Here is a 57,671-nt window from a genome sequence, read left to right as displayed (position 1 = left end):
TGGCCTTCAGAAATCAGGGTTTCGGCATTGGCTAGATCCTGTTGCTCTTGTTCTAGTTGTTGTAGTTCGTGCTCCTCAAGCCCTAATTGTTCCAGTTCTTCAACCTGGTAGCGCAGTAGCTCTAAACGAGCTTGCTGTTCGCTGTCCTCGGTTTTGAGTTTTTCCAGCTGTTTTCGTACCTGCTGCCATGATTTAAAGAGCTGGCGCTGCTGTTTTATATCCGTAGATAAGTGGCCAAATTCATCAAGTAGAACCAAGTGGGTCTCTTTTCTTAAAAGAGACTGGTGCTCGTGCTGGCCGTGAATATCAATCAGATAACCGCCCAACTGCTTTAACAGCTGTGCTGAGCAGGGCTGGCCGTTGATCCAAGCTTTAGAGCGACCATTGGCGTGAATAACGCGGCGCAGGACGCATTCGCAGGCGTGTTCTTCATCCGTTAGCTCTTGATCTTCAAGCCAAGAGAGGGCTTGAGGTAGTGCGGTAATATCAAAATGAGCATGAATTTCTGCTTTGCTGGCGGTATGACGCACGCTATCTGCATCAGCTCTATCCCCTAAGGCTAAGCCGAGAGCATCTAATAAGATGGATTTTCCCGCACCGGTTTCGCCGGTGATGACGGTCATGCCTTCAGGTAAATCCAGTTCTAGGTGTTCCACAATGGCTAAATTATTTATGGCCAAATACGTCAGCATCTATGCATCCTCGCGCCGGTCAGCACCATTGAAATATCGGGTGAAAATCAAACATGGCTATTTATACAGTATTGTTATGGGTTGCCGCAAACGATGTTGATCTTGTCGTCGCACAATAGAGGTTGTTATCGATAGATCTGGGTATTTCACAATAATTTTAATCATTCAGGGCGATAAAGTTGAATAAAGCAGCCAATAGGGTTGAAAAAAATAGGGCTAACCCAATATAACTTTGCAATTGGTGATAACAGATCTGAAGCGAGAGATACAGACGCAATGACAACTGAAGAGCAGAAAAAGACCGCACAGGAAGAGCTGGATCAAGCTCAGCAGACCGCTGAAGGCGATACGATTGACGGTAACGTAGTTGACGATATGACGACCGCTGATGATACCGCGACCGTTGATGCCAGCAATGAAATAGCCGCTCTTGAAGAGCAGCTTGCGCAGACGAAAGAACAAGTGTTGCGTGCCCATGCTGATGCTCAAAATGCTCGCCGTCGCGCAGAGCAAGATGTTGAAAAAGCTCATAAATTTGCACTGGAAAAGTTCACGAAAGAACTGCTTCCGGTGATCGATAGCCTAGAACGCGCGTTAGACGCTTTTGATCAGCATGATGTTGATACTGCGGTTAAAGAAGGTGTTGAAATGACATTGAGCATGTTTGTCGGCACCTTAGAAAAATTCAAGGTTGAGGCGATTAACCCACAGGGTAAACCGTTTGATCCTCAGTACCATGAAGCCATGTCGATGGTGCCAAACCCTGACGTTGAGCCAAACTCCGTTATTGCGGTGATGCAGAAAGGCTATCTGTTGAATGGTCGCCTTGTGCGCCCTGCCATGGTGATGGTTTCTAAAGCACCTTAAATAGGGTTTAGAAATCGAAAAAAATTAAAATGCAGGCCTTGAAAGAAAACGTAAAGGCCGCATATAGCAGTTAAATGCAAAGAAAAGCGGCGAAAAGCAAAGCTTATGCCGCAAACTCTACAGAATTAGATTGAAAGACCGGAGAATATTATGGGCCGCATTATCGGTATCGACTTAGGTACAACCAACTCTTGTGTTGCTGTAATGGATGGCGAAAAAGCACGGGTAATTGAAAACGCTGAAGGCGATCGTACCACCCCGTCAATTGTCGCATTTACTGATGACAATGAGATTTTGGTAGGCCAATCTGCTAAGCGCCAATCTGTGACCAACCCGAACAACACATTGTTTGCGGTTAAGCGTCTGATTGGTCGTCGTTTTGAAGATGACGTTGTACAGAAAGACATTAAAATGGTGCCTTACTCCATTGTTAAAGCCGATAACGGTGACGCATGGGTTGAAGTAAAAGGCGACAAAAAAGCACCACCACAGATCTCTGCAGAGATTCTGAAAAAGATGAAGAAAACTGCAGAAGACTATCTGGGTGAAGAAGTAACAGAAGCGGTTATTACTGTTCCTGCTTACTTTAACGATTCCCAGCGTCAAGCAACTAAAGATGCAGGTAAAATCGCAGGTCTAGATGTTAAGCGTATCATTAACGAGCCAACGGCTGCTGCTCTAGCTTATGGTATGGATAAAGCCCGTGGCGATCGTACTGTAGCGGTATATGACTTGGGTGGTGGTACCTTTGATATCTCTATCATCGAAATCGCAGAAGTTGATGGCGAGCACCAGTTTGAAGTGCTGGCGACTAACGGTGATACTTTCCTGGGTGGTGAAGATTTTGACTTGGCCGTTATTAACTATCTAGCGGATGAGTTTAAGAAAGACTCTGGTATTGACCTGCATAACGACCCTCTAGCGCTTCAGCGTTTGAAGGAAGCGGGTGAGAAAGCGAAGATCGAACTCTCTACCAGTCAGCAAAGTGATGTGAATCTACCGTATATTACGGCTGATGCGTCAGGTCCTAAGCACTTAAACGTTAAGCTGACCCGTGCGAAACTGGAGTCCCTTGTTGGTGACTTAGTTCAGCGTTCTCTAGCGCCTTGTGAAATCGCGCTGAAAGATGCAGGCCTGTCTATCTCTGAAATTGATGATGTGATTTTGGTTGGTGGTCAAACTCGTATGCCACAGGTTCAGGCGAAAGTTGCTGAATTCTTTGGTAAAGAGCCGCGTAAAGATGTTAACCCAGATGAAGCTGTTGCTATTGGTGCTTCCATTCAAGGTGGTGTACTGTCCGGTGAAGTTAAAGACGTACTGCTGCTAGATGTAACACCTCTAACGCTGGGTATCGAAACCATGGGTGGCGTTGCTACTCCTGTTATCGATAAGAACACCACGATTCCTACTAAGAAATCTCAAGTGTTCTCAACCGCAGATGACAACCAGACGGCTGTAACCATCCACGTAGTACAGGGTGAGCGTAAGCAAGCAACACAGAATAAATCGCTGGGTCGTTTCGATCTGGCTGATATTCCACCTGCGCCACGTGGTGTACCGCAGGTTGAAGTAACGTTTGATATTGATGCGAATGGTATTCTGAACGTATCAGCGAAAGACAAGGCGACAGGTAAAGAACAGTCTATCGTGATTAAAGCCTCTTCTGGCTTGTCCGATGATGAAGTTGATCAAATGGTACGTGACGCAGAAGCTAACGCTGAAGCTGATAAGAAGTTTGAAGAACTGGTTCAAACCCGTAACCAAGGCGACGCTATGTTGCACGCAACTAAGAAAACCTTAGAAGAAGCGGGTGATAAAGCAACGGCAGAAGAGAAAGAGAAGATTGAAGCAGCGATTAAAGATCTGGACGAAGCCCTAAAAGGCGACGATGCAGATGATATCAAAGCTAAGACCAACACTCTGACTGAAGCCTCTGGCGAACTAGCGCAGAAACTATACGCTGAGCAAGCGGCTGAAGCGCAACAAGGTCAAGACGGCGAGCAAGCCGCAGACCAAGGTTCTGCTAAATCAGATGATGTCGTTGATGCTGAATTTGAAGAAGTTAAAGACGACAAGAAATAAGTCGTTTTAGGCCAAGGATGACAGAACGCGGGAGACTCTCCCGCGTTCTTGTATCCGCCACTTTTTCAGATTATTTCTCTTTCTCAACCTATGGTTAGTGAACAATGTCTAAGCGTGATTATTATGACGTTCTGGGGGTCTCCAAGAGCGATGATGAAAAAGCCATTAAAAAGGCTTACCGTCGCTTAGCGATGAAATACCATCCCGACCGTAACCCGGATGACGAAGAAGCCGCGGAAAAATTCCGTGAAGCGACAGAAGCTTATGATGTTCTGACGACAGCTGAAAAACGTGCGGCTTACGACCAGTACGGTCATGCTGGCGTTGATGGTCAAGCTGGAGGCGGCTATGGCGGAGGTGGCGCTGGAGCCGGTGGCTTTGGCGACGCGTTTGGTGATATTTTTGGTGATATCTTCGGCGGAGGCGGTGGTGGTCGCCACGATCCTAACGCCCCTCAGCGTGGATCTGATCTGCGTTACCGTCTTGATCTGAATCTTGAGGAAGCTGTACACGGAACAACCGTTAGCATCAAAGTACCAACACTTATTGAATGCGACAGTTGTGATGGTACGGGATCTGCCGATAACGCTCCACCAATGACATGTACAACCTGTGGCGGTCATGGCCAGGTGCGTATGCAGCAGGGCTTTTTCTCTGTGCAGCAGACCTGCCCAAGCTGTCATGGTCGCGGTACCTTGATTAAAAATCCATGCCGTAAGTGTCGTGGCGAAGGTCGCGTTCAAGATCAGAAAACACTGTCTGTTAAGATTCCACCGGGCGTTGATACAGGTGATCGCATTCGCTTGAGTGGCGAAGGTGAAGCTGGTGTTAATGGTGGCCCAACGGGTGATCTGTATGTGCAGGTTAGTGTCCGCCAGCATGAGATTTTCGAGCGTGATGGCCGTGATCTTTACTGTGAAGTGCCGGTCTCTTTTGTTGATGCGGCTTTAGGTGGTGAGCTTGAGGTACCAACTCTTGATGGCCGTGTGAAGCTGAAAATCCCCGCAGAAGCGCAAACAGGTAAGATGTTCCGCTTGCGCGGCAAGGGTGTGAAGCCGGTACGTGGCGGTGTTCAGGGTGATTTGATGTGTAAGATTTTGGTGGAGACGCCGGTTAATCTTACTGAACGTCAAAAAGAACTGCTACGAGAGTTCAAGGATAGTATGGAAGATACTCAGGGTCGTCACTCACCAAAAACCAATAGTTGGTTTGATTCGGTGAAAAAGTTCTTTGAAGAGTTTAAGAGCTAAGCATTAGAATAAACATCCAGCAGGAAGCAGTGTTTGGTCATTCATGGCATTCTGTCATTAATGGTTTAGGCGGCTTCCTGTTTTTGTTTCTGCCGATGTCATTTTCCCGTACAGCGGGATGTTAAAAAAGGGGCGAGCGATGGCACCTATTCAAGTGGACTCACAGGCTTTGTGGCGTGAGATACAGGACGAAGCTCGCCTAGAAGCGGAGCGTGAGCCTTTTCTCGCCAGTTATTTTCATAGCACGATTATTGGTCACAGTGACTTTTCTGGCGCGTTATCTTACTTGCTGGCAATAAAGCTGGCGGATGATGTGATGCCGGCTGTCAGTTTAAGAGAGCTGATTGAGGGCTCTTTCTCCAGTAGCTGCCAAATTATGACCGCGACGTGTCAGGATATTGTAGCTGTTCGAGATCGAGATCCTGCGATTACGCAGTTGTCTACGGTGCTGCTGTACCTGAAGGGTTTTCAGGCGCTGCAGGCCTATCGAGTGGCCCATTGCATGTGGTGCCATGGTCGTCGTTCTATGGCGCTCTATCTGCAAAGTCGTATTAGCCAAGTGTTTCAGGTGGATATCCATCCTGCGGCCAAGATTGGTCGCGGTGTGATGTTTGATCATGCGACGGGTATTGTGATTGGTGAAACCTGCGTGATCGAAGATGATGTTTCGATTATGCAGAACGTTACCCTCGGCGGCACAGGTAAAGAGTGCGGTGATCGCCATCCCAAAATTCGGGAAGGTGTTTTGATTGCCGCGGGTGCTAAGATTTTCGGTAACATTGAAATCGGTGTTGGCGCTAAAGTAGGGGGTGGCTCTGTGGTGCTGGATAATGTTCCGCCTCATACCACCGTTGTTGGTGTGCCAGCTAAAATTGTCGGTAGTTCGGGCTGCGCCAAGCCTGCTCTGGATATGAATCAGCAAATCTCCAGCTCTGAAATTCCCAACTCTAAATAACCGAGTAAGCTGCTTTATTAAGCGTTTATCAAGAAAAGCATAAAAGGATATCAAGATGATCAAAGTAGCCGTAATCGGTGCCGCAGGTCGTATGGGTAAAACCAATATTGAAGCGATCACACAGGCTGAAGGCGTTACGCTAGGCGCTGCTATTGTTGAGCCAGATAGCAGTCTGATTGGTGTTGATGCCGGTGAAATGGCAGGCGTTGGTAAGCTGGGTGTTTGTGTTGTGGGTTCGTTGGATGCGGCTAAAGATGATTTTGATGTACTGATCGACTTTACTGCACCCCAAGTCACGCTGGTCAACCTGGCTTTTTGTGCTGAGCATGGCAAGAAAATCGTTATTGGCACGACAGGCCTTAATGACGAAGAGAAAGCGGCGCTGGAATCTTTTGCAGACCGAGTGGCTATTATGTTTGCGCCCAATATGAGTGTTGGTGTAAATGTCACTTTGAAACTGCTGGAAATGGCCGCCAGTGTGTTGGGCGATGACTACGATGTGGAAATTATCGAGGCCCATCATCGCTATAAGGTTGACTCACCTTCCGGTACAGCATTGCGTATGGGTGAAGCGGTTGCCGGTGCCCTAGGGCGAGACCTGAAAGAGTGTGCCGTTTACGGACGAGAAGGCCAGATCGGCCCGCGCACTCAAAAAGAGATCGGTTTCGAGACGATTCGTGCCGGTGATGTGGTGGGTGACCATACGGTTTTATTCGCCACTGAAGGTGAACGCGTGGAAATTACGCATAAAGCATCCAGCCGAATGACGTTTGCCAAAGGTGCTGTACGGGCTTGCCATTGGTTGGCCGATAAAGATGTTGGCTTGTTTGATATGCAAGATGTATTAAACCTAAAGTAATGTTTGGCTTGGTGTGTTGTTAACTCGCTGAAACCGCGATGTATCCAGCCTTTGCCTGAAAATAGACAAAGGAAGTCATGGACGTGGCAGGCTAAATTGCCTAAAATATGGCGGATTATTGGCCGGACGAAGGGTCAAATCACACCAGATAATAAAAAAGCGGGATGGAACTTTGTTTCATCTCGCTTTTTTGCAGCTGTAGGCCGGGGTTTTGCTGTAATAACCCTTACAGTGCAACAGTGCAGAGCTTATTCAGATCAGAATCGCGTGACGGGAGGAGGTTGACTTGAACAGACCAGCCATATTGGCCCTTGAAGACGGAAGTGTGTTTCAAGGTGTGGCCATTGGTAATGACGGCATCACCAGTGGAGAGGTGGTATTTAACACCTCAATGACCGGATATCAGGAAATCCTGACAGATCCATCGTATACCAAACAGATTGTTACCCTCACTTATCCCCATATCGGCAACACCGGAACCAACAGTGAAGACGTGGAATCAGATAGCGTTTGCGCTTCTGGGCTTATCATTCGTGATCTTCCTCTTCTTGCTAGCAACTTCCGTAACCAGAAATCACTGGATGATTATCTGAAAGAAAATGGCATTGTTGCGATTGCTGATATTGATACGCGTCGTTTAACCCGTATTCTGCGTGAGAAAGGCTCTCTGCGCGGCGCGATTGTCGCCGGTAGTGATATTTCTGAAGAACAGGCATTGAAAGCGGCTCAAGCCTTTCCAGGCTTGAAAGGCATGGATCTGGCCAAAGAAGTGACTACCCGTCAGTCATACCGCTGGAACCAATCGAGCTGGGAGCTGGGTAAAGGCTACATTCACCGTGATGACAGTGAGCTGCCTTACCATGTCGTGGCTTACGACTACGGTGTGAAATACAACATTCTGCGTATGCTGGTTGAGCGTGGTTGTCAGCTGACGGTTGTTCCGGCGCAAACGTCAGCGAGCGACGTTCTAGCTTTGAATCCAGACGGCATCTTCCTGTCAAACGGCCCTGGTGATCCAGAGCCATGTGATTACGCGATCACTGCCATTAAAGAGATTCTGGAAACGGATATTCCTGTATTTGGCATCTGCCTAGGCCATCAGTTATTGGCTTTGGCTAGCGGTGCGAAAACAGAGAAAATGAAGTTTGGTCACCACGGTGCAAACCACCCTGTTCAGAGCTTGGACGATCAAACGGTTATGATCACCAGTCAGAACCACGGTTTTGCGGTTGACGAAAGCAGCTTGCCAAGCAACCTACGTACGACGCACAAATCGTTATTTGACGGTTCTTTGCAGGGTATTGAGCGCACTGACAAGAAAGCTTTTAGCTTTCAGGGTCACCCAGAAGCAAGCCCTGGCCCACGGGATGTTGCACCGTTGTTCGATCGTTTTATCGACAATGTTAAGGCCCATGTGGAAAAGCGCGGTTAACAGTATCTGACCCTAGCTTGGCTTCAGCCAAGCTTTTGATGCTGAACTGATACCAACCCGATTTTTAGTGTGTGAGTGACCATGCCAAAACGTACCGATATAGAAAGTATTCTGATTCTGGGCGCAGGCCCTATCATCATTGGTCAGGCCTGTGAGTTTGACTATTCTGGCGCGCAAGCTTGTAAGGCTCTGCGCGAAGAGGGTTACCGAGTTATTTTGGTGAACTCAAACCCTGCAACCATCATGACTGATCCTACGATGGCTGATGCGACCTACATCGAGCCTATCACTTGGCAAACGGTTGCTAAGATCATTGAAAAAGAACGTCCCGATGCCGTGCTGCCAACAATGGGTGGCCAGACCGCACTGAACTGTGCGCTGGATCTGGAAAAGCATGGTGTGTTGGAAGCGTTTGGCGTTGAGATGATCGGCGCAAATGCTGATACCATCGATAAAGCGGAAAACCGTGAGCGCTTTGATAAAGCGATGAAAAATATCGGTTTGGAATGCCCACGCGCTGAAATCGCCCACAACATGGATGAAGCTTGGGATATACAGACTCGTTTAGGCTTTCCATGCATCATTCGTCCGTCGTTTACCATGGGCGGAACCGGTGGTGGTATCGCATATAATAAAGAAGAGTTTGAAGAGATCTGTACTCGTGGCCTTGATCTGTCACCAACCAGCGAGCTGCTGATTGATGAATCCCTGATCGGCTGGAAAGAGTACGAGATGGAAGTTGTACGTGATAAAAACGACAACTGCATCATCGTGTGTGCTATCGAAAACTTCGATGCTATGGGCGTGCATACCGGTGATTCCATCACGGTTGCTCCGGCTCAGACATTGACCGATAAAGAATATCAGATCATGCGTGATGCCTCTTTGGCCGTATTGCGTGAGATTGGCGTAGAGACCGGCGGTTCTAACGTACAGTTTGGTGTTGATCCTGATACTGGACGTATGGTTGTTATCGAGATGAACCCGCGTGTTTCACGTTCTTCGGCATTGGCCTCTAAGGCAACGGGTTTCCCGATTGCTAAAATCGCCGCTAAGCTGGCCGTGGGTTACACCCTTGATGAACTGCAGAATGATATTACGGGTGGTCGTACACCTGCCTCATTCGAGCCGTCTATTGATTACGTTGTGACTAAGATACCTCGTTTCACCTTCGAGAAATTCCCACAGGCTAATGACCGTCTGACCACTCAGATGAAATCTGTTGGCGAAGTAATGGCTATTGGCCGTACCCTGCAAGAATCTCTGCAAAAAGCTTTGCGCGGACTTGAAGTGGGCGTGTGTGGCTTTGATCCTATTCTGGATACGACTGAAGAAGGTCATCTAGAAAAACTGAAGGGTGAACTGCAAAATCCAGGTGCCGACCGTATTTGGTATATCGGTGATGCGTTCCGTTTAGGCATGACCGTTGATGAGCTATACGCTGTTACCGGTGTTGATCCTTGGTTCCTGGTTCAGATTGAAGACATTATCAAAGATGAGCAGCGTGTATCCAAAATGGGTATGTCTGAGCTGACAAAAGATGTGATCTTCCGCCTGAAGCGCAAAGGCTTCTCTGATGAGCGCTTGGCAACCTTGCTGGATGTGTCTGAAAAAGAATTCCGCAAGCTGCGTCAGAAGCTAGGTGTTCGCCCCGTTTATAAGCGTGTTGATACCTGTGCGGCAGAGTTTGCCTCTGACACGGCCTATATGTACTCCACCTATGAAGAAGAGTGCGAAGCTGACCCCTCTGACCGTGAAAAAATCATGGTTATCGGCGGCGGCCCTAACCGTATCGGTCAAGGTATTGAGTTTGACTATTGCTGCGTACATGCCGCTCTAGCTGCCCGTGAAGATGGTTACGAAACCATCATGGTGAACTGTAACCCTGAAACCGTTTCTACCGATTACGATACGTCTGATCGCCTGTTCTTTGAACCGATCACCTTAGAAGATGTGTTGGAAATTGTTGATAAAGAGCAGCCAAAAGGTGTGATCGTGCAGTTTGGTGGGCAAACGCCGCTGAAACTGGCCCGTGAACTTGAAGCCGCTGGTGTACCTATCATTGGTACAACACCTGATGCCATTGACCGTGCAGAAGACCGTGAACGCTTCCAGAAAATGATTGAGCGTCTTGATCTTCTTCAGCCACCTAATGCGACAGCCCGTAGCCAAGAAGAAGCGGTTCTTCTGGCTCAGAAAATTGGTTATCCGTTAGTGGTTCGTCCATCTTATGTTCTAGGTGGTCGCGCGATGGAAATCGTATACAGCGATGAAGAGCTAAACCGCTATATGACCACGGCGGTTAAAGTATCTAACGACAGCCCTGTTCTGCTAGATCATTTCCTGAATGCTGCTATTGAAATTGATATCGATGCGGTTTCTGACGGTAAGCACGTTGTTATCGGTAGTGTGATGCAGCATATCGAACAGGCCGGTGTTCACTCCGGTGACTCCGCTTGTTCATTGCCACCATACAGCTTGCCATCTGATGTTCAGGACAAAATGCGTGATATGGTGAAGCGCATGGCATTGGAGCTTGGCGTTGTTGGTCTAATGAACGTACAGCTGGCTTGGCAAGATGGCGAAGTTTATGTGATCGAGGTTAACCCTCGTGCATCACGTACTGTGCCGTTCGTCTCCAAGTGTATTGGTGTGTCTTTAGCTAAAGTCGCTGCGCGCTGCATGACAGGTATCTCTCTGGAAGAGCAAGGCTTTACCAAAGAGATCGTACCAACGCTATACAGTGTGAAAGAAGCGGTATTCCCATTCAACAAATTCCAAGCTGTTGATCCGATTCTAGGCCCAGAAATGAAGTCTACCGGTGAAGTGATGGGTGTGGGCGATACCTTTGCTGAAGCGTTCTTAAAAGCTCAGCAGGGTGCGGGTGAAATCTTGCCGCAGAATGCAGGTCGTGCAATTTTGAGTGTACGTGAAGCCGATAAAGGCGCTGTTGTTGATGTGGCTAAATCACTACGTAAACTAGGCTTTGAACTGTTAGCAACTCGTGGCACGGCCAAGGTGCTTGAAGAAGCAAATATCCCAGTTGAAGTTGTTAATAAAGTTAATGAAGGTCGGCCACACCTTGTCGATATGCTAAAAAATGATGAAGTGGCATACATTGTAAACACCACGGAAGGCCGTAAAGCCATTGCGGATTCCTCAACTATTCGACGTACGGCGTTGCAGCACAAAGTGCCATACTCCACAACGATTGCCGCCGCGAAGGCTGTTTGTTTGGCCCTAGAGTACGGTGATGAGATTAATGTACGTCGCTTGCAGGATATCCATTCAGGAGTAAGTGCATGAAACGATACCCGATGACGGTCGAAGGCGAAAAACGCCTTCGTACGGAGCTGGAAGATCTTAAAACGGTTCAACGTCCGCGTGTTATTGCCTCTATTGCAGAAGCACGGGAACACGGTGACTTGAAAGAGAACGCTGAATACCATGCAGCCCGTGAGCAGCAAGGGTTTATTGAAGGGCGTATTCAAGAGCTGGAAGGTAAATTATCTACCGCCCAAGTGATTGATATCTCTTTGATCCCTAAAAGTGGGAAAGTGATCTTTGGTAGCACCGCCGAACTCTATAATCTTGATACCGAAGAAGAAGTGCGTTATCAAGTAGTGGGCGATGATGAGGCGGATATCAAAGCCGGTAAAATCTCGGTGAACTCACCGATTGCCCGTGCCTTAATTGGCAAAGAAGAGGGTGATGTCGTGGTGGTGTTAACACCGGGCGGTGAGGTTGAGTACGAAATATCAAAAGTGCATTACATCTAAAAAATAAGGGGGCTGATGCCCCCTTATCTCTTTTTTACCGTATAAGCTTGCCGTTAAATATATCGGCGTGTTACTTGCGGTTTAGATAGTGCGCGTAACGAACCAAGTTAGATAGCTTGGCATTCTGCTCTTTAGATTTGCGGTATAGAACAGCCATTTTACCAATGGTTTGTACTAGCTCAGAACCAGTTTTCTGTCTGATTTCTTCAATCAGAAGTACTTTGCTTTCACGGTCAGAAACGCTGATGCGTACTTTGATTAGCTCATGGTCGACCAGTGCACGGTCTACTTCGCCAAGAAGCCCGTCGCTCAGACCATTTTCGGAAACGATAACCACAGGATCTAAGTGGTGGGCGATAGAGCGGTACTGTTTTTTAACTGCAGATGTCAGGGACATAAAACTTCCAGAGGTGCTTGCCTTGAATTTGGCTTGGGTAAAACCCACATTGTAGCTAAGTGCAGGGCGGATGATAATCTCTGACCGACTTTGTTTACAGGAAATTTGTGTGGCTAGATCAAAAACCAGTGCGAGCTGGCTAAAAGAACACTTTGATGACCGTTATGTACAGAAATCCCGTGATGATGGTTATCGTTCCAGGGCCAGTTATAAATTGTTGGAGCTGAATGAGAAAGACAAACTGTTTCGTTCCGGTATGACGGTGGTTGATCTGGGTGCAGCGCCTGGAGGCTGGTCGCAGGTTGCGATTGAGAAAGTCGGTGAGAACGGTGTTGTTATTGCCTCAGATATTCTCGAAATGGAGCCGATTGCTGATGTTACCTTTATTCAAGGTGACTTCACTGAAGAGACCGTTTATGACGAGATTATGGCTTCTATTGGTGATCGCCCTGTTGATATGGTGATTTCTGATATGGCGCCTAATTTGAGCGGTATGTCAGCGATGGATCAACCACGAGGAATGTATCTGGTTGAGCTGGCCTTAGATCTTGCCTCTCGAACATTAAAGAAAGATGGCGTGTTTTTAGCCAAAGTGTTTCAGGGCGAAGGCTTTGATGCTTACTTGAAACAGCTTAAAGAGCAGTTTAAAACGGTGATTACACGGAAGCCGGATGCCTCACGGGCAAGATCCCGAGAAGTTTACCTTCTTGCTAAGGGTTTTAAAGGCTAGACCCTGATCGGATGGTTGAACCGATTGGAGTATAGTATTGTCTATGAAGTATCCTGAAATGCAGGCAATCAAAGCGATCAAACAGAGGGTGAGCCCTTGAACGATATGGCAAAAAATTTAATCTTGTGGCTAATTATTGCTGCAGTGTTATTAACAGTATTTAATAATTTTAGTGCTGATTCATCACCACTACGTATGAATTACACCGACTTCATTGAAGAAGTACAGAGTGATCGAGTACGTAAAGTAGTGGTTGATGGTTATGTGATCAGTGGCGAAAGAACAGATGGCAGTCGTTTTGAGACGATTCGGCCAGCGGTTCAAGACCCTAAATTGATGGATGACTTGATTCGACATCAAGTGACGGTAGAAGGCCGGCAGCCTGAACAGCAAAGTGTTTGGTCTCGTCTACTGGTCGCTAGCTTTCCGATCCTTATTATATTGGCGATCTTTTTCTTCTTCATGCGCCAGATGCAAGGTGGTGGCGGTGGTGGTAAGGGCCCGATGAGTTTTGGTAAGTCCAAAGCGCGACTTTTATCTCAAGATCAGATTAAAACAACCTTCGCAGATGTAGCGGGTGTTGATGAAGCGAAAGAAGAAGTCAAAGAGCTGGTCGACTTTCTGAAAGATCCAGGCAAGTTCCAGCGCCTTGGTGGCAAAATTCCTCGCGGTGTATTGATGGTGGGGCAGCCTGGTACAGGTAAAACGATGCTGGCAAAAGCGATTGCCGGTGAAGCCAAGGTACCTTTCTTTACTATTTCTGGTTCTGACTTTGTTGAAATGTTTGTGGGTGTGGGCGCATCCCGTGTTCGCGACATGTTCGAGCAAGCTAAGAAGCAAGCGCCTTGCATTATCTTTATTGATGAGATTGATGCGGTAGGTCGTCAGCGTGGTTCTGGTATGGGCGGCGGTCATGATGAGCGTGAGCAAACCTTGAACCAACTATTGGTTGAGATGGATGGCTTTGAGGGCAACGAAGGCGTTATCGTCATTGCTGCGACTAACCGTCCTGACGTTCTTGATGCGGCCTTACTGCGTCCAGGTCGTTTTGACCGACAAGTAACCGTTGGCCTGCCTGATATTCGTGGTCGTGAGCAGATTCTAAAAGTACATATGCGTAAAGTGCCGATCGCTGATGATGTTGATCCGGCTATTATTGCCCGTGGTACACCGGGATTTTCAGGTGCGGATCTTGCGAATCTTGTTAACGAAGCCGCTCTGTTTGCTGCCCGTAGCGATAGCCGTTTGGTTAGTATGAGTGAATTTGATCTTGCGAAAGACAAAATCATCATGGGTACTGAGCGTAAGACAATGGTGATGTCGGATAAAGAGAAGCTGAATACCGCTTATCATGAAGCCGGTCACGCTATTGTGGGGCGTGTGGTACCTGAGCATGATCCTGTCTACAAGGTAAGTATTATTCCCCGTGGTCGCGCTTTGGGTGTCACCATGTTCTTGCCTGAAGAAGATCGCTACAGCCAAAGTCGTAATGGTCTCTTAAGTCAGATCTGTAGCTTGTATGGCGGACGTATCGCCGAAGAGATGACCCTAGGCTTTGACGGTGTTACAACCGGAGCGGCTAACGACATTAAGCGTGCTACCGAGATTGCTCACAGCATGGTGACCAAGTGGGGTTTATCCCGAGAACTTGGCCCATTGATGTATAACGAAGATGATTCTCACCAGTTCTTGGGTGGGGCATCAAGTGGCGGTCCAGGTAAGTTCTCTTCCGCTGAGATTGCTAGCAAGTTAGATAAAGAGATTCGACAGGTCATTGATGAGTGCTACACCCGTGCTCAAGATATCTTGATGGAGAATCGCGACAAGCTCGATATGATGGCTCAAGCCTTGATGAAGTACGAAACCATCGATGCGAAACAGATCGACTCCATTATGGAAGGTCGTGAGCCTGATGCACCTGAAGGCTGGGTAGAAAAAGGCCATGCTGCTGCTGAAGCAACCACTGAAGCAAAAGCGAATGAGACGGTCTTTGATACCAACAAGGTAACCCCTATTAAGCCAAAAGGAAGTGTTGAGGCCGATCAGAATGCTGATGATAAGCCGAAAGATCAGGATTGATTTGCAGCTATTTGAATAGCTTGCCTAAATCCTTGCCTTAACTTAAGGGCGTGATTTAAAGTGTTTGATTTTTAAGCGAGAAAGCTTGATGTCGAACCTTGAATCACGCCCTTTTTCTTTTGGCCGTCATTGGCTAGATCTAAACCGTATTCAGGTGATGGGGATTCTTAATGTTACTCCGGACTCTTTCTCTGATGGCGGTCGACATAACAGTCTTGATCAGGCACTAAAACATGCGGAAGCGATGTTGGCCGCAGGTGCCACTTTAATTGATGTCGGTGGCGAATCTACACGCCCAGGTGCGGCGGTTGTTGCCGAGCAGGAAGAGCTGGATCGTGTCATTCCAGTCGTTGAAGCTCTTGTGCGAGAATTTGATGCCCTTGTCTCCGTTGATACCAGTACCTCTGCGGTAATACGTGAAAGTGCCAAGGCTGGTGCAAGTCTGATTAATGATGTACGGGCTTTAGAAAAAGAAGGTGCTGTAGAGGCGGCGGCGGCAACAAGTTTGCCTGTTTGTCTTATGCACATGCAAGGGCAGCCAAAGGATATGCAGGACAACCCTGTTTATGGCGACCTTTTATCAGAGATTGAGCGGTATTTTAATCAGCGTATTGCCGCCTGTGAGAGTGCTGGTATTTCACCGGATCGAATCATCCTTGACCCGGGTTATGGCTTTGGTAAGACCTTGGCGCATAATTGTAGTTTGATCAAACACTTAGCCGATATTAAAGCCTTGGGCTATCCCTTGCTGACCGGCACATCGCGGAAAAGTATGCTAGGGGCTATTACCGGCAAGAACGTACCTGCAGAACGTGTTATCGCCAGTGTTGCTAGTGCATTATTATGCGCGCAGCAGGGAGCTTGGATTGTTCGGGTACATGATGTAGACGCAACTATTGATGCGCTGAACGTCCTTCGGGCAGTGCAAGGAGCAGAATAATAATGAGTCGCAAATACTTTGGTACAGATGGTATCCGTGGACGGGTAGGAGAGTTTCCTGTAACCGCAGAATTTATGTTGAAGCTCGGATGGGCTGCAGGCAGGGTTTTTAATCAGCAGGGGCATAATAAAATCCTGATTGGTAAAGACACGCGTATTTCTGGCTATATGTTTGAATCAGCTTTAGAGGCAGGCTTATCTGCCGCCGGCGTCGATGTTTATTTGCTTGGTCCTATGCCAACCCCTGGCATCGCTTACCTCACCCGTACTTTTCATGCCCAGGCGGGAATTGTCATTAGCGCCTCTCATAATTCATTTGAAGATAATGGCATCAAGTTTTTCTCTGCTCAGGCGACCAAACTGCCTGATGAGATCGAAGCGGCGATTGAAGCCCAGCTTGAACTACCTATGGAAACCGTTAGCCCTGATAAGCTAGGTAAGGCTAAGCGTGTTGATGATGCCGCAGGCCGTTATATTGAGTTTTGCAAAAGTACTTTCCCGAACGAATACGACCTTAAGGGCCTTAAAATAGTGTTGGATTGCGCCCACGGTGCTACTTATCATATTGCACCTTCTGTCTTTAAGGAGCTTGGTGCTGATGTTGTCACCATAGGTACTTCGCCAGACGGTTTAAACATCAATAAAGAGGTCGGTTCCACATCGCCTCAAGCCTTACAAGCGGCGGTGTTGGAGCATCAAGCGGACTTGGGTATCGCCTTTGACGGTGATGGTGACCGTGTTGCGATGGTCGACCAGCAAGGCAAGCTACTTGACGGTGATGATTTACTTTATATTATTGCCTGCGATATGCAGCGTGAAGGTACGCTTTGCGGTGGTGTTGTTGGTACATTGATGAGTAACTACGGCCTTGAAAAGGCGTTTGCCTCCTTAGGCATCCCTTTTAATCGAGCGAAAGTAGGCGATCGTTATGTTATGGCTGAGCTTAAAGCGAAAGATTGGCGAGTAGGCGGCGAGAATTCTGGGCATATTGTTTGTCAGCATGTACAAACAACCGGTGACGGTATTGTCTCAGCGTTACAGGTTATGGCTGCCGTTGCCCGAAGCGGACGTACATTGGCGCAGTTGCTTGAGCCTTTAAATAAGCTTCCGCAGATACTGATTAATGTGCGACTTGGTGCTGCTACAGCAGAGCAAGTACAGTCTTCGCCTAAGGTTGTTGCTAAAATAGCCGAAGTTGAGCAGGCTTTAGATGGGCGTGGACGGTTATTATTGCGTCCGTCTGGTACTGAACCTCTGATCCGTGTTATGACCGAAGGTGAGGATGAAACTGAGGTTCGGGCGCTAGCGGAAGGTTTGGCGGTAGTAATTCAGCAAGAAGTCGCCGGATAATACGGGTTCGCCTTGTCAGTAGGGTTGGCATGAAGTAATATTTTGCGCCCTGAAATACAGGAAATGATATGCGTAAACAAATTGTCGCCGGTAACTGGAAAATGAATGGTTCAAATGAGCTGTTAAATTCCTTCGTACCTGCTCTGGCTGAAGAAGCCAAACAGTCACAAGCGGAAATTTTGGTTTGTCCGCCAGCACTTTTTTTAGGTGATATGCGTCGACTCGCCGGTGAATATCTGCTTGTGGGTGCGCAAAACTGCCATGAAGCGGTTTCTGGAGCATTTACAGGCGAGATTTCTGCGGATATGTTGGCTGATATGCAGTTAAGTCACGTTTTAGTCGGGCATTCAGAGCGGCGCGCTATTTACGGTGAAACTGACGCTTTAATCGCGGCTAAAACAAAGGCTGCCTTAAACGCGGGACTAACCGCCGTGCTTTGTGTCGGAGAAACCCTTGAAGAGCGCGAAGCAGGCCGTACATTAGATGTGGTTTTGGGGCAAGTTAGCGCGGTGGTTGAGCAGTTAACCTTAGCTGATTGGGCTAATCTTGTTGTTGCATACGAACCTGTATGGGCTATCGGTACGGGTAAAACCGCCAGTAGTGAGCAGGCTCAAGATGTGCATCAAGCGATTCGTGCGGCCTTGGCAGAGTACAGCCCAGAGCATGCGGATGCCATGCGCATTCTATATGGCGGTAGTGTAAAGGCTGATAATGCGGCCGAGCTTTTTGCCTGCCCTGATATTGATGGCGGCTTAGTGGGCGGTGCATCGCTCAATTCAGACGAATTTATTTCAATTTGCCGTTCGGCAAATTAAGCATAGGTTGAGATTAATGGATACCGTAATTCTAGCAGTACATGTGGTTCTGGCGATCGCTTTAGTGGGTCTGGTGATGATTCAGCAAGGCAAGGGCGCTGAGGCCGGAGCTTCATTCGGTGGTGGTGCTTCACAAACCGTTTTTGGTAGTACGGGAAGTGCTAGCTTTTTAGGTCGCCTTACCGGTATAATTGCGACCCTGTTTTTCGTGACAAGTTTGGCCTTGGCATTTTATGCCAGTCAAAATGCGAAGACCGCTAACCAAGCGGCAACAACCGGTATTGTGACAGAGCAAGCGATTGAAGAAGCAACAGGTGGTCTTCCTGTGTTGGAAACGATCGCACCAGCAGATGGTGATGTGCCAGCAGAGCGTTAAGATCTCATTGACTAGCCTTCTTGAGATAATGGTTTGCTAGTAAGTTTGAGTTGTTGGTTGCTAGTTAGAGAGTTGGTTAGAGTTGGATCGTTAGACAAGTTTTATGCCGAAGTGGTGGAATTGGTAGACACGCCATCTTGAGGGGGTGGTGGCCTTATGGTCGTGCGGGTTCAAGTCCCGCTTTCGGCACCAAATTAGCACAGACAGTCAGCTCTGACTGTTAATATGATTTATTACCAAATAGTCTATTGACTAAATGGGAATCAGGTCGTATAATGTGCTCCTTCATTGATGCGGGGTGGAGCAGCCTGGTAGCTCGTCGGGCTCATAACCCGAAGGTCGTCGGTTCAAATCCGGCCCCCGCTACCAATTTTCTATAACAAAAAGCCCCTTTTATAGGGGCTTTTTGTTAGCTGCAGAAAAGTTCAGTTCAGCTTTCTTATATTTCAGGGTGATTAGATGGCAAAGAAAGAGACTTTGCTGATCGATCTGGCCAAGCCAGTTGTCGAAGCACTGGGGCTTGAGTTCTGGGGGCTAGAATATAAGCCTCAGGGCAATCATTCTATGTTACGTATTTTTATCGACGGCCCTGATGGTGTTTCTGTCGATAATTGTGCGGATGTTAGTCGCCAAGTTAGCGGCTTATTAGACGTAGAAGACCCGATCAGCAGCGAATATACGCTGGAAGTATCTTCCCCAGGTATGGATCGTCCTTTATTTACCCTTGATCAGTTTGCCCGTTATAAAGGCCATAAAGTCGCCTTAAAACTGAATCTTGCATATGAAGGCCGACGTAAGTTTTCAGGTATTCTAAACGGCATCGAAGAAGATGAAGTGCTGGTTGTCGTAGATCAGGAAGAATACTTTTTCCCAATTGAGAATATTGAGCAGGCTCGAATAGTGCCGCAGTTTGATAACTAAGGACTTTTTGTTGAGGCAATGGCATGAGTAAAGAGATTCTTCTGGTAGTAGATGCCGTTTCAAACGAGAAAGGCGTTTCCAAAGAAGTGATTTTTGAGGCGATCGAATTAGCTCTAGCTAGTGCCTCAAAGAAACGTTTCGAAGGCGAAGAAGCGGACATCCGCGTAAGCATTGATCGTAGAACCGGTGAATACGATACTTTCCGTCGCTGGACAATAGTTGAAGATATCGAGCTGGATGATGTGGATTATGAAATTTCCCTCACCAATGCTCAAAAAAGAGATCCGGCTTTAGGCCTAGGCGACGTCATTGAAGACCAGATTGAGTCGATAGTTTTTGGTCGTATTGCTGCGCAAACCGCTAAACAAGTGATTGTGCAAAAAGTGCGTGAAGCTGAGCGTGCGGAGATTGTTCGTCAATACTCTGAGCGTCAAGGTGAGATTGTTAACGGTACGGTCAAGAAAACGACTCGTGATGGCGTTATTGTTGATTTAGGCAATAATGCGGAAGGTTATTTGCCACGAGATGAAATGATCGTTGGTGAAAAGTACCGTATGAACGATCGTGTTCGTGCACTTTTGGCGGAAGTTCGTCCAGAAGCTCGTGCAGGGCAGTTGCTATTAAGCCGTGCTCGTTCGCAGTTCCTGATAGAATTGTTCCGTATTGAAGTGCCTGAGATTGCCGAACAGCTGATCGAAATTCGTGGTGCTGCTCGTGATCCAGGTCTACGGGCCAAAATTGCCGTTAAAACTAACGACAAACGTATTGATCCGGTAGGTGCTTGTGTTGGTATGCGCGGTTCGCGCGTACAGGCAGTATCTTCCGAGCTGGGTAATGAACGTGTTGATATCGTGTTGTGGGATGATAATCCTGCGCAGTTAGTTATCAATGCCATGGCCCCAGCAGATGTAGCCTCTATCATTGTTGATGAAGATAAACATGAGATGGATGTTGCTGTTGACGCTGAAAATCTAGCGCAAGCTATTGGCCGTAATGGTCAAAACGTGCGCTTAGCCAGTGAGTTAACTGGTTGGAAAATCAACGTCATGACCGAAGAAGACGCGGAAGCCAAACAAGGTGAAGAATTTGATAGTGTTATTCAAATCTTCATTACTCATCTCGATGCAGATGACGAATTGGCCCGTATACTGGTTGAAGAAGGTTTCACCAGTTTAGAAGAAGTAGCCTATGTGCCAATTGAAGAAATGTTGGCCATTGAAGGCTTTGATGAAGATTTAGTTACAGAACTGCGCAGCCGTGCAAAAGATGAGCTACTGAATCTAGCGATTGCTACTGAAGAGCAGCTTGAAGATTCTGAACCAGCTGATGATCTGTTGAGCATGGAAGGCATGGACAAACACCTTGCATATGTATTGGCAAGCAAAGGTATCTGCACCATGGAAGACCTTGCTGAACAGTCCATTGACGACTTGCTTGATATAGATGGTATGTCTGAGGAAAAAGCCGGGAAGTTAATTATGACTGCCCGTGCCCCTTGGTTTGAAGGCGGCGAGTAGCGCAGCGAAGTCACAGGAGAAGAATGAATGGCAGAAACAACCGTAAAAGAGTTTGCTGAGAGTGTTGGCCGACCTGTGGAACGTTTGCTGGAGCAGATGAGCGAAGCAGGCCTGACACAGAAGAAAGCGGATCAGCCGGTTTCCGAGCAAGACAAGCAGACCCTATTAAACCACCTGAAAGAAAGTCATGGTGGAAAAGCAAGTGAGCCTAACAAGATCACTCTGAAGCGTCGCACTACTACTAAGCTAAAAGCTGGTACAGGCAAAAAGACTGTTAACATCGAAGTGCGCAAAAAGCGTACTTACGAGAAAGCTCCTGAAGTTGATCCAGCTGCAGAAGAAGCTAAAAAGAAAGCAGAAGAAAATGCTAAGCGCAAAGCTTCAGATGAAGCAAAACGCAAAGCAGATGCTAAACGTAGAGCTGAACAACCGAAACAAGCTAGGCCTGCTGCCCCAGCTCCTGCGGCTAAGCCTGCAGCGGCTGCTACGCCTGCACCAGGAGCAACACCAGCTCCTGCTGCCAAGCCTGCTGAAGCTCCCGCGAAGAAATTCCGCGATGAGAATGCTGGTGGCGCGAATAAGCCTGCTGGTAAAGGTAAAAAATCTTCTGCTAAGCCTGAATATGGCGAGCGTAAGAAAGAGAAAGAAAATGCACCACGCCGCGGTAAGAAAGAAGTTCGTAGCGCTAAGAAAAATGCCCGTCGTGGCGGTGGAAACCGTGACAATGGACCTAAGCGCGATCATGCTTTCGAAAAACCGGCAGCACCTATCGTACGTGAAGTAGCGATCCCTGAAGCGATTACCGTTGCAGAATTGGCTGATAAAATGGCCGTTAAAGCAGCAGAAGTGATTAAGGTCATGTTCAAGATGGGTGCCATGGTAACCATCAACCAAGTGATCGATCAGGAAACGGCACAGATTGTTGTTGAAGAGATGGGCCACAAGTTCAAGCTTCTGAAAGACAATGCTCTTGAAGATGCTGTACTGGACGCGATCAGCTATGAAGGCAACGAAGTAAACCGTGCACCGGTTGTTACTGTTATGGGTCACGTTGACCACGGTAAAACCTCGCTGCTGGATTACATTCGTCGTTCTAAAGTAGCCTCTGGTGAGTCGGGTGGTATTACCCAGCACATCGGTGCTTACCATGTAGAGACTGGCCACGGCATGATCACCTTCCTGGATACTCCAGGACACGCGGCCTTTACGGCAATGCGTGCACGTGGTGCTAAAGCAACAGACGTTGTTATCCTAGTGGTTGCAGCGGATGATGGTGTAATGCCTCAGACTGAAGAGGCGATCGCTCACGCGAAAGCGGCAGGCGTACCTATTGTTGTTGCTGTAAACAAAATGGATAAAGAAGGCGCAGATCCAGATCGTGTTAAAAACGAGCTGGCCGCTAAAGACGTTATCCCAGAAGAATGGGGCGGTGATGTTCCATTTATGCATGTTTCCGCAAAATCTGGTGATGGTGTTGATGCACTGCTAGACGCCGTACTGCTGCAATCTGAGCTGTTAGAATTAACAGCGGTATCAGAAGCGCCAGGTAAGGGTGTTGTGGTTGAAGCACGCTTGGACAAGGGCCGTGGCCCTGTTTCTACTGTGTTGATTCAGAACGGTACTCTGCGTAAAGGCGATATGGTTCTAGCGGGTCTGAACTATGGCCGTGTTCGTGCATTGATTGACGAAAATGGTAAGCAGATTGATGAAGCGGGTCCTTCTATTCCGGTTGAGATTCTAGGTCTTGACGGTACACCTGATGCTGGTGATGAATTCACTGTTGTACAGGATGAGCGTAAAGCCCGTGAAGTTGCCTTGTTCCGTCAAGGTAAATTCCGCGACGTGAAACTGGCACGCCAGCATGCGGCGAAGCTTGAGAACATATTCGAGAATATGGGCAAAGGCGAAGTTGCTAACTTGAACATCGTACTGAAAACAGATGTACGGGGTTCTTTAGAAGCTATTACAGCTGCGCTGCTTGATCTATCTACCGATGAAGTTAAGGTGAATATCATCTCTTCTGGTGTGGGTGGTATTGCTGAAACTGACGCTAACTTAGCGCTGGCTTCTAGTGCGATTCTCGTTGGCTTCAACGTCCGTGCTGATGCGATGTCTCGCGCGATTATCGAGCGTGAAGAAGTTGACCTACGCTACTACAGCGTGATCTATGAACTAATTGATCACGTTAAGCTAGCCATGACCGGTATGCTAGCGCCTGAGTATAAAGAAGAGATTGTGGGTATCGCTGAAGTACGCGATGTCTTCCGCTCTCCTAAGCTGGGTGCAATTGCAGGTTGTATGGTGGTTGAAGGTACGGTATTCCGTAATAAGAAGATCCGTGTGCTACGTGATAACGTTGTTATTTATGAAGGTGAGCTTGAGTCACTACGTCGCTTTAAAGATGACGTAAACGAAGTTCGTAACGGCGTAGAATGTGGTATCGGCGTGAAGAACTACAATGATGTTAAAGCAGACGATAAAATCGAAGTCTTTGACAAAGTTAAAGTTGAGCGCACGCTGTAATTACCCTGTGTAATATACGTGCGCCGAGGATCAGACCTGAATGTCCCGTGAGTTCAAACGAACGGACCGAATTTCCGAACAGCTCCAGAAGGAGCTGGCTCGGATAATTCAGTTTGAGATTAAAGACCCGCGCCTCGGAATGGTGACGGTAAACGATGTAAAGATCAGTCGTGATCTAAGCTTCGCTAACGTCTATATTACGGTGCTGGGCAAAGATAGTGCTGAAGAAGCCAAAGAAGATCTTGGTGTGTTGAACCGCGCAGCGGGCTTTTTACGTCGTGAGATCGGGAAATCGATCAAGTTACGTATCGTGCCTCAGATAAAGTTTGACTACGATCCTAGCTTGGTACGTGGACGCATGTTGTCCAGCCTGATTGAAGAAGCGGTCGCCGCTGATAAATCACGTACTGACTCGATTGATTCAAGCAGCTCTACTGACACAACCGATACATCGGAGGAATAGTCTCCGGTGGCTCGTCGAGGTAAAGGCCGGAATATTTCCGGCGTCCTTCTGCTAAATAAACCCAAAGGCATCTCAAGCAACCGCGCTTTGCAGCGTGTGCGTGCTATGTTTAATGCCAGTAAAGCCGGTCATACGGGCAATCTTGATCCGATGGCAACCGGTCTTTTACCTTTGTGTTTTGGTGAAGCGACTAAATTTTCCAGTTACTTGCTTGATGCTGACAAAGCCTATGTGGCCCGTGCCCGATTGGGACAGGTTTCAGATACCGGTGATGCTGAAGGCACTATTATTCAAGAGCGGCCCGTGCCTGAGTTGAGCGATGCTCAAATTAAAGAGGCGATGGCAGCATTTTTGGGTGATATTGAGCAAGTACCTCCTATGTATTCTGCCCTCAAGCAAAATGGCCAGCCGCTGTACAAGTTGGCGCGAGAAGGTAAAACGGTTGAACGCAAAGCGCGATCAGTGACTATCTTTGAGCTTGAATTTCTTGAGTGGACGTCTCCCGAACTAACGTTCTCCGTTCGCTGCTCTAAAGGCACCTATGTGCGTACTTTGGCAGAGGATATTGGTGAACGGCTTGGTTGTGGTGCACATTTGGTTATGTTACATCGAACTCACACCGGCGGCTTTGATGCTTCCGAGATGTTAGAGTTTGATCAACTGCAGCAAGAGCGTGACTTAGAGCAGTCTTTAGATGGTTATTTGCTCGCGACGGATATTTTAGTCGAGCATTTTCCAAAGAAAGATTTGTCTGCTGAGGACACAGCGCGTATCCTGCACGGCCAAGATATTGCCTGCGACCAGGTATATCTGGATAAAGTTCGTCTGTACGATGATCAAAGTCGCTTTATCGGGCTGGCTGAGACAACGGAAGCTGGACGGTTAAAACCACGCCGTTTAGTGGTGTTTGAAGATCAGTGATCCTGCCTTTGAAACAGCAGGCGAACGATTCCTCTATTTATTTGTATAGGATCTTTCTACCAGAGAGATCGTTAGGATAACTGTAAATGTGCACGGTTACCCTGAATTCTATTATTTGCATATTTTACTAGGAGAAGCATCATGGCTTTATCTGCAGAAAAGAAAGCAGAAATCGTTAAAGATTACGCACGTGGCGAAGGCGACACAGGTTCCCCTGAGGTTCAAGTTGCATTGCTAACGTTCAACATCAACGGTCTGCAAGAACACTTTAAAGCGAACAAACAAGATCACCATTCACGTCGTGGTCTGATTCGCATGGTTAACCAGCGTCGTAAGCTGCTGGATTACCTGAAGAAAAAAGATCTAGGTCGTTACAGTGATCTGATCAAGAGCCTAGGTCTACGTCGCTAATCGCTGACGTTGTCCAAAGGACTCTGGCTCTATATAAGCATACAGCGTTTGTGTGCGGATAATTGATTGCCCTTTGAAGCCCGCTATCACTTTGATAGCGGGCTTCTTTGTGTGAAAATAGCACACACATGAAAGCAATAGATATTGGAAGGAAATCACCGTGAATCCGGTTACTAAGACATTTACTTACGGCAATCAGACCGTAACGATCGAAACAGGTCGTATCGCACGTCAAGCCACCTCAGCTGTATTGGTGACTATGGGTAGCACTTCTGTGCTTTGTTCTGTTGTAGCTAAAAAAGATGCAGCACCGGACGCCGGATTTTTTCCATTGTCTGTTCACTATCAGGAAAAAACCTACGCAGTGGGTAAAATCCCTGGTGGCTACTTCAAGCGTGAAGGCCGTCCTACAGAAACGGAAACACTGACGTCACGTTTGATCGATCGCCCGATCCGTCCGTTGTTCCCGAATGGCTTCATGAACGAAGTTCAAGTTGTTTGTACTGTGATGTCTGCAGATAAGGATAACAATCCTGATATCGCGGCTCTAATTGGTACTTCAGCGGCTCTAGCAACGTCCGGCCTGCCTTTTGGTGGCCCTGTGGGTGCTGCGCGTGTTGGCTTCGTTGACGAAGAAGGCTACGTATTAAACCCAACGAATGAAAAACTAGAAGAATCTCTTCTAGATATGGTTGTTGCCGGTACTGAAAACGCAGTATTGATGGTTGAGTCTGAAGCAGAAGAGCTGACTGAAGACGAAATGCTAGGTGCTGTACTGTTTGCCCATAAAGAGATGCAAGCGGTTATTGAAGCGATTAAAGCGTTTGCCGCTGAAGTTGCAACACCTTCTTGGAATTGGGAAGCACCGGCTGAAGACACGGATACCAAACAACTGGTTTCTCTGGCTTACGCTGACAAGATTAAAGACGCTTACAAAATTATCGTTAAGCAAGATCGTTACGCACAATTGAGCGCTCTGAAAGCTGAAGCGGTAGAAAAACTGTCTAATGCTGAAAATGGCCCAACAGCTGATGCCGTTAAATCTGCATTTGCTCGCCTTGAGAAGCAAATTGTACGTCAGTCTGTTGTTAACGGTGAGCCTCGTATTGATGGCCGTGAACAAGATACTGTTCGTGATATTCGCGTTGAAGTTGGTTTGCTACAGAAGACCCACGGTTCAGCATTGTTCACCCGTGGTGAAACTCAAGCGATCGTAACGGCTACCTTGGGTACGGCTCGTGATGCACAAATTAGCGAGTCTCTAGCTGGTGAAATCCGTGACCCCTTCATGCTGCACTACAACTTCCCTCCTTACTCCGTAGGTGAAGCTGGCTTTATGGGCGGCCCTAAACGTCGTGAGATTGGCCATGGCCGTCTTGCTCGTCGTGGTGTTCAGGCTGTATTGCCAACGGAAGAAGAATTCCCGTACTCCATCCGTGTGGTTTCAGAAATCACTGAATCTAACGGTTCAAGTTCTATGGCTTCCGTTTGTGGTGCTTCTCTAGCATTGATGGATGCAGGCGTACCGATTAAAGCTCCTGTAGCCGGTATCGCTATGGGTCTGGTTAAAGAAGGCGAAGGCTTTGCAGTTCTAACGGACATTCTAGGTGACGAAGATCACTTAGGTGACATGGACTTTAAAGTGGCGGGTACTGCGGAAGGTATCACTGCTCTGCAGATGGATATCAAGATCGAAGGTATCAACGAAGAGATCATGGAAGTTGCTCTGCAACGCGCTAATAAAGCACGTCTGCATATCCTAGGTGAAATGAATAAAGTGATCAGTGAAGGTCGTCAGGATCTTTCTGAGAACGCACCTGCGATGACAACTATCAAGATTGATCCTGAGAAAATCCGTGATGTTATCGGTAAAGGTGGCGCAACCATCCGTTCACTATGTGAGCGTACCGGTGCTTCTATTGATATCGATGATAGCGGTCTGGTTAAGATCTACGCAGAAAACAAAGCTCAAGCACAGATGGCGATCGACGAAGTAGCAGGTATTACTGCTGAAGCTGAAATTGGTGCTATCTACAAAGGTAAAGTTGTTCGCCTTGCAGACTTTGGTGCGTTTGTTAACTTCCTGCCAGGTCAAGATGGCCTCGTTCACATCTCTCAGATTGCTCAAGAGCGTGTGAATAGCGTCAGTGATTACCTGAAAGAAGGTGATGTGATTGCGGTTAAAGTACTCGACGTAGACAACCGTGGTCGCGTTAAATTGAGTGTTAAAGAAGTGACTGAAGAAGAGAAAGCGGCAACGTTAGCTGCTGAGTAATCTTCTTAGGTTGCTGTATTAACCTTGTATTTCAGAGGTTGTACGGCAATAAGAATAAAAAGCCTCGCCGGTACACCGGCGAGGCTTTTTTGTGCCCGTTTGCTTAATAACGGCTATTTTTAGCCCTTAAGTCTAGCGCTCAATCGCTAGAGCAACACCTTGGCCACCACCAATACATAGTGTCGCCAAACCTTTCTTCGCATCACGCTTGATCATCTCATGGACAAGAGAAACCAAGATACGACAGCCGGAAGCACCAATTGGGTGACCTAGTGCAATGGCACCGCCATTCACGTTCACTTTAGCGGTATCCCAGCCTAGCTCTTTGTTGACACTCAAGGCTTGAGCGGCAAAAGCTTCATTCGCTTCAACCAGATCCAGATCATTAATATCCCAGCCTGCTTTTTCTAAGCACAGTTTTGTCGCTGGAACAGGACCAATACCCATGATTTTAGGATCAACACCGGCATTAGAATAGGCCGTAATTTTGGCCAGTACAGTTAAACCAAGTTCTTCCGCTTTTTTAGCACTACACAGCATAACCGCTGCGGCACCATCGTTAAGCGTTGAGGCATTACCTGCTGTAACGGTGCCATCTTTTTTGAACGCAGGACGCATGCCAGCCAGTTTTTCAGCCGTTGTACCAAAGCGTGCATTCTCATCCGTATCAAAAATAACCGGATCACCTTTACGCTGTTTAATCGATACTGGGATGATCTCGTCAGAGAAGCGCCCACTTGTGATGGCTGTTTCAGCTTTTTGCTGGGATTGAGCTGCAAAAGCATCTTGCTCTTCACGGGTAAGGGCGTATTTCTCTGCTAAGTTTTCTGCGGTGATACCCATGTGGATATCGTTAAACGCATCCCACAGGCCGTCAGAAATCATGGTGTCTTGTAATGCCCAGTTACCCATGCGCTGACCGTTGCGTGAGTTTGGCAAGATGTGAGCTGACAGAGACATACTCTCTTGGCCGCCAGCAATGATCAAATCAGCATCACCACAGCGAATGGCTTGTGTCGCAAGGTGTAGCGCTTTAAGACCAGAGCCACACACTTTATTGATTGTCATCGCAGGGGTCGAATCTAATAAACCACCATTAATCGCGGCTTGGCGAGCAGGGTTTTGACCACAGCCTGCAGTCAGTACCTGACCCAGAAGAACTTCATCAACTTGCTTAGGATCAACACCTGTTTTCTCTAACAGATCTTTAATCACAATAGCACCAAGATCGCTGGCAGAAACAGAGCTTAGACCACCGTTAAAGCTACCAATAGCTGTACGACCGGCTGCGACGATAACAACGTCTTGCATAGGTATTTCCTTTTTATCAGATAACAAACTTTTGTTGTGCTTTGCAGCATATCATTTTTTTTGCACTTCCAAAGACAGCATACGCCTAAAAGATGACAAAAAAAAAGCTGACCAAAGGCCAGCTTGATAAAAAATTAGATTAATGGATCGTTTTAAGCCACCTGAACGGGGATTGCATTACTGGTGTGGCTTACTTCGTTACCTTCTTTCATGTAAACCATAGAAGGCTTAAAGGTTGCTAGCTCAGCTTCAGAGAAATTTGCGTACGCACAGATAATAACGCGATCGCCAACCTTTGCCTGATGAGCCGCTGCACCATTAACAGAGATGATGCCAGAACCTTCTTCACCGCGAATCGCATACGTGGTGAAACGCTGACCGCCTTCAATGTTATAAATCTGGATCTGCTCATATTCACGGATGCCGGCCATATCCAGCAAGTTGCCGTCAATAGCGCAAGAACCTTCATACTCCAGTACCGCGTGAGTAACACGAGCCTGATGCAGTTTTGCTTTCAGCATGATGGATTGCATGATGATTAACCTTTAATTCTCTAAATACGTGTTAAAAGCACACTTAAAGTGCCCGTAAAAAGCATACACGTTTGCTGCAATTTGCAGCTAATCCGTGCAGTTTGCCCCAGTGTTATTTCTGATCCAACGCAAATGCGATGTTATCAATCAGTCGTGCTTTACCAAGATGCGCGGCTGCTAGGATCACCAGCGTGCTATCTTCCGCCTCAGCTGGTTTTAAATCAGATTGGCGGCGAACACTAAGGTAGTCTGGTGTAAAGCCATACTCTGCTAGCTGTGCTTTTGCTTGTTGGCAGAGTTTATCAAAATCTGACTCACCGCTTTCAATCGATTGACGAATTTCGACTAATGTCTGATAGAGCCTTGGCGCTTTAGCCCGCTCTTCATCTGTTAGGTAACCATTACGGGAGCTAAGCGCTAACCCTGAATCGCCACGCACGGTGGGTACGCCTTTAATCTCAATCGGCAGACAAAGATCCTGTGTCATTTGACGGATGATGGCGAGTTGCTGAAAGTCTTTTTGGCCAAACAAGGCAACATCGGGTTGGACAATGTTAAACAGTTTGCTCACTACGGTGGTGACACCGGTGAAATGCCCTGGGCGTGCCGCCCCGCAAAGTTCTTCCCCCAGCTCTGGAACACATACTTGAGTGTGGTTATCGGAACCCTGTGGATAGATTTCATTCGCACTGGGTGCAAATAGAATATGACAGCCCGCTTCAGCCAGTTTTTCACCATCAAGCTGAAGCGTACGTGGGTAAGATTCTAAATCTTCATTTGGCCCAAACTGCATCGGATTGACAAAGATACTGGCGACAACGATGTTGCCTGCTTTATGAGCTTCGTGAATAAGATGAATATGACCAGAGTGCAGGTTACCCATGGTTGGAACAAAGGCAACCTTGCCACCCTCAGACAGACGTCGCTGTGCGATTGTTGCACGCAGTTCAGTAATAGAGTGGCATAGAATCATGAGAAGCAGTGCTCCTGTGAAGGAAAAGTGCTTGCTTTCACCTCTTGGTGATAGTTAGTCAGAGCTTCCTGAATCGTTGAGGCATCTTCCATAAAGTTTTTCACAAACTTGGCCGTATGGCCCATGGTGATGCCGAGCATATCTTGTAGAACAAGAATTTGGCCGTCGGTGTGAGGCCCTGCACCAATGCCGATAACAGGAACCGTAACTGCTTCTGTGACGAGGCGACCCACTTCAGAGGGTACACATTCAAGCAGAATGATACTGGCTCCAGCATCGACCAGTTTTTGGCTGGCTGAAATAATTGCTTGAGCGGCTGCCTCAGTTTTACCCTGGACTTTGTAACCCCCAAACTGATTGACCATTTGAGGGGTTAAGCCAAGGTGAGCACAAACGGGAACACCACGACGGGTCAGTTCGGTGATGCCTTCTGCTAGCCAAGCTTCACCTTCGATCTTAACCATGTGAGCGCCGGCTTGCATTAGCTTGCCGGCATTGACCAACATTTGCTCGGTGGTTGCGTTACTCATAAATGGCATATCAGCCATGATAAGCGCCCCTTGATTACCACGGGCAACGCATTGGGTATGATAAACGATATCGTCCACGGTCACGGGCAAGGTGCTGCTGTGCCCCTGCAAAACCATGCCTAAGGAGTCTCCTACCAAGAGCACTTCAATGCCTGCTTGACTGGTTTGTCCTGAGAAAGTTGCATCATACGCAGTCAGGCAGCTGAATTTATCACCGGCCTGTTTTAGCTTATTCAGTGTACTGATTGTCACTGTCTTCATTATTATCTTCCGCCATTACAATAACGCCCACGGCTTGAGGCGGCGGGCGTTTCGGAATGTGTTACTTTGACGTTACCTGCATCTAAAGGTAACAAGCTGCGGTAACTTTACTCTGACTTTGTCAGTATCTGCAAGTCATCTGTCGCGATATTAGACAGAATGTCTGAAATAGAGCCTTTATTAGGGATCGATAAATGAGCATCAATTTCAGCTAAAGGTAACAGTACAAAGCCTCGAGTGTGCATAAAGGCATGGGGGATGATCAGGCGAGGTTGTTCGATGATTTGCTCATCATAGAGCAAGATGTCCAGATCAAGAGTTCTTGGCCCCCAGTGGCGCTCACGAACACGCCTATGGGACTGTTCCAACGCCTGCAAGGCATCAAGTAACTCAATTGGAGTCAGCTCAGTTGATAGGCAGGCAACAGCATTAACAAAATCCGGTTGATCCTGGGGACCAACCGGTTTGCTGCTGTATAGCGATGATGCTCTTATTCGTTTGGTTCTCGGCAGCTGATCCAGTTCGTTTAATGCGGTTTTGAGCTGCTGAACGGGATCTTCTAAATTGCTGCCTAAGCCGATATAGACTGTATGATTGAGGCTAGCCGTATGACTGGCACTGGCTGTACGGTCGATCGTGCTGTTCTGGCTCATTCCTTGGCCTTTCGAGAACTATTGTAATTACGCCGCCGACGTTTGCGAGGAACCGGTGTTTCATGTTGCTCGCTGTTCATCACAAGATTTCGACGGGAGTGATTGTCACTCTCTTGGAAGTTTGTCCACCATTGAGCCAATTCCCCTACGTTTTCACCGGTTTCACTACGTAATACTAAGAAATCATAGGCGGCACGGAATCGAGGATGTTCGGCGGTTAGATACGCACGTTTACCTTGTCGGCGTTCTAAGCGTAGCTGAAATTCCCAAATCTCACGCATGGGTTGGCTGAATCGTTTTGGAATCGAGGTAAAGTCAACTTGAGCGGCGGTGGCTTGTTGCCCTGCTTGCTGCATTGCTGGAACCGGAGGAATACCAGAGCGAATGAGTTCAGCAAAGGCTTTCTGTACGACGGGCCAGAGTAAGGCGGCGAACAAAAATGCGGGCGTAACAGGTTTGTTTTCCGCGATACGTTTATCCGTATTGTAAAGCGCTTGAAGAATAAAGGCTTCACGCTCCGGTGATTCCCGTAACGCATCTTCGCTGTAAGGGAACAGTTGGCCAAATAAATGGTATTCCCGCAGCAAATTGAACGTTTCTTCACCTTGACCGGATAAGAAGAGTTTTAACACTTCTTCAAATAGGCGTGCCGCAGGAATTTGGCGTAATAGATTCGCGGAAGCACGAATAGGTGCCTCCGTTGCGGACTCAATATCAAAATCAAGTTTAGCCGCAAAACGAATAGCCCGAAGCATGCGTACAGGATCTTCTCTGTAGCGTGTTTCAGGGTCACCGATCATGCGAATAAGCCTATGATCCATATCATCGATGCCGCCAGCGTAGTCGTAGATCGAGAAGTCTCGGATATTGTAATAGAGAGCATTAATCGTGAAATCACGACGTATGGCATCCTCTTCAATCGTTCCGTAGACATTATCGCGCACTAACAGCCCTTGATCGGTCTGAGAGGCATGAGACTTTGCTGTGTTGTTTGCAGGTGGGGCACGGAATGTCGTGACCTCGATAGTTTCACGGCCATAACGCACATGCACAATACGAAAACGACGACCAATAATGCGCGCGTTATGAAACAGGCTATTAACCTGTTCAGGCGTGGCATTGGTGGCAACGTCAAAGTCTTTTGGGTGCAGGTCTAAAAGCGCATCACGGACACAGCCACCCACAAGAAAAGCATCGTAATTTGCTTTCTTCAGGCGATAAAGCACTTTCAACGCGCTTTCTGAAATGCCGGTGCGGCTCATGGGATGTTCGTCACGGGAAACGATGTGCAATTCCGGTTTAATGGATTGCTGTGGGCGCTCTGATTTTAGCAGCTGCCGAATTGAATCTCCGGGACGCTTTAGAAACGAGGGAATTCCTTTTAGCATCTCTGGGTCTTGAATCTCTTAATAGGAGAGGGGAGTGTACCCTAAAAATAAAAGCGGAGCCAAGTTGGCTCCGCCGGAACGGTCCGCTTCCTTGCGAACGGTATGTCAGATGTTGGTAAATCGCTCTGAATACGTAATGACAGTCTATCGGTGACAAACCTTGGTGACTGATGCCTTATTATTTTTGTTTTCCAATTCGAAGTATCACTACTTCTAGTTTGGACCGCCTCGTATTCAAAACAATTAATCCAAGTATTTTTTCGCGGCTCGAGTGTTATTTTTATTATTCAAGCCGGTATCTTAAAACGCCGCTTTGTTATTGTTGTTGCGGGTCTGAGATACATGAGTGCGCTGTGGTTAACTTCTTTACCTAGCTTATTATTGTTGTTCTAGGTTTGACTCGTTCCGGATGTTTGTTGTTATTGTTTCCGGTTGTGCCAGGATTCCACCGCTCAGATTTCTGTTTTTATTATTTGAGCGCTGCAAAAAGTGCCGATTATTATTTTTGTTGTATTGGCTATAAGTTAACCGTCGTTCTTGTTGTTCTTACTCGTATAGATTGCACTTGGTGTGCCATGTTTTATTAAATCCTTTAAAAACAGTTGGTTACATATATCGAAGTAAAGTTTGTCTCTGACCGAACCTAAGATTGTTACCGATGAAACCATCTTTTGAATGCTTGCTTGTGTGTTACGGTAACACTTCATAGGGAGACCGTTGGGCATTGGTATTTTGGTTATTTGAGCAATATCAAAAAAGAAGGTCAAAAAAAGAGCAGGATATTACCCGCTCTTCTTACTAGAGGCTTTTCGGCGTGGAATGCCAAGGCGTTGTCGGCGCTCCCAAAGGCATTTTCGGCTGATCCCTAGTCTCTGAGCTAACTCGGTTTCGCTCATCTGCTCTTGGTGTTCTAGTACAAAGTGCTGGAAATAATCTTCTAATGAAAGGTCATCAGGAGCTTTGGTGCCATCATTACGTGCAGGGGACCTCTGAGACGAGGAAGGCATGCTCATGCTGACAGATGGTAAGGCGGACTGTACTGAGGGCCGTGTGGACTGTGATTGGGTTGATTGCATCGGGCGATGACCTGCGGAACGTTCAACGACAAGCCCCATGTCATCAGTATGTATCAGGTTGCCTTCCGCAAGAATAACGCCGCGTTCTATTGCATTTTCAAGCTCTCGCACGTTACCGGGCCAGTCGTGTTGAGTGATAGCATCGGTGGCATGTTTGCTTAGACGAAGATTCGGGCGGCCCATGCGTTCACAGGCGAGGCTTAGTAGGTAATCAGCAATTTCTAAAATATCATCCCCGCGTTCTCTTAATGCTGGTAGTGCTATCTCCATGACATTAAGGCGGTAGTAAAGATCGAGACGGAATTCGCCTTCGCTAGATAGTTTCTTCAAATTACGGTGGGTCGCCGCAACAAGCCGAACATCGACCTTTTTCGACTGTACCGAGCCGATTCGGCGAATTTCACCTTCCTGCAACACTCGCAGTAAGCGCGCTTGAGCCTCTAAAGGTAGTTCACCGATTTCGTCCAGAAATAAAGTACCGCCGTCAGCGGCTTCGACTAAACCGCTGCGATTGGTGTTTGCACCGGTAAATGCGCCTTTTTCATAGCCAAATAGTTCAGATTCAATCAGTGTTTCAGGAATTGCAGCGCAGTTTACTGAGATCATGGGTGCGGCTTTACGACGACTGTAATTATGAATCGCCCGAGCGATCAGTTCTTTACCGGTACCTGATTCGCCTTGTATTAAAACGGTGGCGTGGGTGGGGGCTACTTTACGAATGCGCTGATAAACCATCTGCATGGGGGCGCAATGACCAATCATACCCATGGTGCCCGCTTCGCTTAAGTCATCTTCTACCGGCGGAATTTCACTGAGAGGTTGCTGTGCTTGTTGTTTAGCCAAGATGCGATTGACGGTTTCCAGCATCTCCTCATGATCAAACGGTTTAGCGATATAATCCACTGCGCCAAGCTTCATGGCATCAACAGCGGAGCGCAAGCTGGCGTAGCTGGTCATAATCAGTACCGGCGTACCTTTTGTTTTCTCGATAAGGTCTGTGCCCGGTGCCTTAGGGAGGCGCAGGTCAGAGATAACCAAATCAAAGCGCGTGTTTTTTAGATGGCTTAACGCTTCATCCACAGATGCAGCTTCGCTCACTTCAAAACGGTGTCGCTCTAGCAGCCTTTTAAGGGCGGAGCGGATGATGTCTTCGTCTTCAACTACTAGAATCTTACTCATTATTACTTCCACGCGGATTCGCTTTTGGCTTCAGCATGGTGAAGAGGCAAGGTGATTTTTACCTGAGTCCCTCTACCTTGCGTCCGATCTGCTGGGCTAATGAACTGAATATGGCCATAGTGTTCTTCGATAATGCTATAAACCAGAGCCAAGCCAAGACCGGTCCCTTCTCCCGGATCTTTTGTGGTGAAGAAGGGCTCAAAAATATGCTCTAACTGTTCTTCAGGAATACCGCAGCCGTTATCGGTAACGGTTACCTGGGCTGCATTGTCCTGAATGGTAGCAGTTATAGTAACACTATCACCTGCATCTGAGGCATCTCTTGCGTTACCCAATAGGTTAACGAAGACCTGAATGAGCTTTTGTATATCACCGGTAACTTTTAGGTCTTTTGGGCAATTGTTGATGAATTCGATATCTTTTCCCTTTGAACTCAAAGAGATAAGGCTGGCAGCTTCATCTACCGCATGGGTGATAAGCAGAGGTTCTTGGGCGGCTTGACTAGAATGTCGGCCCGCATGGGAGAAGCTGACTAAAGAGTGCACAATACGTGTTACCCGTTTGGTCAGCTGAAGAATCTGGTCAGCTGTTTCTGTAATCACTTCTGGATTGTCTGTTTCATATTTAAGGTTCTGCACCAGCGATGAGATACCGGTTATCGGGTTGCCTATCTCGTGAGCTACTCCCGCCGCCAAGCGGCCTACGCTGGCTAAGCGTTCGCTGTGTACTAGCTCTTCTTCCAGCTGTTGGGTCTCGGTGTGGTCTTCTAGCAGAATGACGGAGCCTCCCATATGGGATAGGGGCTCTTCAATATGGGCCTTATGGAGCGAAAACCAGCGTGCTTGCCCGTGACCTTGTCCTACTTTTTGAAACAGATGGGGAGCTTGGCTCTGGGCGAACTCTCCCAATAAGCTTTGCCAAGGCGCTGGCAAGCTGTCAAACCGAGAACCAACAACTTGATCCATAGGAATCCCTGTTAATTCTGCCATGGCATTGTTCCACATTAGAATTTCAAAGTCGGCGCCTAAGGAACAGACACCAATAGGTAGATATTGTAGGGTTTGACGATGGTAGCGGCGCAGGCTGTCTAGTTCCTTTGCAAGACCTGTGAGTTGGTAGCGATAGTTTTCTAAACGGGTTTCAACAAAATGAATATCTTCTGAGCTATGGCTATTGGCGTTAGCTTGATAAGGAAGGTATTGATCTACTATCTCCTGAGCGATCGCAGGCCCCATTAGGCCTGATAGATTAGCTTGAATCCGATCTCTTAATCGTCTTAATGCGTAGGGGCGGCCATCGTCGGGGCTTAATTGGAGATCACGTAGAGCAGTATTGACCTCTCTGGCAGCGGTTATTTTTCCCAAAGGAACAGCCAAGAAGCCGATAAAATCCTGACAGGTACGGGCATTAAGCTGTAAACGCTGGGGGCGTGACAAGGCGTCGACAGAGCATGCATTGGCACCGGCTTTCTCTTCCTCGCTGGGCTGCAAAAACAGAGAGGTAAAAATAAATACCACAATATTCAAGGTAATAGAGGCAAGAGCAACTTCATACCAACCATCATGGCCGGAATGAAAGACCAGGTTGGTCGCAGGAAGTGTGACTTGCTCAAGATTATAAATAAGGGGCACTACTTGCCCAAAAATCCAGATGCCGATACCAGAGCACAAACCGGCAACTAAGCCGATCCGATTGGCGGTAGGCCAATAGAGCACCGCAAGAATCCCCGGTAAGAACTGCAAAATACCCACAAAGGAAGTGAGCCCGAGACTGGCCAAGTCATGCTTGACCCCAAGTATTCGGTAAAACAGGTAGGCCGATAAAATAATTGTGCCGATGAGCAGACGGCGAAACCATAACAACCAATTGTAGATATCAAACTTAGCGCCGGGTTGATAAACCGGCAACACTAAATGATTTAGGGTCATAGCCGCTAAGGCCAGTGTTACTAAAATAATCGTGCCACTGGCCGCAGAAAGGCCGGCAATAAAGGCCAAGATACCGAGCCAGCCATTGGTCGCATCAATACCGATGCCAAGCACCATGTATTCTGGCTTTAAGGGATTGCCCTCGGCCATACCGGCCCAAAGGATAAGTGGCACAGGCAAGCTGAGTAGTAATAGATAAAGAGGAACCGCCCAGCTGGCGCGGAACAGCACATCGGTGGATTGGTTCTCGGTGAAAATAATATGAAACATATGAGGCATGGCAATAGCCGCGGCAAAAAACAGCAGTAACATCGTGCGCCACTGGCCTGCTTCTAACGGTTGCTGCAAGGCTTGCAACTGATCCGAATGAGCCGTTAGCCAAATATCCAAGCCTTGAAAGCCACCAAATACTTCAAATAAAGCATAACCGCCAATTACCAGCATAATGACTAGTTTGATAATCGATTCAAAGGCGATAGCAACCACAAGGCTTTCATGTTTTTCTCGAAGCGAGGTGTGGCGCGCCCCAAAGAGAATGGCAAACATCGTCATCACCATACAAAATGCTAGGGCTAAAGTATGGGGCGAGGCTTCATTGGTTAGAATATAAATAGAGTCCGCTACGGCTTGGATCTGTAGGGCTAATAAGGGCATTGCCCCCATTAACATAAAGATAGTGACTAGACTACCAATCCAGCGGCTTCGGAAGCGGAAAGCAAGTAGATCCGCCAATGATGATAATTGATAAGTACGAGTAATACGCAGAATAGGCACTAAAAGCACTGGGGATAAAACAAAGGCTCCCGCGATGCCTAAATAATAGGAAAGAAAACCGTAGCCGTATTGATTCGCTAAGCCTACCGAGCCATAAACCGCCCAAGCACTGGCATACACTCCGATGGATAATACATAGACGAGGGGGTGACGTGTAAGCTTGCGCGGTAACCAGCGCCGCTCTGTTGCGTAAGCCGCAGTAAACAGAAGCAGCAAATAGCCTACGCCAATGGCAAAAATATGTCCCAGACTAAAACTAAAGTTCATCGAGTTTTCTCTTCTGTTCTAACCAGATTGAAATCCCAATCAGAGCGGCCCAAATTAAGAATGGGCGATACCAGCTGCCGTTGCTGTCCCCCCACCAATCCATCAAAACAGGAGAAAACAGGTAACCGGCAAACACTAAGAACAATATCAGTCGGTACATATACATGGCGTAATGCTCTTTTACATAAGGATTAAATGGACGGTACGACAATATCAGCTTCTGGTATCTGCTGCTTGTTCGACAAAGGGTCTGGAGACCAGTGAGCGATCGCCCAGCGCAGAATATCAGAGTAACCACTGGCCTGTACCGAGTGATCGGGAAACAGCTGCAAAGCGGCTAAAGCTTTTATCAAGTAAGACTGCTTTTGATGGCTGTTAATAGCCGGTGCTAAATTCTGTTTGCTGAGCTTTTGTCCATTAGCTTGCACGATAACGGGAATATGGGCATAGGTTGGGGGTGTTAATCCAAGGTGCTGCATTAATTGTAGCTGGCGCGGAGTGCTCTCTAATATATCGTATCCTCGCACGACCTGATTGATGCCTTGTTGATTATCGTCCAGTACCACGGCTAACTGATAGGCAAAGAGCTTATCCCGGCGCTGAATAATAAAATCTCCCACTTGATCCATCGGCCATTGGCAAAGCCCTTGGATTCGATCTTTAATAACAAATGTGCCTTCGGTTTTTAAGCGTATTGAGCATTCTGCCCCTAGTGCTGGCAGGTTTTTACGGCAACTGTTTGGATATACAGTGTGGCCTTTAAGCTGTTTCCGGCTGCACTGGCAGGGATAGGCAAGACCCTCTTTGAGTAGATGATCCACGCAGGCTTGGTAACGTTCCTCTTGCTGGCTTTGATACATCACTGTGCCATCCCAAAATAACTCGAACGCCTCAAGAACCTGTAGAATAGCCTGTGTTGCGCCGGCTTGTTCTCTAGGAGGGTCGATATCTTCAATACGCATTAACCATTGGCCTTGGTGAGACTTCGCATCAAGATAGCTGGCAAGTGCGGCCACTAAAGAACCAAAGTGCAATGGGCCTGAAGGGGTTGGCGCAAAGCGGCCAACGTACGGTATTAGAGACATCCTATTTAGGCTCCCGTCAAATTAGGCTTCCGTCAAACGGTGGCTGGTGATCGCGATAGAAGAGACATAAAAAAACCAGCCGAAGCTGGTTCTTTGCATAGCAGTATTAAGGATTAGCCGCCAATTTGGCGTTCTTTGATTTCTGCTAAGGTTTTGCAATCGACACATAAGGTTGCTGTAGGACGAGCTTCCAAACGGCGGATGCCGATTTCGATACCGCAAGATTCACAGTAACCGTAATCACCTTCATCAATATCGTTCAAGGCTTCATTGATCTTTTTGATCAGCTTGCGCTCGCGATCACGAGTACGCAGCTCTAGGCTGAATTCTTCTTCCTGAGTGGCACGGTCAGCAGGGTCAGCAAAGTTGTTCGCGTCTTCTTGAAGATGTTGAACGGTACGGTCAACCTCTTCCATCAACTCTTGTTTCCACTTCAGGAGAATCTGGCGGAAATGCTCAAGCTGATCACCACTCATATAATCCTCACCATCTTTTGTTTGGTAAGGAGTAAATGGTTTCAGCTCTTCGTTGTTATTTGCATTGTCTGGCATACGACTGCCCCATATTGTGTTATTGGTGGCCTGGGGGATACCCGCCGATAAATAGTCCATCATTGGCACCCTCAGCAACGGACATAATCTGTCTCGTTTTTGAAAGCATTGCTTATTTAGCGGAAAAGCCGACAAAAAGCAAATTTACATGGCTTTTTTATTGTTTCTTTAAGTGAATGGAGGCATCGATTAAGGTGTTTAGAGCTGCATAATGAGCGGCTTTTCTCTATGATATTAGGCTGTTGTTACGGTGTAACAGTCATTTTCTATCTTTGGTCAGCTTTTTCATCTTAAGTCAGCTTTCTCATCTTAAATCAGGAGTAGCGTATGTCGCTGTCGAATTTTCAATGGGCGAACCGCGTCGCGGATATTGCACCTTTTCATGTGATGGATTTACTGGCAAGAGCGCGACAGTTGCAGTCCGAAGGGCGAGATATTATTCATATGGAAATTGGCGAGCCGGACTTTGCGTCACCACCGCAGGTGATTGAAGCGGGTCGACAGGCGCTACAGGATGGTCACACGGGCTATACGCCCGCAGCAGGTATACCAGCGTTGAGAGAGGCTATCGCTAAGCACTACCAGCGAGCTTACGGTGTTGATGTTGATCCGGCCCGAATCCTTGTGACGCCTGGCGCATCTGGTGCCTTGCTGCTGTTGGCTGCGCTGCTGGTGAATCCTGGGGATCAAGTAATGATGGCTGATCCAACTTATCCTTGTAATCGCAACTTTATGCGACTGTTTGAAGGCCAGTCACAGCTAATGCCGGTCGGGGCAGAAAGTCACTTCCAGCTGAATGCAGAGCATATTCGACAACACTGGGGAGATAAAACCCGTGCGGCTATGTTAGCGACGCCTTCTAATCCGACCGGCACTTTGGTTAACCTAGAACAGCTTGCGGAGATTAGTCAGGCTATTCGTGAGAAAAATGGTGCCTTTATTTGCGATGAGATTTATCAAGGTCTCACCTATGGCGTGGAAGCGCAAACGGCTCTGTCGGTGAATGATGATGCTTTTGTAATTAACAGCTTCTCTAAATATTTTGGTATGACGGGTTGGCGTTTGGGCTGGTTAGTTGCCCCTGAATGTGCCATGGGAGAGCTGGAAAAGCTGGCGCAGAATGTATTTCTGTCCGCTACAACTCCTTCCCAGTATGCGGCTTTAGCGGCGTTTCAACCGGATACCTTGGCGTTGCTGGAAGAGCGTCGTAGTGAGTTTGCCCGTCGCCGGGATTATCTATTACCGGCCTTGCGGGCCTTGGGTATGTCGATTCCTGTTACCCCAGAAGGTGCTTTTTATATCTATGCCGGTATTGATCATTTGACCGATGATAGCTTTCAGTGGTGTCAGGATCTGCTAGAAGAGGAAGGCGTAGCGGCAACACCGGGACTGGATTTTGGCATAGCAGGTTCTCGTACCACGGTACGTTTTGCCTATGCTGCCAGTATTGAACAGCTGGAAGAAGCGGTGACCCGTATCGCTCGCTTTATTCAAAAACAGGCTTAATCCAAAAACACGTTAAAGGAAAGGTTTGTTATGCGCTGGTCATCACCGTTACAGTCCGCCCTGTTGATTAAACGCTATAAGCGCTTTATGGCTGATGTTATTCCTGAGGACGCCGCTGGTGTTATTTTGGATAGTGTGGCACCTCAGATTGGTGATGAACTCAGTCCAGAAGCCCAGATCACCCTGCATTGTCCGAATACAGGTTCAATGAAGAACTGTATGGGAGAGGGTTGGCGGGTATGGTTTTCAGATTCTGGTAATCCCAAGCGAAAATACCCCTGTACATGGGAACTGTCAGAAACGCCAGAGGGAGATCTGATCTGTGTTAATACGGCTCAGGCAAACCGCGTTGTTGCAGAGGCCTTACACGCCAAGGTGATTCGTGAGCTGACGTCATACGCGACGATTAAGGCGGAAGTAAAATATGGGGCAGAGAATAGCCGCGTTGATTTTTTACTGACAGAAAAGGGATTGCCTGATTGTTATGTGGAAGTAAAAAGTGCCACCTTGCTTGATCCGTCTTTTGGTGAAGGGTGCGGTTTTTTCCCTGATGCGGTAACGGAGCGTGGCCGTAAGCATCTTCGTGAGTTACAACAGATGGTCGCTGAAGGGCATCGGGCAGTGCTGCTATTTTGCGTTAACCACACCGGCATTCATCAACTTTCGGTGGCGGATCATATTGATCCTGCCTACGGAAAAGCGTTCCGGGAAGCCCTTGATGCAGGGGTTGAGGTTTTAGCGTATCAAACGAAAATCAGCGAGGAAGAGATCATACTCACACAGGCTATTCCTGTGCTGACACCTGTTGTTTAGGTTATATAGCCCCTAGATTTAGAATACTGCTAACGGCTTGAGACTCTAAGGATTATTTCATCGTTCTCGTTGATTTCAAAAGGAACCGCTCGTAATTTCTGGCCGCTGCAGGGGCCGTGGATGCACTGGCCTGAATCGATTAAAAACTGAGCACCATGTACCGCACATTGAATCAATTGTTTGCTGCTGTCGAGAAACTGGTCTGGCTGCCATTCCAAGCCAACACCCATGTGAGGGCATTCGTTGGCATAAAGATAGATTTTGCCTTTCTTCTTTACCGCGAAAAGAGAGCCTATCGGCGTTTGAAAACCTTTGCTCGTTTTGTTTTTGATTTCATCTAAAGCACAGAGTACGTACATCTTATTTCTCTCGAATGACTTGCTGAGCAATAAGCCGAGTGCAGAATTAAAAAAGCCGCTTGCAATGCAAACGGCTAAAAAGTGGTTGGTTGCCTAACCTCGAACACTAATAACCCCTGTTCGGACAACGCCATTTTAGTGTCAAGGAATGACAGTAAGATGACAGTCAAAGCTGATCAGGGGCGGCATTGGTTTTAGCGACCTGTTTTAGCGCCGATCATAACGAATACGTGTGCCGTGATTAAGAGACATAACCAGTTCATCAGCGGAGACCTCTTTAGGGAATAGACACCCAGAGATGTTTGCCTGTGCGATGGAAGCCCCTTCCAGTCGAGTGTGACTGAAATCGATGCCTCGCAGATCAGCGCTGCGAAAATACGCATTGCTGAGATCTAAACCGTGGGCATCCATGTTTCTTAGGTCTAACCCGCGAAAATCGCCACTGCGTAGGTCTGAATGTTCACCGCCAGCGCGAGCACGGTTAAAGCCATCAATATCCTCATCTCGCAAGCAACGATAGAGGAGGTTATCCAATACATGTGGTGCTTGACTCATAACCGACTCCTTAGGGCTGGCGTAAACTAGAAATCAAATGAACCCGTGTTACTAACCCAATAAATTAGGGTTGCAAACCAAATTGACGACGAATACTTGCCAGTAGTGTTTGGCTGGCATTATCTTCATCGGTATCAATGGTTACAGTGTAGTCCGCTTCATCTTCAGCGATAGGGTCTTGCTCTGTATCTTCAGCGATAGGGTCTTGCTCTGTTAGCTGTTTATGCAGTACAGCAAGATCTGCTTCAGAGGCATCGTTACCCGTTGTCAGGCGCTTTTTAATACGACGCTCTAGCGTTTCTTTGCTCGCGGTGAACGATAGCGTCAAGGCAGGAACCCCCAGCTGCTCGGCTTTATCACGTAAGGCATCACGCTGCCAACGTTTTAAGTTGGTGGCATCAATAATCACAGGTGTTGCGGAGTGAATAACGCAATCAGCCAGCTGAGCGAGTGTGATATAGGTTTGCTGAGTGGCTTCTGGCGTATAAATACCTTCATTCAGCTCTGAATGACTGCTTTGATCGCCGGTTAGGCCAAATAGGCGTTTGCGCTCAACATCAGAACGAATACGGATAACCCCTAATTCCTGTATCACCGCACGACTGATTGAGCTTTTGCCTGAACCTGAAACACCGTGGGTGATCAGCATAAAGGGCTGCTCAAAAACAGTATAGGATTCAGCAAGGTCGATATAGCGTTGGTAGTCGGCTTCAAAAGCCGTACGTGTGGCATCATCAATCGACGGGTCCGCCAGCATAAAGCGGGTTACTTTAGCTCGAACCAAGGCTCGATAAGCTTTATAAAACGGAAGTAGCTGAATGCCTTGATAATCCCCCGTTAGTTCCAGATATTGATTGATAAAGTGGCGAGCCAGCTTATCTTCACCGCGAGCTTCTAGATCCATGACCAAGAAACCTGCGTCTGAAATAACATCAATCCAGCGGAATTCGTCGTTAAACTCGATGCAGTCGAACAGGGTGACGTTATCACCATCGGCGCTTTCAATCAGAGCGACATTACCAAGATGAATATCACCGTGGCATTCTCGGATCATGCCAGTTTCTTTGCGCTTGGCGAATAATGGTTCGAGTCGGGCGAAGGTGTCTTGCATCCATCCTTCTAGCTGACTCAGTTGATTGAGAGCCGCTTTATCGGTCAGCATCTCACGGATCTGATCAAAATTCTGCTGAGCTGGTGCAAGCACTTCTGCAGGATCACCAAGGGTCATGCTTTCATCGGCTTGGCGAATCTGGCTATGAAAATCAGCAGTCTGCTGTGCTAGAGACTCAATGTGAGTACTGGTTACTGCACCTTCAGCCTGTAGGTTGCTGAGCAGGCGATCCCCATCAAATTGCTTCATGCGGATGGCGTATTCAAAAGGTGCGGAATCATCACCTAGGCGCGGAGCATCTTCGCTACCAGAGATCGGGACGACATCTAAGTAAAGCTCCGGTGCTAGGCGTTTGTTCAGTACCACTTCTTGCTGACAGAAGAACTTACGCTTTTCTAAGGTAGAGAAATTCAAGAAGCCAAAATCCATCGGCTTTTTAATTTTGTAGGCGTAATCGCCAGTAAGCAGCACCCAAGATATATGGGTTTGATACAGTTTAAACTCCCCAGTGCCGTGGTCGTACAGGTCTGGGTTCTGAAGCGCCTCAATTAGCTGTTGGCTCATGGGCGATCTCCTTATAATTTGATTTTCAGGGCTAGCGTCCCTTGGTTCTAAATCAGGTTTTAGTGCGTTAAGGGACGTTAGCTTACTCAATAGCCTATTTTGCTACTTGTTACTTACGACTTTACGACTTACTTAGTGCCGCAAAGGCTTTGCGTGCGGCAGCTAGGGTTTTCTCGATATCGTCATCGCTGTGGGCTGACGATACAAAACCTGCTTCATAGGACGCTGGAGCCAAGTAAACACCTTCTTTTAGCATAATGTGGAAGAAAGTATTGAAGTGGTTGTTATTACATTCCATAACATCAGCGAAGCCGGTTGCTGCGGGTTTGTCGGTAAAGAAGACACCAAACATGCCGCCAGCTTTCTGAGTGATAAAAGGTACACCGGCTTCTTTAGCGGCAGCTTCTAGGCCTGCGCATAGCTTGTCTGCTTTGGCAAAGAGAGCATCGTGAAAACCTGGCTCGCTGATAATATCTAGTAGTGCGATACCTGCGGCCATCGCCAGAGGATTGCCAGATAAGGTGCCCGCTTGATAGACTGGCCCCAGTGGAGAAATATGAGACATAATCTCTTTTTTGCCACCAAAAGCACCAACAGGCATACCACCACCGATGATTTTACCCAGGGTTGTCAGATCCGGCTTGATGTTAAAACGCTCTTGAGCACCACCTAGAGCGACACGGAAGCCGGTCATAACTTCATCAAAGATCAAAACGGTGCCGTTCTCATCGCAGACCTCACGTAGACATTCAAGAAAGCCCGGTTGAGGAGGGATACAGTTCATGTTACCTGCTACAGGTTCTACGATAATACAGGCGATCTGATCACCAATCTGTTTGAAGCACTCACGTACGTTGTCGATATCATTGTAGGTTAGCGTAATGGTGTGTTCGGCCAGTGACGCAGGAACCCCCGGTGAGTTCGGTTCGCCAAAGGTTAGAGCACCTGAACCTGCTTTAACTAACAGGGAGTCGGAATGACCGTGATAGCAACCTTCAAACTTAACAATCTTGTCACGACCGGTATAGCCGCGGGCTAGGCGGATAGCGCTCATTGTGGCTTCGGTGCCAGAGTTGACCATGCGCACCATCTCAATATTCGGCATGATCTTACAGATACGCTGTGCCATGGTGGTTTCGATTTCTGTTGGAGCACCAAAGCTCATGCCATCATCAAGACGGTCGCGCACTGCTTTTAATACGGTTTCGTTGGCGTGGCCTGCAATCATTGGCCCCCAAGAACCCACGTAATCGATGTACTGATTGCCGTCTTCGTCAAACAGATAGGCACCCTTTGCACGCTTGATAAAAACAGGCGTGCCGCCGACGCCTTTGAACGCACGTACTGGAGAGTTTACGCCACCGGGAATAACGGTTTGGGCATTGGCAAATAACTGTTCTGACGTAGACATAGGATTCCCTATAACGGTTGTTGCTAAAATAATGACGGAATATCAACACTATAATAAGCGATGTTCAAAACGCGAATAAGTGATGTTCAAAACACGGTGTTTAATATCAGGGAGCTTAACCCTGAATTTAATGGGACTTATCATACCTATGCTGGGCAATGGGATACAGCGCCACAGCGTCTTATTAAAGATTGAATACGATTAAACAATGCCTCTGATACACAAGCTTCTATGAAAGACAAAAAAATAATATCTATTGATTTTGATCGGTCATCAGCTGGCTAATGGCTTGCTCAGTGTCGTCATGGCGAAAAATACTGTCCACTACAGCAATCATATCGGCACCTTGCTCCAGTACCTGAGGCACATTGCTTTGATTGATACCGCCAATAACAACAATGGGACGTCTTAATTGGGCTTTTGCCTGCTGAATGAGCGCCAGTGGCGCTGGCGCTGCATCAGGCTTGGTTGAGGACGTAAAGAAACGACCAAAAGCGAGATAATCTGCGCCTGCATTCTGTGCTTGTTGCGCTAATTCCAGTGATGCATGACAGGTGGCTCCAAGTATCTTACCCACACCTAGTTGACGACGAGCCTCGGCCAATGATCCATCGCTTTGTCCAAGATGAACACCGTCAGCATCAATGGCTAAGGCAAGCTCAAGGTCATCATTAATAATCAGCGGAGTATGGTACTGGCGACAAAGTTGTAGTAAGCGCTCAGCATTGGCTTTTTTGTCGGCGGGGTGTGCGGTCTTTTCGCGATACTGCAGGCAGCCGATACCCGCTTTAAGTGCTTGCTCCGCTTTGCTAAAAAGTTGTTCACCTGGCATCAGTTTACTGTCGGTAATGGCATAAATTATCGAGTGTTTTAATGCCTGTAGAAAACGTGCCTGAGAGGGGCTGGCCATAGAAATACCCTGTTGTTATTACAATAAACGTATTCGCTCCCGAGCCTAAGCTGGGTCACTCCAGAAGAAACGATTAGGTAGATATTGGCCTTCGCTTAATTTATGGGCGCTTTCAAGGCTCTTCCAGGTGAAACTTTGAGCCATTTCAACCGCGTTACAAATATCGGCCCCTTGGGAGATTAGTGCGGCGCAGGCTGAGGCAAAAGTACAGCCACTGCCGTGATAATCACCGGCGAGTCTGGGCCAGCTTTTGTGTTGCATCTCTCCATGACTGCCGTAAAGCTTATTGATTACCGTTGGAGTATCCGCATGGGTTCCCGTCAAAGCAATATGTTGGCAGCCTAAGTTGATTAAGTGTTGAGCTTGGGCCGCAACAGAATCCGCATTAGGGCTAAGCTGTTTAAGCTCTTGGGTATTGGGTGTTAGTAGAGTGGTATAAGGTAGTAGTAGGTCTGATATAGCGGCGATCATCTCTTGGGATGACAGCTTTTTGCCGCCACCGGCCTGTAAAATAGGATCAAAAATAACGGGTAAATCTGGATGGTCTCTCAGGAGTGTATGAATTGCTTCAATGTTTTCGATATTACCTAGCAAGCCGATTTTTATCGCGGAGATAGGAAGGTCATCCAGAATCATACGAGCTTGAGCGATTAAGTCGTTGGCATTAACAGGGTGAATACCTTGCACATTATGGCTGTTTTGAGTGGTTGTCGCGGTAATCACCGTGGCTGGGTAACCGCCAAGTGCGCGAATACTCTCGATATCAGCCTGAATGCCCGCGCCGCCTGAAGGATCGTGTCCGGCTAGGACGAGAGTAACCGCTGGAGCAGGATGTGAGTGCATTATAAAACTCCCAGAAAATAAGGTCGGTTAGCCGTAGCGCAAGGCATTAAGCCTGATAGAAAAGGGCTTAACCTGAAAAGGGTTTAACAACGACAAGAATGATAATGCCAATTAGGGCAAAAACCGGCAACTCATTAAAAACACGGTAAAATTTATGACTGTGGGTATTCCTGTCTTCTGCGAATAATTTCCGGTAATGACCACAGGCAAAATGATAGCCAATCAGTAAGGTAACCAAGGTTAGCTTGGCGTGCATCCACGGTTGAGACAGGTAGTAGCTGGCATTCATGCTTAACAACCAAAGACCCAGCGCTACGACGACAATCATTGATGGCGTTGCGATACCTCGATACAACTTGCGTTCCATAACTTTAAAACGCTCTCTTCCCGCTTCATCTTGGGTTTCAGCGTGGTAGACATAGAGCCTTGGCAGATAAAATAAGCCACTAAACCAAGTGACAATGGCCATTAGATGAAAGGCTTTAACCCATAGAAAATCCATAATAACTCCTTTGAGTAATCTGTCGCATAAGGCACACATTAGCATGTGGTGACATGGGGATGCGATGCTATTTTATTCGTGTTGATTGACGGGATCTCCCCGCGTTTAATATTTAACTAGCGGTAGAATTCTTCGATCATGCCTGGGGTGACAATACCTTTAACCTCATTATTCTCGGCGCAAATATAGAGTGCATCCGTGCGCATATCGGCAATTTTTTCTTGAGCCTCCGCCAGTGTTGCTGATTGAGGAAAAGGGCTGGCGCTTAGCCGATCTTCTGACGGTACATCGTTCAGCAGAATATGTTCTGGTGTTTTGTGTGAATCTTGGCTTATTAGGTAAAGATGGTTAGATAGATCTGCAGCGGGCATCAATACAAAATGATCGTTGTCATCCTCATGAATCAGTAGCCAGCGAGGCTTGGCGGCTAACACTGTTTTGGCATGGCCGAGACTTAGATGATTAGTACATCGTTTAAAGTCTTTACTCATTATGGCGCCAATACCGGTTCTACTGAGTATCTGAGATAAACCAAGATGTTTCATCTTGACGCCGTTTAGTTCAAGAGCGTATTGGAAAATTGAAGGGTGATCGGGAAGTAAATAGCGATTTGTTAGTGTTGCTGATACAACCGCTAACATCCCCGGCATAATAATATGCGGATTGCCCGTAAGCTCCATCAATGCCATTAATGCCGCCAACGGAGCCTGTAAGCTTGCCGCCATCATGCTTGCCATGCCAATCATGGCATAAACACTAATATCAGAAACCTGCGTACCGGCTAGAAAAGAGCCAATATGTCCCATCACCGCTCCCATTAGCCCTCCCACGACCATAACGGGGCCTATGATACCAATGGGAACGCCAAGGCCAAAAGTGACCGCTGTCAGCAGTAACTTAGATAACGCTAAGAACAAGAGTAAGCTAACCCCTAGCTCACCGTTAAACGATAGGTTTACCAAGTCAAAACCGCTACCTAATAGCGAAGGTAGTAATGCAGCGCTAAGCGCGGTGATTAGACCTGCAAGCAGAAATCGTACCTCCACTGGCCAATGGTGTGTGCGAAATAAGAAACCGGAGAAGCTAATAAAAAACGTAGCAAGAATACCAATAATAATACCGCTAGCGGCAACCCAAGGGAGCTCCGCCAAAGTGTAAAGAGCCGTTGGTGTTGCTTGAAATAGACTGCCTCCACCGAGTAAAAACTGGCTTAGAGCTGTACCGCTGACAGAGGCTAATATGATGGGTATAAAGCCAACGAGTGAGTATTCCGCCATGATAACTTCCATTGCGAAAATAACACCAGCGATGGGGGTATTAAAGGATGCCCCGATGGCGGCGGCGGAGCCGCAACCTGCAAGTAGACGAATACTATTATTGGGAAGCTTTAAACTGATACCCAAAAAGCTGCTGATACTCGCACCCATATGAACCGCAGGGCCTTCACGGCCAGCCGATAGCCCGCTAGCAAGGCTAATAATGGCATTAATATATTGGATGACCGCATTTTGCCAGGGCATATGCCCTTGGTTGAAAGTGAAGCGTTCAAGAACATGGCCTACACCGGAAGAGCGCCATTTTGGGCGACAAAGACGAAAAACCAAAGCGAGTAGTAAGCAGCCGATAAGAGGTGTAATTACTCTAATGGTGAGGGGTAGTGATTCGTGATCCTCAGGTTCGATTCCCAGTAACAGCTCAGAAAGTGCGTTTAGGCTGCTAATAAATAGCACCATAACGCCGCCTGTTGCCAAGCCAGAAATCAGGCCTAGCAGTGTTAATTGTGGCAGCGCATCAAGATGTGCCAAACGCTCACGAAAATGCTGCAGTGTGAATCGTTGGAAAAAAGGTTTATTGAACAGGTTGTTAGCCAAAATGACGTCCATTGATCAAGTGGGATAGCATACATAAGCCCTGAATTTTGTGTATTATACCGAGATTCGATTAAAGAGTTTGATCCAAGCATTAATATTCGATCTAAGACTTAATTTCGATCCAATACTTATTAATAGTGGAGAGTTGTAGTGATTAAAGTCGGCATTGTTGGTGGAACCGGTTACACCGGAGTTGAGTTGTTACGTTTATTAGCGCAACACTCTGATGCACAGGTTGAAGTGATTACCTCTCGATCAGAAGCTGGTGTGTCCGTAGCCGACATGTACCCGAATCTTCGCGGTCACTACGATATTAAATTCACAGAGCCAGACTCTGATGCGTTGGCGGCCTGCGATGTAGTCTTTTTTGCAACACCTCATGGGGTTGCCCATAGTTTGGCGGGAGAGATTCTAGCAAAAGGCAGTCGTGTGATTGATCTGTCAGCAGACTTCCGTCTACGTGATCCAGATCTGTGGGCTCAATGGTATAACCAGCCTCACGGAGCACCAGAGCTATTAAAAGAAGCGGTATATGGTTTGCCTGAAACTCAACGTGAAGCGATTAAAAATGCGCGACTGGTTGCTGTCCCAGGGTGCTACCCAACAGCGGTGCAGTTAGCAGCGTTACCTTTGCTGGAGTCGGGCTTAGTTAAGCCTGAGATTGTCGCGGATTGTAAATCAGGTGTCAGTGGTGCAGGACGCGGTGCAAAAGTGGGTTCGTTATTGTGTGAAACAAGCGAGTCTGTTATGGCCTATGGTGCATCTGGGCATCGTCATTTACCTGAAATTAATCAAGAACTTGCTCGTGGTGCAGGTAAGGATATTGATCTTACTTTCGTACCCCACTTAATGCCTATGATTCGAGGTATTCATGCAACGGTTTACGCCGACTTGCACGAAGGGCAAGATGTTGATCTACAAGCGCTTTACGAAAAGCGTTATAAAGATGAGCCTTTTGTTGATGTTATGCCAGCAGGTTCTCACCCCTCTACAAGGAGTGTAAGAGGTGTAAATATGTGTAGAATTTCGTTGCACAGGCCCCAGAATGGCAAGAAAGTTGTGGTATTATCCGTGATCGATAATTTGGTCAAAGGGGCATCCGGGCAGGCCATTCAGAATATGAATCTCATGTTTGGTCTTGATGAAAAGACTGGGCTCAATCAGATCGGATTGATGCCGTAACTCTCAAATAATAAGAGCTACCAGGTATGGCAATGGTCAAAGGAAGTAAACAGGATCAGTTAGAAATAGTGTCTTTTAGTCCTATGCAGCGCTTTATGCGCAGGACTATTTTTATACTATTTTTAACAGCGATTGTTCTTGCCGGGCTCGGCTATGGCCGGTATCAAGGCTGGGAAGAACGACGTTCAGCAGTGATTGAACGTGACGAGCTTCGGGAAACCCTTTCCGAGCTTGATAAAGAAAACGAACAGTTGCGCCAAAAAACTGCGGTATTATCTCGTGGTAATCAAATTGATCAGAAAACCTATGCAGAAGTTCGTAATACCATTACTGATCTTAATGCGCGCATTGCACAACTTGAGAATGAAGTAACATTCTATAAGCGTGTAATGGCTCCAAGTAGCGAAGATCAAGGTTTACGGATTGAAAGCTGGGCTGTGGGTCAAACGCTCAACCCTTCTCGGTTTAGCTTTAAGTTAGTACTAACTCAAGCAGCCGATAATAATGATTATATTGAAGGGCATGCGCTTGTTAGTGTCGTAGGCATGCAAGGATCGACACGAAGGGTATTACCTCTGCGTGATTTGTCCCCCGATGTTAAGGACTTGGGCGTAAAATTTCGTTTCCGTTTTTTCCAAAACGTAAGTGGTGAAATGGTATTGCCTAAAGGTTTCAAACCAGAAAAAATTGAAGTAATTCTACAATCTACTGGCCGTAAGGCTATGCGAGTTGAAAAGAATTATGAATGGTCAGCTCAGGAGGCTGTTTAGGCATGTTTGGAAATAACAGCAAACAAAGTACGCATCATTTTGATACCTTGGTGTCAGGGAAAGCCGAGATTGTTGGAGACTTACATTTCAGCGGTGGCTTGCATATTGATGGTAAAATCTTTGGCAATATTATCGCTGAAGATGATTCAAAAGCAGTCGTTCGTATTAGTGAGAAAGGTGTTGTCGTTGGTGAAATATCAGCGCCTCATATTATCGTTAATGGCCAAGTTGAAGGTGATATTCATTCTTGTGAGCATATTGAATTAGCTTCACGAGCTATTGTTAAAGGCGATATTTTTTACAATATGATTGAGATGGTTATGGGGTCACAGGTTAGTGGTGGATTGATGCATCGCTATCGTGGCAAACCAGAAAATCGCCCTGCTATGCCAAAGAATGTTACTTATGAAAAGCCTGTCTTTGAAGAAGGCCGTATCTCTAAAGAAACGGATCTAAAAGCAAAGCTTGCGACTGCAGATAAAAAGTCTATGGCCACTGATAAGAAACTTGAGCCGGCCACCGACAAAAAAGCCTAGATGTCATTGATTGATTACCTTGGTTTTAGAGGATCAATTCTGATAGTAGTTGACTGTTTTGGTTGGTTAAGCCGATAATTGATTTTGATCTTATTTTCGGAGCGAACAATGACGGCGGATGTTTATATACCTCAAGCCATGACATTGACCGATTCAGCGGCTAACAAGGTTCATGAACTGGTTGAGTCTGAACAGAATCCAGAGCTAAAGCTGCGTGTGTATGTGACAGGTGGTGGATGTTCTGGTTTTCAGTACGGCTTTGACTTTGATGAGTCTAACCAAGAAGACGATACTGTGATAGAAAATGGTGGCGTAAAAATGGTTGTTGATCCTATGAGTTATCCCTATTTGGTAGGCTCGGTCGTGGATTATCAGGAAGGCTTGCAAGGTGCACAATTTATTGTGCAAAACCCCAATGCGACAACGACTTGTGGTTGCGGTTCTTCATTCACCGTTTAATGACTATGTTGTAATGTATTGGTTTTTTCAGTATTGATAAAAAGCAGCTTAGGCTGCTTTTTTTGTGGCCGCCATTTGATCTACAGAAGAACATACAAGGCCAGCTTGGTAGGGCAAATCGATCGCACTATACTGGATAGATAGCGCCAAGTACTCGATAGCCGGAAGCTCCGGTTGCGCTTGGAAGATTACCTGGAAGACCTTCAAGTGTTTGCTGGGCTAGCCATGCGAATGCTGCCGCCTCCATCCAGTCTGGATCGATACCGAGATCGTGAGTTGTTGTGATGATGGTGTTGGTATCGCTTTGCTGTTCGATCATTTCAATAAGCAATTGGTTATGACTTCCGCCACCGCAAATAAAGGCTGATTTGCAGTGATGTGCCTTCAGTTGGTTTGTTATTATATGGGCCGTTAGAGCAGTCAATGTATGAGCAACATCCTGCCATAAGTAATCCTGCCCTATGAGAAACGGCTCTAACCATTGTTGGTTAAAATATTCTCGCCCCGTACTCTTAGGGGCTGGAATAGAGAAGTAAGGCTCAGCCAGCATTGACTCTAATAGGTTGGTTAGTAAGCGCCCTTTTCTAGCCGTCTCACCTGCGTAGTCAAAATTCTCAGTGGTATGGATATAGTGCCAGTGATCCATAAGACAGTTCCCTGGGCCGCAATCATAGCCTAGTCCTGCTTCAAGTAATGTGATGTTGCTAATACCACCAATATTTATAATTGCCTGTCCCTTTGGCCGGTTATCGCTGTTTTGAGCGAACAGCCAGCGGTGGAATGCAGGAACGAGAGGTGCTCCTTGTCCTCCAGCTGCGATATCTCTACTTCGAAAATCACACACCGTTGTAATCCCTGTCTTCTCTGTCAGGCGTGCATGATCCGTGATTTGAAGTGTATAAGGCAGTGGATTATTGGGGGCGTGGTCAATGGTATGGCCATGACTGCCTATCGCTGTTATAGCAGACGCTGTAAGGTTTTCCGATTTGAGGAGCTGATTAACGGCTTCTGCAAATAGATCGGCAAGCTGAGCGCTTACGGTGCCAATCTGCATTTTGCTGCACTCGTTGTTTAGTGCGATATCAAGTAGCTGGTGACGAAACTCTGGTTTATATGGGCAGTCGACAGCTGCTTTAATGGTATAGGCGGGGCGCCGGGTAGAATCAAATTCAACCAGCGCCGCATCAATACCATCGGCACTTGTGCCTGACATTAAGCCTATATAAAGTTTGCTCACGGTTCTAATTTAGCGAGCTGAGTCTTAGGGTAGGTTTTTAAGTTGCTTAAAATATTAGAGGCATATTGATCGAAGCGTTCGCGCTCTTTTCGGGCAATAGGTTCTACATCGGCAAACTTAATCGTCACTGGGTTTTTGTGAATACCGTTAACGCGGAACTCATAATGCAAATGCGGACCTGTTGCTAAACCAGTGCTTCCGACATAACCAATAATTTGACCCTGTTTAACGCTTGCACCTGTTCTCATTTTACGGGCAATTTTACTCATATGGGCATATAGCGTGGTATAGCGGGTGCCATGTTTGATGATCACATGATTGCCATAACTACGACTGTAATTCGCTCTAATAATTTTGCCGTCACCAGTCGCTTTAATAGGGGTGCCTCTGGATGCTGCGTAATCGGTTCCACGGTGAGAGCGGAAGCGGTTAAGAACGGGATGGAAGCGGCGGGTCGTAAAATGAGAGCTGATTCGGGTAAAGTCTACGGGTGATCGCAGGAATTGTTTGCGCATGCTATGGCCGTCAGGAGAATAGTAATCCGTCTTACCCTCTTGGTCGGTGTAGCGTACGGTACGATGTGTTTGTCCCTGCGTGGTGAACTCTGCTGCAAGTATACTGCCATCCCTAAAACGAACGCCGTCTAAGTACTCTTGATAATAAATGACCTTAAAGGTATCGCCAGGACGAATATCAAGAGAAAAATCGATATCCCAGCCAAAGATATTGGCTAAGCCCATAATGGTTTGTTGGCTAAGGGCTGCGTTCTCACCGGCAGTAAAGAAAGCTCCTTTAATAGTACCTTCAGAATAACGAAGAACTTTCTCAGGCTTTCTTGTTAGTTTTTCTTCAATGTAACGGCCTTGCTCCGTTTTGCTAAATAGAGAAAGCGATAACGGCGATGTATCAAGTCGAACAGATGTGATGCTTTTGTTCTTTCCTCGCAGAAAATGAATCTTCTGGCCAGGCATTAGTAGGGATAGATCTGTTGTTACTTCCTTGCTGTGTAATATCTTATAAAGCTCCGACGCGGGAATGCCCGCCCGATCAAAAAGCTCTGAAAGAGTCTCACCGTTTTGTACTTCGTATGAAATCCAGTCATCAGATAGTCTAGGCCAGCTATGTACTTTCTCTTCAATGGTCAGGTCTAAAGGAATATCAATCCGCTTAGCGGATACATCTTGGCTAGAAACAAGTGCGATGATGACAGCTATTATAATGATCGCAGCCAAAATGATATGGTGTTTAAGTTGTGAAAATTGTCTAAGCATAAGAAATAGAACCAGAACCGGTAGAAAACGTTGGGTAACGTTACCTGAATGCTATAATGTACGCCATTTTTTCCAGGTTACAATTGGTGAAAAACATTCGATATATGTTGCTAAAATTGACATAGGGTAGGAAAAATGACATCCGTTGCAGAGGCTTTAGCGCTAATTAAGCGTGGTACAGAAGAAATTTTAGTCGAAGATGAGCTGATAAAAAAGCTTGAGAGTGGGCGTGTATTGCGGGTGAAGGCAGGGTTTGATCCCACGGCACCTGATCTGCACTTGGGCCACACCGTACTGATCAACAAGCTAAGGCATTTTCAAGAGCTTGGTCATCACGTTATGTTCTTGATTGGTGATTTCACTGGCCGTATCGGTGACCCTACCGGTAAAAATGTCACTCGTAAGCCTCTGACAGAAGAAGATGTAGCAAGAAATGCTAAAACGTACACAGAGCAAGTATTTAAAATCCTAGATCCAGCTAAAACAGAAGTGTGTTTTAACTCGGATTGGATGGGGAAAATGACCGCCTCTGAAATGATTGAGCTAGCGGCCCAGCAAACAGTGGCGCGTATGCTTGAGCGCGATGACTTTAGTAAGCGCTATAAAGGCAATCAATCTATTTCAATTCATGAGTTTTTGTATCCTCTTGTTCAAGGATATGACTCCGTTGCGATGAGAGCAGATGTTGAACTGGGCGGTACTGACCAGAAATTTAATCTACTCATGGGGCGAGAACTGCAAAAAGGTGCAGGGCAAGAGCCGCAAATCTGTATTACCGTACCTATTCTTGAAGGATTGGATGGCGTACAAAAGATGTCTAAGTCATTGGGCAATTATGTTGGCATCAATGATGCGCCGGGCGAAATGTTTGGCAAGATCGTTTCTATGCCTGACTCGCTAATGTGGCGTTACTTTGAGTTGCTCAGCTTCCGGCCGATGAGTGATATTGATGCGATGCGGGTCTCAGTTGACCAGGGTGTAAATCCTCGTGATATTAAAATTGAGTTAGCTCGTGAGCTTGTGGCACGATTCCATGGCGAAGAGGCTGCGGCCAATGCGCATAAAGGTGCAGGTAATCGTTTGAAAGATGGTGAGCTGCCAGAAGATCTCCCAGAAGTAACTGTCGACTTTGAAGGCCAAGAAGAAGTGCCTGTTTCAGCAGTTATCAATAAAGCAGGTTTAACCAAAAACTCGAAAGCTGCTCGAGATATGCTGACAGCGGGTAGTGTGAAGGTTGATGGCAAGGTTGCAGATCCAGCGCTTAAGCTGCAAAAGGGTAACACCTACGTTTGTCAGGCTGGTAAAAAGCAGTTCGCAAAAATCACTTTAGCTTAGCTTTAAGGTTTCTGCCAAGATAGGCCTGCTTCGGCAGGTCTTATAGTTGGATTATAATAAGTGCTAATTTTTTGTAGTTTTATTACGATTGCCCCTTGCGTTACCTGGTTTTATGCGTATAATTCGCCCTCGTTGTCACAGAGCAAGTCTCTCAGCAACGGTTAACACTTTGTTTTCTATCACTTTTCTCCATAAGCAACGTTGAAAAGAGTTTTGAAAGTTTTGATTTAAGTGTTGACACCGAGGATTGCCTCTGTATAATACGCAGCCTCAGTTAAGCAAGTCGATTCGCTT

Annotated in this window: 51 protein-coding genes and 2 tRNA genes (1 of these 53 running past the window's edge); 30 read left to right on the top strand and 23 right to left on the bottom strand. The window is 47.1% G+C overall.

What is annotated here, in order from left to right; translation table 11 throughout:
- On the bottom strand, positions 1–692 hold the 5' portion of the coding sequence (gene recN, locus G517_RS0101715) for a DNA repair protein RecN (protein ID WP_028302958.1). The gene continues 994 nt to the left of window position 1, outside the view; only the first 692 of its 1,686 coding nucleotides appear in the window; the start codon lies at positions 690–692; its stop codon lies beyond the left edge, outside the window.
- Positions 693–968: 276 nt separating this feature from the next.
- Here recN and grpE point away from each other — a divergent pair, with 276 nt between their 5' ends.
- The 8 genes from grpE to greA all read left to right on the top strand — a co-directional run bounded on the left by grpE (position 969) and on the right by greA (position 11,916).
- Positions 969–1,559 carry a nucleotide exchange factor GrpE gene (grpE, locus tag G517_RS0101710; RefSeq protein ID WP_028302957.1) on the top strand — a complete coding sequence of 197 codons (591 nt, stop codon included), beginning with the start codon at positions 969–971 and terminating at the stop codon, positions 1,557–1,559.
- Between the two features lie 150 nt (positions 1,560–1,709).
- Entirely contained in the window at positions 1,710–3,641 is a 1,932-nt protein-coding gene (gene dnaK, locus G517_RS0101705) for a molecular chaperone DnaK (RefSeq protein WP_028302956.1), read from the top strand.
- 104 nt (positions 3,642–3,745) lie between these two features.
- Entirely contained in the window at positions 3,746–4,891 is a 1,146-nt protein-coding gene (dnaJ, locus tag G517_RS0101700) for a molecular chaperone DnaJ (protein WP_028302955.1), read from the top strand.
- 139 nt (positions 4,892–5,030) lie between these two features.
- Positions 5,031–5,846, top strand: a complete 816-nt coding sequence (gene cysE / locus G517_RS0101695; RefSeq protein WP_028302954.1) for a serine O-acetyltransferase — start codon at positions 5,031–5,033, stop codon at positions 5,844–5,846.
- A 55-nt stretch (positions 5,847–5,901) separates the two neighbouring features.
- The gene (gene dapB / locus G517_RS0101690; RefSeq protein ID WP_211224217.1) at positions 5,902–6,705 is read left to right on the top strand and encodes a 4-hydroxy-tetrahydrodipicolinate reductase; all 804 of its coding nucleotides are present in this window, start codon (positions 5,902–5,904) and stop codon (positions 6,703–6,705) included.
- A 286-nt stretch (positions 6,706–6,991) separates the two neighbouring features.
- Positions 6,992–8,137, top strand: coding sequence for a glutamine-hydrolyzing carbamoyl-phosphate synthase small subunit (gene carA / locus G517_RS0101685; RefSeq protein WP_028302952.1), 1,146 nt, complete (start codon positions 6,992–6,994; stop codon positions 8,135–8,137).
- 81 nt (positions 8,138–8,218) lie between these two features.
- A complete protein-coding gene (carB, locus tag G517_RS0101680; protein ID WP_028302951.1) occupies positions 8,219–11,443 on the top strand; it encodes a carbamoyl-phosphate synthase large subunit in 3,225 nt (1,074 codons plus the stop codon).
- A complete protein-coding gene (gene greA / locus G517_RS0101675; RefSeq protein ID WP_028302950.1) occupies positions 11,440–11,916 on the top strand; it encodes a transcription elongation factor GreA in 477 nt (158 codons plus the stop codon). The genes carB and greA overlap by 4 nt, the downstream gene beginning before the upstream one ends.
- A 70-nt stretch (positions 11,917–11,986) precedes the next feature.
- Here the strand turns inward: greA and yhbY are convergent, their stop codons facing one another.
- The gene (yhbY, locus tag G517_RS0101670; protein WP_028302949.1) at positions 11,987–12,313 is read right to left on the bottom strand and encodes a ribosome assembly RNA-binding protein YhbY; all 327 of its coding nucleotides are present in this window, start codon (positions 12,311–12,313) and stop codon (positions 11,987–11,989) included.
- Positions 12,314–12,422: 109 nt separating this feature from the next.
- Here yhbY and rlmE point away from each other — a divergent pair, with 109 nt between their 5' ends.
- The 15 genes from rlmE (at position 12,423) to pnp (ending at position 27,633) form a co-directional block, all read left to right on the top strand.
- A complete protein-coding gene (gene rlmE / locus G517_RS0101665; RefSeq protein WP_028302948.1) occupies positions 12,423–13,043 on the top strand; it encodes a 23S rRNA (uridine(2552)-2'-O)-methyltransferase RlmE in 621 nt (206 codons plus the stop codon).
- A gap of 96 nt (positions 13,044–13,139) precedes the next feature.
- Complete coding sequence (gene ftsH / locus G517_RS17365; protein ID WP_211224216.1) at positions 13,140–15,122, top strand: ATP-dependent zinc metalloprotease FtsH; 1,983 nt, start codon at positions 13,140–13,142, stop codon at positions 15,120–15,122.
- Positions 15,123–15,210: 88 nt separating this feature from the next.
- Positions 15,211–16,062: a dihydropteroate synthase gene (folP, locus tag G517_RS0101655; protein ID WP_051205861.1), complete on the top strand. Its 852-nt coding sequence runs from the start codon at positions 15,211–15,213 to the stop codon at positions 16,060–16,062.
- Between the two features lie 2 nt (positions 16,063–16,064).
- On the top strand, positions 16,065–17,411 hold the full coding sequence (gene glmM / locus G517_RS0101650) for a phosphoglucosamine mutase (protein ID WP_028302946.1): 1,347 nt from the start codon (positions 16,065–16,067) through the stop codon (positions 17,409–17,411).
- A 68-nt stretch (positions 17,412–17,479) separates the two neighbouring features.
- Complete coding sequence (tpiA, locus tag G517_RS0101645) at positions 17,480–18,226, top strand: triose-phosphate isomerase (RefSeq protein WP_028302945.1); 747 nt, start codon at positions 17,480–17,482, stop codon at positions 18,224–18,226.
- Between the two features lie 16 nt (positions 18,227–18,242).
- Positions 18,243–18,602: a preprotein translocase subunit SecG gene (gene secG / locus G517_RS0101640; protein ID WP_028302944.1), complete on the top strand. Its 360-nt coding sequence runs from the start codon at positions 18,243–18,245 to the stop codon at positions 18,600–18,602.
- A gap of 105 nt (positions 18,603–18,707) precedes the next feature.
- Positions 18,708–18,794: transfer RNA gene (locus G517_RS0101635), tRNA-Leu, on the top strand.
- Positions 18,795–18,894: 100 nt separating this feature from the next.
- Positions 18,895–18,971, top strand: a tRNA-Met gene (locus tag G517_RS0101630).
- A 90-nt stretch (positions 18,972–19,061) separates the two neighbouring features.
- Positions 19,062–19,523, top strand: a complete 462-nt coding sequence (rimP, locus tag G517_RS0101625; protein WP_028302943.1) for a ribosome maturation factor RimP — start codon at positions 19,062–19,064, stop codon at positions 19,521–19,523.
- A gap of 23 nt (positions 19,524–19,546) precedes the next feature.
- Positions 19,547–21,040 (top strand): transcription termination factor NusA, encoded by a 1,494-nt coding sequence (nusA, locus tag G517_RS0101620; RefSeq protein ID WP_028302942.1) that lies wholly within the window; start codon positions 19,547–19,549, stop codon positions 21,038–21,040.
- Between the two features lie 27 nt (positions 21,041–21,067).
- On the top strand, positions 21,068–23,563 hold the full coding sequence (gene infB, locus G517_RS0101615) for a translation initiation factor IF-2 (protein WP_028302941.1): 2,496 nt from the start codon (positions 21,068–21,070) through the stop codon (positions 23,561–23,563).
- 40 nt (positions 23,564–23,603) lie between these two features.
- On the top strand, positions 23,604–24,026 hold the full coding sequence (gene rbfA / locus G517_RS17360; protein ID WP_051205859.1) for a 30S ribosome-binding factor RbfA: 423 nt from the start codon (positions 23,604–23,606) through the stop codon (positions 24,024–24,026).
- Between the two features lie 6 nt (positions 24,027–24,032).
- Positions 24,033–24,947 (top strand): tRNA pseudouridine(55) synthase TruB, encoded by a 915-nt coding sequence (gene truB, locus G517_RS0101605; RefSeq protein WP_028302940.1) that lies wholly within the window; start codon positions 24,033–24,035, stop codon positions 24,945–24,947.
- Between the two features lie 141 nt (positions 24,948–25,088).
- Positions 25,089–25,358: a 30S ribosomal protein S15 gene (rpsO, locus tag G517_RS0101600; RefSeq protein ID WP_028302939.1), complete on the top strand. Its 270-nt coding sequence runs from the start codon at positions 25,089–25,091 to the stop codon at positions 25,356–25,358.
- Between the two features lie 160 nt (positions 25,359–25,518).
- Positions 25,519–27,633: a polyribonucleotide nucleotidyltransferase gene (pnp, locus tag G517_RS0101595; protein ID WP_028302938.1), complete on the top strand. Its 2,115-nt coding sequence runs from the start codon at positions 25,519–25,521 to the stop codon at positions 27,631–27,633.
- A 132-nt stretch (positions 27,634–27,765) separates the two neighbouring features.
- Here pnp and G517_RS0101590 read toward each other — a convergent pair whose 3' ends face one another.
- The 11 genes from G517_RS0101590 to dksA form a co-directional block, all read right to left on the bottom strand.
- On the bottom strand, positions 27,766–28,944 hold the full coding sequence (locus tag G517_RS0101590; protein ID WP_028302937.1) for an acetyl-CoA C-acetyltransferase: 1,179 nt from the start codon (positions 28,942–28,944) through the stop codon (positions 27,766–27,768).
- A gap of 152 nt (positions 28,945–29,096) precedes the next feature.
- Positions 29,097–29,477, bottom strand: coding sequence for an aspartate 1-decarboxylase (gene panD, locus G517_RS0101585; RefSeq protein ID WP_028302936.1), 381 nt, complete (start codon positions 29,475–29,477; stop codon positions 29,097–29,099).
- Positions 29,478–29,589: 112 nt separating this feature from the next.
- Complete coding sequence (panC, locus tag G517_RS0101580) at positions 29,590–30,450, bottom strand: pantoate--beta-alanine ligase (protein ID WP_028302935.1); 861 nt, start codon at positions 30,448–30,450, stop codon at positions 29,590–29,592.
- Positions 30,447–31,241, bottom strand: a complete 795-nt coding sequence (gene panB, locus G517_RS0101575; protein ID WP_028302934.1) for a 3-methyl-2-oxobutanoate hydroxymethyltransferase — start codon at positions 31,239–31,241, stop codon at positions 30,447–30,449. Before panB ends, panC begins: the two co-directional genes overlap by 4 nt.
- 107 nt (positions 31,242–31,348) lie before the next feature.
- Positions 31,349–31,894 carry a 2-amino-4-hydroxy-6-hydroxymethyldihydropteridine diphosphokinase gene (gene folK, locus G517_RS0101570; protein ID WP_084632015.1) on the bottom strand — a complete coding sequence of 182 codons (546 nt, stop codon included), beginning with the start codon at positions 31,892–31,894 and terminating at the stop codon, positions 31,349–31,351.
- Positions 31,891–33,282 carry a polynucleotide adenylyltransferase PcnB gene (gene pcnB / locus G517_RS0101565; RefSeq protein ID WP_028302932.1) on the bottom strand — a complete coding sequence of 464 codons (1,392 nt, stop codon included), beginning with the start codon at positions 33,280–33,282 and terminating at the stop codon, positions 31,891–31,893. The genes folK and pcnB overlap by 4 nt, the downstream gene beginning before the upstream one ends.
- A 782-nt stretch (positions 33,283–34,064) precedes the next feature.
- Complete coding sequence (locus G517_RS0101560) at positions 34,065–35,537, bottom strand: sigma-54-dependent transcriptional regulator (RefSeq protein WP_028302931.1); 1,473 nt, start codon at positions 35,535–35,537, stop codon at positions 34,065–34,067.
- A gap of 2 nt (positions 35,538–35,539) precedes the next feature.
- Positions 35,540–38,506, bottom strand: coding sequence for an ATP-binding protein (locus G517_RS0101555; RefSeq protein ID WP_028302930.1), 2,967 nt, complete (start codon positions 38,504–38,506; stop codon positions 35,540–35,542).
- Positions 38,496–38,672 carry a hypothetical protein gene (locus G517_RS20805; protein WP_028302929.1) on the bottom strand — a complete coding sequence of 59 codons (177 nt, stop codon included), beginning with the start codon at positions 38,670–38,672 and terminating at the stop codon, positions 38,496–38,498. Before G517_RS20805 ends, G517_RS0101555 begins: the two co-directional genes overlap by 11 nt.
- Positions 38,673–38,697: 25 nt before the next feature.
- On the bottom strand, positions 38,698–39,591 hold the full coding sequence (gluQRS, locus tag G517_RS0101545) for a tRNA glutamyl-Q(34) synthetase GluQRS (RefSeq protein ID WP_028302928.1): 894 nt from the start codon (positions 39,589–39,591) through the stop codon (positions 38,698–38,700).
- Between the two features lie 113 nt (positions 39,592–39,704).
- On the bottom strand, positions 39,705–40,142 hold the full coding sequence (gene dksA / locus G517_RS0101540) for an RNA polymerase-binding protein DksA (RefSeq protein WP_028302927.1): 438 nt from the start codon (positions 40,140–40,142) through the stop codon (positions 39,705–39,707).
- A 327-nt stretch (positions 40,143–40,469) separates the two neighbouring features.
- On the opposite strand from dksA, the gene G517_RS0101535 reads away from it, so the two are divergent.
- Complete coding sequence (locus tag G517_RS0101535; RefSeq protein WP_028302926.1) at positions 40,470–41,648, top strand: pyridoxal phosphate-dependent aminotransferase; 1,179 nt, start codon at positions 40,470–40,472, stop codon at positions 41,646–41,648.
- A gap of 30 nt (positions 41,649–41,678) precedes the next feature.
- The gene (gene sfsA, locus G517_RS0101530) at positions 41,679–42,461 is read left to right on the top strand and encodes a DNA/RNA nuclease SfsA (RefSeq protein WP_028302925.1); all 783 of its coding nucleotides are present in this window, start codon (positions 41,679–41,681) and stop codon (positions 42,459–42,461) included.
- Between the two features lie 29 nt (positions 42,462–42,490).
- On the opposite strand, the gene G517_RS0101525 is transcribed toward sfsA, so the two are convergent.
- From G517_RS0101525 to G517_RS17350, 8 genes are all read right to left on the bottom strand, one after another.
- Positions 42,491–42,820 carry a Rieske (2Fe-2S) protein gene (locus G517_RS0101525; protein WP_028302924.1) on the bottom strand — a complete coding sequence of 110 codons (330 nt, stop codon included), beginning with the start codon at positions 42,818–42,820 and terminating at the stop codon, positions 42,491–42,493.
- A 207-nt stretch (positions 42,821–43,027) separates the two neighbouring features.
- Complete coding sequence (locus G517_RS0101520) at positions 43,028–43,375, bottom strand: pentapeptide repeat-containing protein (RefSeq protein WP_028302923.1); 348 nt, start codon at positions 43,373–43,375, stop codon at positions 43,028–43,030.
- A gap of 64 nt (positions 43,376–43,439) precedes the next feature.
- A complete protein-coding gene (locus G517_RS0101515) occupies positions 43,440–45,050 on the bottom strand; it encodes a bifunctional aminoglycoside phosphotransferase/ATP-binding protein (protein ID WP_028302922.1) in 1,611 nt (536 codons plus the stop codon).
- A gap of 121 nt (positions 45,051–45,171) precedes the next feature.
- Positions 45,172–46,461 (bottom strand): glutamate-1-semialdehyde 2,1-aminomutase, encoded by a 1,290-nt coding sequence (gene hemL, locus G517_RS0101510; protein ID WP_028302921.1) that lies wholly within the window; start codon positions 46,459–46,461, stop codon positions 45,172–45,174.
- A gap of 253 nt (positions 46,462–46,714) precedes the next feature.
- Positions 46,715–47,371, bottom strand: a complete 657-nt coding sequence (gene thiE, locus G517_RS17355) for a thiamine phosphate synthase (RefSeq protein WP_051205857.1) — start codon at positions 47,369–47,371, stop codon at positions 46,715–46,717.
- A gap of 45 nt (positions 47,372–47,416) precedes the next feature.
- Positions 47,417–48,214, bottom strand: coding sequence for a bifunctional hydroxymethylpyrimidine kinase/phosphomethylpyrimidine kinase (thiD, locus tag G517_RS0101500; protein ID WP_028302920.1), 798 nt, complete (start codon positions 48,212–48,214; stop codon positions 47,417–47,419).
- A 67-nt stretch (positions 48,215–48,281) separates the two neighbouring features.
- On the bottom strand, positions 48,282–48,716 hold the full coding sequence (gene hemJ / locus G517_RS0101495) for a protoporphyrinogen oxidase HemJ (protein WP_036590089.1): 435 nt from the start codon (positions 48,714–48,716) through the stop codon (positions 48,282–48,284).
- Positions 48,717–48,832: 116 nt separating this feature from the next.
- On the bottom strand, positions 48,833–50,587 hold the full coding sequence (locus G517_RS17350; protein WP_157833125.1) for a chloride channel protein: 1,755 nt from the start codon (positions 50,585–50,587) through the stop codon (positions 48,833–48,835).
- A gap of 150 nt (positions 50,588–50,737) precedes the next feature.
- Between G517_RS17350 and argC the strand changes: the two genes are divergently transcribed.
- The 4 genes from argC to erpA all read left to right on the top strand — a co-directional run bounded on the left by argC (position 50,738) and on the right by erpA (position 53,534).
- Entirely contained in the window at positions 50,738–51,769 is a 1,032-nt protein-coding gene (argC, locus tag G517_RS0101485) for an N-acetyl-gamma-glutamyl-phosphate reductase (RefSeq protein ID WP_028302918.1), read from the top strand.
- Positions 51,770–51,795: 26 nt separating this feature from the next.
- Positions 51,796–52,539, top strand: coding sequence for a DUF6776 family protein (locus G517_RS17345; RefSeq protein WP_051205853.1), 744 nt, complete (start codon positions 51,796–51,798; stop codon positions 52,537–52,539).
- A 2-nt stretch (positions 52,540–52,541) separates the two neighbouring features.
- A complete protein-coding gene (locus tag G517_RS17340; protein WP_028302917.1) occupies positions 52,542–53,075 on the top strand; it encodes a bactofilin family protein in 534 nt (177 codons plus the stop codon).
- A 108-nt stretch (positions 53,076–53,183) separates the two neighbouring features.
- Positions 53,184–53,534, top strand: coding sequence for an iron-sulfur cluster insertion protein ErpA (gene erpA / locus G517_RS0101470; RefSeq protein ID WP_028302916.1), 351 nt, complete (start codon positions 53,184–53,186; stop codon positions 53,532–53,534).
- A 127-nt stretch (positions 53,535–53,661) separates the two neighbouring features.
- Here the strand turns inward: erpA and G517_RS0101465 are convergent, their stop codons facing one another.
- Complete coding sequence (locus G517_RS0101465) at positions 53,662–54,771, bottom strand: anhydro-N-acetylmuramic acid kinase (RefSeq protein WP_211224215.1); 1,110 nt, start codon at positions 54,769–54,771, stop codon at positions 53,662–53,664.
- A complete protein-coding gene (locus G517_RS0101460; RefSeq protein ID WP_028302914.1) occupies positions 54,768–56,042 on the bottom strand; it encodes a M23 family metallopeptidase in 1,275 nt (424 codons plus the stop codon). Before G517_RS0101460 ends, G517_RS0101465 begins: the two co-directional genes overlap by 4 nt.
- A 135-nt stretch (positions 56,043–56,177) precedes the next feature.
- Between G517_RS0101460 and tyrS the strand changes: the two genes are divergently transcribed.
- Positions 56,178–57,377 (top strand): tyrosine--tRNA ligase, encoded by a 1,200-nt coding sequence (gene tyrS, locus G517_RS0101455; protein ID WP_028302913.1) that lies wholly within the window; start codon positions 56,178–56,180, stop codon positions 57,375–57,377.
- Positions 57,378–57,671: the final 294 nt, after the last annotated feature.

Origin of the sequence: Oceanospirillum maris DSM 6286, from assembly GCF_000422865.1 — a bacterium.
GTDB classification, from domain to species: Bacteria; Pseudomonadota; Gammaproteobacteria; order Pseudomonadales; family Halomonadaceae; genus Oceanospirillum; species Oceanospirillum maris.
The sequence above is the reverse complement of the archived record's forward strand: the minus strand, read 5'-3'. Positions and strand labels throughout refer to the sequence as shown.

What these genes read in the sequence shown, in the direction of transcription:
- G517_RS0101460 (WP_028302914.1), bottom strand. Translation starts at nt 56,042, where the DNA reads ATGCTTAGACAATTTTCACAACTTAAACACCATATCATTTTGGCTGCG.
- pcnB (WP_028302932.1), bottom strand. Translation starts at nt 33,282, where the DNA reads ATGCTAAAAGGAATTCCCTCGTTTCTAAAGCGTCCCGGAGATTCAATT.
- cysE (WP_028302954.1), top strand. Translation starts at nt 5,031, where the DNA reads ATGGCACCTATTCAAGTGGACTCACAGGCTTTGTGGCGTGAGATACAG.
- dnaJ (WP_028302955.1), top strand. Translation starts at nt 3,746, where the DNA reads ATGTCTAAGCGTGATTATTATGACGTTCTGGGGGTCTCCAAGAGCGAT.
- folP (WP_051205861.1), top strand. Translation starts at nt 15,211, where the DNA reads ATGTCGAACCTTGAATCACGCCCTTTTTCTTTTGGCCGTCATTGGCTA.
- grpE (WP_028302957.1), top strand. Translation starts at nt 969, where the DNA reads ATGACAACTGAAGAGCAGAAAAAGACCGCACAGGAAGAGCTGGATCAA.
- G517_RS0101590 (WP_028302937.1), bottom strand. Translation starts at nt 28,944, where the DNA reads ATGCAAGACGTTGTTATCGTCGCAGCCGGTCGTACAGCTATTGGTAGC.
- G517_RS0101560 (WP_028302931.1), bottom strand. Translation starts at nt 35,537, where the DNA reads ATGAGTAAGATTCTAGTAGTTGAAGACGAAGACATCATCCGCTCCGCC.
- tyrS (WP_028302913.1), top strand. Translation starts at nt 56,178, where the DNA reads ATGACATCCGTTGCAGAGGCTTTAGCGCTAATTAAGCGTGGTACAGAA.
- G517_RS17340 (WP_028302917.1), top strand. Translation starts at nt 52,542, where the DNA reads ATGTTTGGAAATAACAGCAAACAAAGTACGCATCATTTTGATACCTTG.
- G517_RS20805 (WP_028302929.1), bottom strand. Translation starts at nt 38,672, where the DNA reads ATGTATATGTACCGACTGATATTGTTCTTAGTGTTTGCCGGTTACCTG.
- panB (WP_028302934.1), bottom strand. Translation starts at nt 31,241, where the DNA reads ATGAAGACAGTGACAATCAGTACACTGAATAAGCTAAAACAGGCCGGT.
- carB (WP_028302951.1), top strand. Translation starts at nt 8,219, where the DNA reads ATGCCAAAACGTACCGATATAGAAAGTATTCTGATTCTGGGCGCAGGC.
- G517_RS0101520 (WP_028302923.1), bottom strand. Translation starts at nt 43,375, where the DNA reads ATGAGTCAAGCACCACATGTATTGGATAACCTCCTCTATCGTTGCTTG.
- panD (WP_028302936.1), bottom strand. Translation starts at nt 29,477, where the DNA reads ATGCAATCCATCATGCTGAAAGCAAAACTGCATCAGGCTCGTGTTACT.
- dapB (WP_211224217.1), top strand. Translation starts at nt 5,902, where the DNA reads ATGATCAAAGTAGCCGTAATCGGTGCCGCAGGTCGTATGGGTAAAACC.
- rbfA (WP_051205859.1), top strand. Translation starts at nt 23,604, where the DNA reads ATGTCCCGTGAGTTCAAACGAACGGACCGAATTTCCGAACAGCTCCAG.
- dksA (WP_028302927.1), bottom strand. Translation starts at nt 40,142, where the DNA reads ATGCCAGACAATGCAAATAACAACGAAGAGCTGAAACCATTTACTCCT.
- hemL (WP_028302921.1), bottom strand. Translation starts at nt 46,461, where the DNA reads ATGTCTACGTCAGAACAGTTATTTGCCAATGCCCAAACCGTTATTCCC.
- dnaK (WP_028302956.1), top strand. Translation starts at nt 1,710, where the DNA reads ATGGGCCGCATTATCGGTATCGACTTAGGTACAACCAACTCTTGTGTT.
- erpA (WP_028302916.1), top strand. Translation starts at nt 53,184, where the DNA reads ATGACGGCGGATGTTTATATACCTCAAGCCATGACATTGACCGATTCA.
- gluQRS (WP_028302928.1), bottom strand. Translation starts at nt 39,591, where the DNA reads ATGTCTCTAATACCGTACGTTGGCCGCTTTGCGCCAACCCCTTCAGGC.
- thiE (WP_051205857.1), bottom strand. Translation starts at nt 47,371, where the DNA reads ATGGCCAGCCCCTCTCAGGCACGTTTTCTACAGGCATTAAAACACTCG.
- G517_RS0101515 (WP_028302922.1), bottom strand. Translation starts at nt 45,050, where the DNA reads ATGAGCCAACAGCTAATTGAGGCGCTTCAGAACCCAGACCTGTACGAC.
- G517_RS0101555 (WP_028302930.1), bottom strand. Translation starts at nt 38,506, where the DNA reads ATGAACTTTAGTTTTAGTCTGGGACATATTTTTGCCATTGGCGTAGGC.
- rimP (WP_028302943.1), top strand. Translation starts at nt 19,062, where the DNA reads ATGGCAAAGAAAGAGACTTTGCTGATCGATCTGGCCAAGCCAGTTGTC.
- tpiA (WP_028302945.1), top strand. Translation starts at nt 17,480, where the DNA reads ATGCGTAAACAAATTGTCGCCGGTAACTGGAAAATGAATGGTTCAAAT.
- glmM (WP_028302946.1), top strand. Translation starts at nt 16,065, where the DNA reads ATGAGTCGCAAATACTTTGGTACAGATGGTATCCGTGGACGGGTAGGA.
- yhbY (WP_028302949.1), bottom strand. Translation starts at nt 12,313, where the DNA reads ATGTCCCTGACATCTGCAGTTAAAAAACAGTACCGCTCTATCGCCCAC.
- sfsA (WP_028302925.1), top strand. Translation starts at nt 41,679, where the DNA reads ATGCGCTGGTCATCACCGTTACAGTCCGCCCTGTTGATTAAACGCTAT.
- rpsO (WP_028302939.1), top strand. Translation starts at nt 25,089, where the DNA reads ATGGCTTTATCTGCAGAAAAGAAAGCAGAAATCGTTAAAGATTACGCA.
- G517_RS17345 (WP_051205853.1), top strand. Translation starts at nt 51,796, where the DNA reads ATGGCAATGGTCAAAGGAAGTAAACAGGATCAGTTAGAAATAGTGTCT.
- greA (WP_028302950.1), top strand. Translation starts at nt 11,440, where the DNA reads ATGAAACGATACCCGATGACGGTCGAAGGCGAAAAACGCCTTCGTACG.
- thiD (WP_028302920.1), bottom strand. Translation starts at nt 48,214, where the DNA reads ATGCACTCACATCCTGCTCCAGCGGTTACTCTCGTCCTAGCCGGACAC.
- secG (WP_028302944.1), top strand. Translation starts at nt 18,243, where the DNA reads ATGGATACCGTAATTCTAGCAGTACATGTGGTTCTGGCGATCGCTTTA.
- G517_RS0101535 (WP_028302926.1), top strand. Translation starts at nt 40,470, where the DNA reads ATGTCGCTGTCGAATTTTCAATGGGCGAACCGCGTCGCGGATATTGCA.
- panC (WP_028302935.1), bottom strand. Translation starts at nt 30,450, where the DNA reads ATGATTCTATGCCACTCTATTACTGAACTGCGTGCAACAATCGCACAG.
- hemJ (WP_036590089.1), bottom strand. Translation starts at nt 48,716, where the DNA reads ATGGATTTTCTATGGGTTAAAGCCTTTCATCTAATGGCCATTGTCACT.
- G517_RS0101525 (WP_028302924.1), bottom strand. Translation starts at nt 42,820, where the DNA reads ATGTACGTACTCTGTGCTTTAGATGAAATCAAAAACAAAACGAGCAAA.
- infB (WP_028302941.1), top strand. Translation starts at nt 21,068, where the DNA reads ATGGCAGAAACAACCGTAAAAGAGTTTGCTGAGAGTGTTGGCCGACCT.
- nusA (WP_028302942.1), top strand. Translation starts at nt 19,547, where the DNA reads ATGAGTAAAGAGATTCTTCTGGTAGTAGATGCCGTTTCAAACGAGAAA.
- folK (WP_084632015.1), bottom strand. Translation starts at nt 31,894, where the DNA reads ATGAGCCAGAACAGCACGATCGACCGTACAGCCAGTGCCAGTCATACG.